This is a genomic window from Streptomyces sp. NPDC091416, assembly GCF_044756845.1.
Taxonomy (GTDB): Bacteria; Actinomycetota; Actinomycetes; order Streptomycetales; family Streptomycetaceae; genus Streptomyces.
Genome location: NZ_JBIVTU010000027.1, coordinates 977 through 45534, shown reverse-complemented (window position 1 = coordinate 45534; position 44558 = coordinate 977). Strand labels below are relative to the sequence as shown.

Here is a 44558-nt window from a genome sequence, read left to right as displayed (position 1 = left end):
CCCAGCCGAGTTCCAGGATGACCGCTGGCTCGCCGCCCCGTCGCGGGACTAACGAACCAGCAGCCTCTCAAGCCACTTCCGATACACGCCCTAGACGACGGTGCTCGGGCCGGCCGCCGCGGCGTCGGTGCGGCGGCAGCCATAGCCGAGCAGGTTCGACGGACCCGGCGAGCTGGGAACGGAAGCGGCGTCCGAGCAGGTGAATGTGTAGGTGTAGGCGGGGCTCGGGGTGGTGCCGAGCCAGGCCCGGTCTTGCTTCTCCGGCTTGATCCGCAGCCCCGGCGCGGCGACGGCGTCATGCTGGGAGTGAGTGTGGGAGAACACGACGAGCGCTCCGGTAGCCGTCTTCAGGGCATATGCGGCGGGGTACTCGGGCTTCTCAGCGATGAACCGGGTGGTGCCGTGCGACCCGAACTTGCCCACGGTGTCCCGGTGGACCTTGACCTGCCCCTCGGATGCCCTTGTCGGGGCGAACACCTTCTTTCCCGTCTGCTCGCCGCCGGTTGCGAAGTTGTCGCCGACGGCCGCGCGCAGCTCGTCTGCAGGGGTGGCGAGCTTGCCGGAGGCCGTGTCGATGGGGGTGGCGTAGCCGTCCTGGTCGAGCACGATCTGCGGGAGCTGCTGCGGATCGTCGATGTCGACGGTCACGACGATTTCCCAGCCCTTGGACTTCGTGTTCTCGGTCAGGATCAGGACGCGGGCGTACTGCCCGTTGTTGCCGGCGCGGCTGACGGCGGCGAACCACCGATGCTGTCCGGACGAGAGGCGCGGGATGTAGAAGTCGGTCTTGGACACGTCGTACGACCACGGACGAAACGGCTGCTGGTCGGCCTTGGGGAGCGCTTCGTTCTCCTTGAGATCGGCCATGGACATCGCGTATTGCGGGCCGTCTTCGACGGTGTCGAGGAGTGCGCGGTCCTTCGTGGCCTCCGCGAGGTTGTTCGTCTTCGAAGAGTGAGTGATGGCATCGCGGGCCTCGGCCGGAGTGAGTGCCGGGGCCGGCTTCGCAGCGATGACGGCACTGGGCGACCGCTTCTTCGCGGTGGTGCCGGGGCTGTCCCTGACCGTGCTGCAGCCGGAGGCCAGAGCGAGGCAGAGGGCAGTGGTGATCAGCGGAAGGGCGTGGCGGGCGGAACGAATGAGGGCTCCATGAGCTGGGGGAAGGACTGAGCTGCGAGGTGATGTGCCTACTGGCGGCGGGCGACCGCGGATGTGCTGGTGATCGAGGGGGAGGCCGGCGGCGCCGTCGTGGTGGCGGGCGGAGCGGCGCGTGTTGCGCTGTGGCGGCGCAGGTTCACGCCGAGGCCCAGTGAGGCAAGCTTCTGGGTCAGGGCCTGGACGCGCAGTGCGCGGCCGACCTCGCCGTACGCGGCGGGCAGCAGGAATGCCGCCTGGTGGGGGTGGTACTGGAAGCCGTGGGTGAACAGCGCCATGCGGATGTCCGGTGGCACGCTCTCGTACGGCACACCGAGGGCTCCGTCGTCGTAATAGGTCAGGGTGAGCACCTGGGCGACCTGCGGTGGAGCAGGCCGGTGTGGGGGTTCGGGCTGCTCCGCCGCGTTGTGGAGCACCTCGTGCAGGGCCAGTTGGTAGCGGGTCAGGACCCGGCGAGCGACGCAGGCAGCGGCCCGGGCGGGGTCGTTGGGGACGGCGATGCCGTTGGGTTCCTCGACACCGTGGAAGTGGTGGGGCTTGAGGCCGTCGATGTCGGGTTGGAGTGCGGCGACGACGAATTGGTGGGAGTGCCGGGGCCGGTGGGTGACGTAGAGCCGCTCCCCTTCGGGTCCGCGCAGGACAGCCTTGTGGGGGAGGACGTAGGTGCTGACGACGTAGTCGACGTGCCCTGAGTCCCAGAGCTGATTGGTCGTGCGGTACTGGTCTTTGTATTCGGCGTGTCGCTGGTACTTGCCGGTCCAGGGCCCGGGCAGGCGGGCGGCCAGACCGGTGGCGAAGGCTTCGAGGGTGGGGTGTGGCACAGACGGCTTCCAGTCGGAGTGGTTCATGGCCTGGAATGTCTTCAGAGCATCTGCCGTGTGGTTCGGGAGGGACGCGGCGGAACCGGGCCGGTGGGCTGGGGCTGGGCGCCCGTGGTGGCCCGCTGGTACGCGGCCAACGCCGACTTGAGGTGCGTGATGGAGTCGGCGCGGCGCGCGGCCAGGAGGTCGATCTGGAGGCCCGAGTTCTGGAGAATTCCGAGCGAGTTTGCTGCGGTGGTCCCGGCTGCGACGCGGGCCAGGTCTGCGGCGGCCCAGGTGCAGCGCTCGACCAGTTCGCTCTGCAGACTGTCGAGATGTCGTGCGGCACGCACGACGAGTTCAGCTAGTTCGCCTTCCGCGCTGCCGGGCTCGTGCAGGTGCCGAAGCGTATCTGGGTGCGCTCTGAGGGTCTTGGCCACGATCTGGTGCCCATGGGCGGTTGGTGAAATGGGTTGCTTCGACTGGTCGTTCACTGGCGCTCCGGCAGGGGGATGGGGACGCGAAGTCGAGGGTGCACTCGTCGTGCGAGTCGAAGAGGTGTACCCCTCCGGCGAAGTTGGTGGATGTAGGTGGGGTGACGGTGGTCCGAGGTCAGCGCGTATGTCGCGGGGGCGCCAACGGGAGGGAACGTGGTGGCAGGGACGGGGCACGGGTGAGGGAGGACCGGAACTGGGGAGCCGGGGCAAGCGGGGTGAGGGCCCGCATCCGGACCTCTGCCGTGTCCAGGACCTCTGTGAGGTTGCGTACCTCGGCCGCGGCTTTGGCCAGGTCATCAGACAGGTCGAAGCCGTCGTCATCCTCGGTTTCCTTGGCCTTCTCCGCTGCGGCCTCGAAGAACTCGCCGAGCCGATCAAGCAGACCGTCGACCGGTTCCAGGACCTGGTGCAGCAGGGCAGCTGCGTCTGCATGCGTCTCTGTCCCGTTGAGCCGGTCGGTCAACGCGAGCAACGCGTCACCGAAAGCGTGAACCGGGGTGTGGCCGACTGTGGCGGGGGCGTCCGTGGCCCCGTGGGCGTCGAGTGTCGGCGTAGCCGCAAGCACGTTCCTTTCTGCCGTGGAGGGGACGGAATTCGGCAGCAGCCCGAGTTGATCAAGGCGCTTGTCGATCGCGGCAATCAGAGACTCGGCGCCGCCCCGGTGGTGGGCCTCTGGCTGCGTGGTGCCGTTGGAGTGGGCAGGGGGAGTCGAGTCGTAGATGCACTCGGACAGGAACGATCCCTCGCCTGCGCACTCACGGGTCACGATCCATCCCTCCGGGTCTCCGGGCGGTCGGTCGGATGGGGCCTCCTGCGGCGGGCTGATGATCAGGTAACTGTCGTCGGGGAGCGATACACGCACGACGTAGGCGCTGAGGCCGAACTCGATGTCGCACGTGAGGCCGCGTTGCCGCAGAGGCGTGGTGATGTGGGCATGGCGGCGCCACAGCTCCTGCCACCACGAGGTGTGCACGTCGCGGTGGTCGGGAAGCGGCGCTAGCGGAGCCGTCCGGGGAACAGCGGGGGTCTTCTCCCCGTCAGCGGCCACGACACCTCCTGCGTGAGGCCGGCGATCGGTACGACGGAGGCTTTCGGCGGGAGGTGTCGGCTTCCGGCTTCGGAACCGGACCGAAGTCGAGGTCGTACACGTAGGCGGGGATCAGGTCGTTTTCCAGCTGGGCTTCGCGGTCGGCGACCCGCTCCATGAGGTCGTCGAGCTCTGCCTCACATTGCTGGTAGTCGGCCCAGTCGGCGTCGCTGAAATGAGCGGGGCGGTTCAGATCATTCCTTGGGATGTGGATGGATTCGGGCTCCGGGCTCGGAGTGGTCAGTGGTGGAGACCGCCCGGCCGGGGTGGCGGAGGTGTCGGCGGACGTTCCTGACGGGTGAGTGGCGCGAGGACGCGTTGGGAGCCGACGTGGATATCGAGATCCTTGGCCGCGTCGGGAGTGGATTCCATAGCCGGTCCATGTATCCGGCGGGTTGGTCCCGCCACGTTCGTGGTGGCTGGCCTGCTTGTCGCAGGGGCTCTGGTGTCTGCGTCAGGTTGGGATCGGGAGAGGAGGGACGCCGCGGAGAGGTCGACTGCCAGAGTTTCCGTGAGCAGGCTGGCATCCTCGATCAGCTCCTCCAGGCGGATCACCCACACTTTCAACTCGTCAGCAGCGACGAGAGCGCCTCGGTCGGTACACCAACTGGCCGCGCTCTCCAGAAACTGATGCATCTGCGCAAATGCGCCGTGCTCGTCGTCAACGGTGTGGTCGAACACGTCGGTGAACCGCTCAAGATCGGGAGCTGCTTGGAGGGCGTCCGTCGCGGCGCGGACGGAGATTCCCGAGTCGGGCGGCTGTTCGTAGCTGGCCGCTTCGGCGGGTGCCTTCTTCGGCAGCCAGCGAGGCACGCGGCGAGAGCCGTCGAACTCGTAGTAGTCGTGTGGGCCGGTCATGGATACGTCCTTCGCGGCGGCGGGGGCTGGGCCATGTCTCTACCTCCGCGGGTTCGGTGCTCGCGGGCACGCCGTAGGCCGGCGTCGCGGCGAACGTTGTCGTACAGGTCGAAGTCTGGATCGCGTGGGGAGCTACGGACATCCCTTGGGGTGGTGCGAGCTACAGGTGGTCGAGGTCGTCGGTGTGGAGTACCCCGTCGAGTTCATCGTCGAAGGTGTCCTGCTGGTAGTGGAAGACAGCTTCTTCAAGGGAGGCGAGCCGCTGGATTCCAGGGTGGTCGCGGAAGGCGTCGGTGCGGTCAGCGACGTACTGCTGGTTCTCGGCCTCGGAGGTGAGGATGTGTACGGCGTTGCGGGAGCAGATCCGTCCCCACTGTGTGATGTCGGTGGGGGTGGCGTCCTTCATCCACACCCAGATGCCGTTCCCGAGCTTCAGCACGGAATCGGGGTGGTACAGGCCGCCGGACGTGCGGCGGCGGCAAGGGCTGTGGCGGGCTCCCATATCCCGGACGAGCCCCTGACAGCCCTTCGTGAGGGCCAGGGGGAGCAGGTCCTCGTTGCCGGCCAGTTCCTTGGCAAGCTCCCGCTGAAGCTCCTCGGTGTGGATGCGTCCGCGGTTGGTGGTGATGCGCCGGGCGACGTCCAGGACGAGCGTGCGCAGCGCATTGCTGGAGATCTGGGTCACGGCAGGTCACGCTCCGCCCACACGGAGGCGGCTTCGGTCAGGGCGCTGGTCGCGTGCTCGATGACCTCCCGGGTCACCGCCCGACCGGGCGGTGCGAGGTCGGGGTCGTACAGCGCGAAGGTGCGGGCTCCACGAACCTGGGCGAGTGAGGGGAGAATCTCGCACAGCAGGTGGGTGGCGACTCGGCGCTGGCGCTTCTCCTCCTCCACGCGTTCGCGGCGCTCGGCCCAGGCCCCCGCCAGCGAAAGCTCGCCTTCAGCTACCCGATTGGCGAGCTCTGGATCCTCTTCGCGAAGCTTGGCGAGCTGCGTCTCTGCCGAGTTGGCCTTCGCCTTGTTCTCCTGAGCCTTGGCGTATGCCTCGTTGAGTCCGATGGCACCGTTGATGACGGGGTCGACCAAGTCGGGTGCGTGCTGAAGAACGGTGCTCGCGCGGCCCATCACAGCTGTGGCGACGCCGAGTTGTTCCCCGAGGGAACGCGCGGTCTGTTCCCTCGGGGAACGGCCTTCCTGTTCCTCAAGGGAACGGACCCTGACAGTGATCATCGCTGTCTGGCCCTTCGTCAGATTGCGGCGTCGCAGGTTGACCGACAGGACGTAGGCATCGGCGTTGTCGTGTTCGTAGGTGAGGAAGGTGGGCTCCACACCTGCGAGCCGGCAGGCGGCGAGGCGTCCGCGGCCGTCGAGGATGCGCCCCTGCGGGTCGAGGACGATGTGCTGCAGCAGCCCGTTCTCTTCGATGTCCTGGGCGAGGGCTGCCAGCTCCTCCTCGTCGAGATGAGGGAGGAGGGAGGTGGTCGGGTGGGTTTCGATGGTGGTTTCCTTAGGGAGTGCTGTCGGGATTGGTGAACTCGGCGCTCTTTCAGTGCATCCGGGCGTCGGTGTCGAAGAGCGTCAGTTCGTGGTTGTGCAGGAGGTGCTGCACGATGAAGCTGCGACCTGCGACTTTCCACAATCCGCGCCCTCGGTTGAGGTGTGCGATGGCGTCCATCTCGACGGAGGTCAGGCCGAGCAGGGAGGCCGAGGCGTGGAGCTGGTCGGTTTCCTGGCGGTAGATGATCCGGGTGGAGCAGTCGGCGAGGAGTCCCTCGGCCAGGGCCCGGCCCCGTGACCCGGCGTCGCCGGCGGTGAGCAGGTCGGACAGCCGGTGGATCACCATGAGGTTGGCGATGCCGAGGCCGCGGGACAGCTTCCACTGGGCCTGCATCCGCTGCAGCAGGCCGACGTGCCGCATCAGCCTCCATGCCTCGTCGTACACGATCCAGCGTCTGCCGCCGGTCGGATCTGAAAGGGCGGATTCCATCCAGGCGCTTGCGCAGGTCATCGCGAGGACGAGTGCGGTGTCGTCACCGGAGCCGCCGAGGCGGGACAGGTCGATGGTGAGCATCGGCGCAGTTGGGTCGAAGGCGACGGTGGACGGCGCGTCGAACATGCCGGCCAGGTCTCCGTGGACGAGGCGGCGCATGGCGTGCGCCAGGTCGCGGGCTGCGTCACCGAGTTGGCCGGACATCATTCCGGCGGACTCGGCGAGTGCAATCGGGTTGTTGAGGGTGGTAGCGACGTCGCCGAGGAGGGGTGTGCGGTGAGTGGCGGTGGCGCGGGCGACGACGGCGTCGAGGGCGACGTCCAGGGCGGTGTGCTCCATGGGCATCAGGTCCCGGCCCAGAACCGTGCGGGCGAGGGAGCCGAGCAGGAGTAGGCGTCGTTTGCGGATCTCGCCGACCCAGTCGGCCTCGGACACGCTCGCCGGGCGCGGGGCCGCGTCCAGAGGGTTCAGCCGCCCGGGCAGACCGGGGCCGAGGGCGACGGACCGGCCGCCGAGCGCCTCTGCCACCGGCGTCCACTCACCCTTCGGGTCGCACGGCACGTAGACGCGGTATCCGAAGGCGACCGAGCGCAGTGCGAAGGACTTGGCGAGTGCGCTCTTGCCCTGGCCGATCACTCCGGCGAGCAGGAGGTTCGGGTTGGTGAAGCCCTCGACCTTGCCGTACAGCGCGAAGGGGTCGAAGACGAACGAGGCTTCGGCGTGGACGTCACGTCCGATGTAGATGCCCTCGGCGCCCAGCCCGCCTTCGGCCAGGAACGGATAGGCCCCAGCGGCGATGGCGGTCGTCATGCGGTGGGTGGGCAGCTTCAGCCGGTTCCTGCGCGCGGAGGCGGGCCCGGGGCGTCCGCCCTGTGGGTAGAGAGGGGCGGGCATCTGGTGTTCGGCGGCCGTGGTCTCGCTCTGGTGGCTGCTGGCTTCCGCGCGGGCTTTGGCGGTGGCTTCGGCGAGCTGCTGGCGGGCGGCCTTTCGGCTGGCGCGGTCGGTGCCGTGGGGGGTGAACAGCGGGCTGGCGGAGGCGAGGCGCGCTCGGCGGGCGGGCCGGTGGCTCATCGGTGGCCCTCGATTCTGCGGGGGGCGCTCATCGCACGCAGGCCGTGGTGTGCGGGCGGAGGTCGGTGGGGGTGGTCTTGCGGCGGACGACGTGGCCGGCAGCGAGGTGGCGTTGGCAGATCGTCAGTACGGGCGGTCCTTCCGGCAGCTGTTCTGCATGGCAGGTGGTGGCCTCCGCGTCTGTCACGGTGGTGCTGGGCAGCATGTGGAAGGCGGCGTGGACCTCGCTGGTGGCCTGCCAGAGGCGGGTGTGTGCGGTGGCGAGGTGTCGGCCGGCGGCGGGATGAGGCGGCCGGGTGCTGGCGGTGAGCCGGTCCAGGAGCTGGAGCAGAGCGGCAAGGTGGGCGTGCAGCACATCAAGGTGAGAGCGGTCGCCGGGCCTGGGCGGGCCCGTGGCCGATGGTGCCTGGGATCGTGCGTGGTGGCGGATGCCGGCGCTCGCGGCGCGGAGGTAGGGGTGCGCGTCGTCGGGACGGGTGGGAGAGGTCAAGGTGGTGGTCCTTCCTGCCGAACGGCAGGGGGGCGCGGGTGGCGCGCCTCGGATGATCCGGAGCGCAGGGGTTCGGGATGTGTACTGGCGCGGCTGGTCACAGGGCGGTGCGGGCAAGCGGGAGCGCGGCGAGGGCGAAGGCATCAGGCTGCTGGTAGTTGAGGCGCCGGAGGTCGACTCCGGAGGTGACGGCGTGGGTCTCGATCTGTGCGCAGGCGGCGTCCAGGAGGGCGTCGGTTTCGGCAGTGACGGTGACCAGGCCGGTCAGGGCCACGTCCGCGTGTCCGGCAATGAGCTGGCGTTCGCGTGTTTTCACGTCGGCGTACTCGACGGAATCCTCTTCGGAATCGACCTGTCCTCGGCGGGCGCGCTCGTTGGCGTCGGCGATGATCGCAGCCTTCTTCCGCTGGACGTCGCGCAGCGCGGACTCGATCCCTTGCGGCGCGTAGATGAGGGAGAGGCTGCGTCGCACGCCGGCGGTGAACATCACTCCGTGCAGGAACCCGGCTCCCATTTCGGTGCGAGGCCAGTTCTCCACCCAGTACGTGGTGTGGCGTGCGCTGTCGGTGGCGAGGCGGTCGTACTCCTCGAACTGGACGACGGGTCCGGCGGCGGCGGGGTCGGCTTCGGCGCGGCCGGTCTCGGACCACTGCTGGAGTGCGGCGAGGGCCTTGGGGTCGTAGGCGGTGCGGATGACGGCGGCGATCTCCCGCGCGCTCAGCCAGCCGGTGACCTGGAGACCGGCGTTGCGGGCGGCCTGTGAGATGGAGGCGGTGGTCTGTTCCATGACGGTGAACGCCCCCGGCAGTCCTCCGCCGGCCTGGCTGATCAGGCGCCGGGCGGCCTTGAGGTCGAGCGAGATGGCGAGGTAGGTCTCGTGCGGTGCGGCGGCGGGACCGGCCGAGGCGACGAGTTCGGAGTAGATCTGCCCGGCGACCGGGGCGTGGATCTGCCCGTGCTGGGTCCAGTGACGGGTCAGGGTATCGCCGCTGTCGGGGACGGTGCGCTCCAGCACCTGCACGGTGGCGATGTGCCCGGTGCGGGCGATGCCCGCGAGCGCGCGCCCCCAGCTCGACACGTTGTGATTCTGGGTCGAGGGGTCCAGAAGGGCGAAGGCCCGGCTGCTGACGCGGGCGATGGCGGTCAGGGTCTGCTGGTGGGGGTCGTGTACGGCTGCGGCCTGGTTGGCGGAGTCGCCGGGGGTGACCACTTTCAGGGAGGCGGCGGTGCCGGGCAGGTGGAGGGTGCCGTCCTGCCGGGGCCGGGTGACGGGCCGGGCAAGCCAGAGCGTCTGGCCACTGCGGCGGCGATGTGCGTAACGGGTGACGATCGGTGCCCAGTCGATGAGGGACCTGCCGTGCCGGCGGATCGCGACAAGCGCTCCGGACATGGCCCACACAGGGGCCAAAGCGGCGGCGCCGAGCAGCCCGGTGGAGATCACTGCCATCAGCAGCAATGCCAGCGAGCAGGAGACGAGTGCGAGTTGTGGCAGGGAGAGGCCAAGGAGGATGCCGCGGCGGGACCGGTGCGGAAACTTCACCGTGATCGGGGCGACGGAGAGATCAGTCAAGGGGCGGGTCCTGGAGGCGCGGGTGGAACCCGGAGGCGGGGAGCGTGTACATCCCACCCCCGGGAGTCGGGCAGGGGATCAGAGGCCGCTCGGGGGCGGTGTGGCCGGTCCGGTGGACGTGGCGTTCTGTGAGCCGGAGGACGGCGGCGCACCCTGGGGCGGTGGGGTCGTGGTCGGCGGGGTGCTCTGCCACCCGCCGCCCTGGCCGGAAGGGGCGTTCGCACCGGACCCGCCCGGTCCTTGGCTGCCGCCCACCTGGCCGCTGGTGTCGTCAGACACGCTCGTCGGGCCGGGCTGGACCGCCTTCTCCAGGCCGCGCTTGATGGCGTCGCCGCCGGGTGAGACGCCTGTTCCGCTGCTGTGCGAGCTTTCCTTGCCGTCTCCGCCGGTCGGGTTGGCGGCGATGTCGCCGGGGAAACCGCCCGCGGCGTCGGGGCCTTGCGGTGCGGCGCCTGCTGCGGCGGCAGCACCACCGGTTCCGGCGGTGGCCGCGGCCGAGGCGACCTTGCGGCCCGCCTTTTCGGCGTGGGCCTTGGCGATCTGGGCGCCGGCGCCGCCGGCACGGTGAATGGACTCGCCGTCGGTGCCGTCAGCCGCCCAGTGCACGAATTTGAAGACCGCGTAAGGGCAGAGCAGGACCAGGACCATGATCACGATTCCGGACATGACGTCGGCGAGTGCTCCGACGCCGTCCTTGGCCTCGGTCTGGCCCATGGCTGCGATGCCAAGAACGAAGATCACAGTCATCAAGAGTTTGGAGACCACGAGGGTCGCGGTTGCTTCGATCCAGCCCTTGCGCCAGCGGCGTGCGGCCTCCCAGCCGCCCCCGGCCGCGGCGAAGATAGCCAGGGTGACCATGACGAGGATGCCGACCTTGCGCACCATCATCACGCACCAGTAGAGGATGGCCCCGACGGCGGCCCCGAGACCGGTGACCACCGGGATGAGCCAGCCCATCCCGGACAGGGAAGCGATCATGTTCACCTTCACGATGCGGCGCACGGCCGACTCGATATTCAGGTGCGCGGTTTTGAACAGTCCGTTGGAGAGGGCGTCGACGACCTCGATGGCGACGGTAGTCAGGGCGATGGCGCAGAAGGCGAACAGGACGCCGCCTGCCGTGCCGGTGAATGCCTGGGTGAGGGCCTGCCCGTCGCGTTTGATGGCAGCTCTCACGAGTTGGGCGCAGAACGTAGCGACGAGGAGAACCAGGCCCAGCGGCAGCAGCATCTCGTAGTTGTCGCGGAACCAGCCGGCGTTCAGGTCCACATTGGTGGTGGTGTTGACCGCCTCGGCTGCCAGGTCCGCAGCTGCTGCTGCCAGTTCGCCGGCCGATTTCGCCATCCAGTTACCGATGGCCTTACCGGGGTCGGTGGCGAAGTTGACCGCATCACCAACGGAGCACACTGTGTCCGCCAGGGGGAGATCGCAGAAACCCACGAAAGTCGTTCCTCCATTTCTGTGTCAGGCGAGGGTCACTGGGTGACGTTCGGTGCGATGGCGGCCAGGGTGCAGTCACGATCGGGGCGGCACTGGACGGCGAGGGTCACGGCCCGTTCCTCGGCTCCGCCCCCGCCCTTCTTCCAGTCGATCTGCTGCTTGCCGTTGACGGTGACGACGTAGATGTACGCCTCGGTGATCGCCGAAGGGTCGTCGGCCAGCGCCGTCTTGAACGCGGAGGGGTAGTGGCCCTCGGTGATACTGGCGGTGGCGTGCTGGTCCTGGTCGGCCATCCGCGACCACAGCACCGGATCGGGAACCTGGCCGGCAACGGAGTTCCAGTCGGCGTACTTGGTCTCGGTGGCCATCCAGGCGCGCATGCCGGCGAGCTGCTGGTCGAGGCTGGTGGTCCGGGTGTCGTAGGACCACAGCATCTGGGCCACCGCCTTGGCGTATGCGACTGGATCGGCGATCTGCGCAGGCTTGGCCACCGAGCCGGATCCGGCGGACGGCTTCGGGGCGGCCTCGGAAGAGGACGGGCTCTCGGCCGGGGTGGGTGTGGCGGTGCCGTGGGCTTGGCTGCCGTTGCCACCGCCGGTCATCAGAGCGACGATCCCGGCGATGGCGAGCAGCACGGCGACGACGGACGCGACGATCGCTATGCGACGGTTCGCTGACCAGCCCGCGCCGTACGAGGACAGGGCGAAGGAGGGGAAACGCCTTTGCATCAGTGGACCTGAGTCCCGAGGGCCGAGAAGAACGCGACGATGCCGTTCGCGGCGCCGAGACCGAGGGCGGCGCCCGCAGCGACGACTGCGCCCTTCTTTCCATTGGCCTCGGCCTGGTGGCCCCCGGTGTGGTGACCCCAGGCCCATACGCCGAGAGAGGTGGCGAGCGCGCCGACGACGGCGATGATGCCGAAGAGATTGATGCTGTTGACGACGTTCTTCAGAACGGCGAGGCCAGGCAGGCCACCGCCCTGGGGTGAGACGCCTGGGTCGTAGGCGAGCTGGATGACGTGGTCGGCGAGAGGAAAGGGCATGGGTGTGGCGGGGCTCCTTGTATACGCGGGCCAGGCGAGGGCCTGCGGGGAGGGGGAGGTGCGCTCGGGGCGCGGAAGTGGTGGCGGCGGTGTTAGAGGACGCGGCGGGCGGCGAGAATCGTCCAGTCCTTGATCGGGGTGATCCGGACCGGTTTGGTGGTGCGCGGTGCCTCGATGACCAGGCCCTCGCCCATGTACATGCCGACGTGTTCAGGCCGTGTGGCGCTGCCGCGGCTGAAGATCAGGTCGCCGGGCTTGAGGTGGGCGGGTGAAACTGCCTTGCCCTCATTGACCTGCGTGTACGTGGTGCGGGTGAGGGTGACGCCGACCTGCGCGTATGCCTGTTGCATCAGGCTAGAGCAGTCGCAGCGGCCCATGGGGTCCGGGCCGTGCGAGTTGGTGCAGGACCCGCCCCACTGGTAGAGCGTGCCGAGCTGGTGCATCGCCCACTCGATGGCCTTGCGCGCCTTCGGATCAGTGTCCTTGGGGATCGAGTAGCCCTTGGGGACACTCCCCTCGGGGATGCGGCCGAAGCTGGAACCGTCCTGGCCCGGCGTGCAACCCGTCGGACTGGGCGACGGCTTCTTGCCCTGGTCCGCGTCCTTGCTGCTGGCATCATCGCCTCGGCCAGGGAAGGTCTTGACGATGGCGGTCTGCAGAGCGGTGGCCAGACTCTCCCACTGCGCGTAGGCATCCGGCAGGCCGGATTTCTGCACGGCTTGGGCGGCCTGGGTGACGGTCATCTGCTGCCAGCCGTTCACCTTGAGCAGGTGCTTGTAGAACTGCTCGCTCGCGTAGAGCGGGTCGCGGATCTGCTGGGCGCTGCCCCAGCCCTGGGAGGGGCGCTGCTGGAACAGGCCGAGGGAGTCGCGGTCGCCGTAGTTCAGGTTGCGCAGCCGGCTCTCCTGCATCGCCGTGGCGAGCGCGATGATCTGTCCCTTCTTGGGGACATCGAGGGAGAGGCCGGCGGCCACGATCGTCGCCGCGTTGGGGACCTGTTCGGCGGGCAGGTCCAGGCCATCGACGTGGACGTCCTTGCCGGATGCTCCGTCGAGGATTTTGCCGACCTGCTCGGTGACCTTGTCGGTGTCGATGTCGGTCAGGCAGCTGCTGACGAGGCCGTTGCTCTGCACGGCGGCGGCTGAGGAGGCCAGCATCATGCCGGTGCCAGCGATCAGGATGGGGAAGAGGAGGACGACGCCGATGCCGGCGGCGAGCGCCTTCAACCGGAGCGGACCGCTCGCCGGTCAGCGTATTCGGGCATGGGTGGGTAGCGAGAGGTCATGAGCGTGTCCTTCGGGGTGCGGAGTCCGGCGTGCCGCGTGCGCGAGGCGTTCCGGAAGGGCGCGGCAGCCGCGGTGGGCAATCGTGGCGGGCCGGGGTGGGCGAGTTGCCGCTCGATCCACGTGGCCTGGTCCTGATTCAGGTGTGCCGGGGCAGGGGTACCTCCGTGAGGTGTGGCGGGGGGTAGCCAGCGGCGGTGTGCGCCGGGCGGTTCAAAAACAGTAGGTGCGGATGGGCGGTTGACCAAAAAACCGGCGTGAGGTATCGGAATCCGGCACCTCAGGGGCGGAGTTCTTGGTCGTCGGCGGATTCGCCTCTACAGTTTTTGGACTCCCCCTCACCTTCCTCGGTCTGTGGCCCTGGGCTTCTGCATGCCCTATTCCAGCCCGCGAGGAATCCTGTGTGAGGCGGTGAGTTTCCCTCCGTGTTCCCACACCCGAATAGGGGTTCCTCTTTGCCGTTTTCCCTGCACCAGGGCGACGCCCTCAGTGTCCTTGCCGGTCTCCCGGACGGATGCGTCGACTCCGTCATCACCGACCCGCCTTACAACTCGGGCGGCAGGACCGCGAAGGAGCGCACCACGCGCTCTGCCAAGCAGAAGTACACGTCTGCGGATTCCAAGAACGACCTTGCCGACTTCACGGGTGAGAACATGGACCAGAGGTCCTACTCGTTCTGGCTGACGCAGATCATGACCGAAGCCCACCGCCTCACGAAGACCGGCGGCACCGCGCTGCTTTTCACCGACTGGCGCCAGCTCCCTACGACAACGGATGCAGTCCAGGCTGCCGGATGGCTGTGGCGCGGCGTGCTGGCCTGGCACAAGCCACAGGCCAGGCCGCAGAAGGGCCGATTCACCCAGAACTGCGAGTTCATCATCTGGGCGTCCAAGGGGCCGATCGACGGCTCCCGCAACCCGGTCTACCTGCCGGGTATGTACTCGGCGTCGCAGCCCTCGGGGTCCAAGCGTCGGCATATCACGCAAAAGCCCGTGTCCGTGATGCGTGAGCTGGTCAAGATCAGCCCTGTCGGTGGCACGGTCCTCGACTTCTGCGCCGGCTCCGGCTCCACGGGCGTCGCCGCCCTGCTGGAGGGCCGCGACTTCATCGGCGTGGAGAAGACCGACCACTACGCGTCGATCGCCGCCGACCGGCTCACCGAAACCATCCGTAAAACCCTCACGCAAGACGACCTGGTTCTCACCGTCTGAGCCGCGACCCCGGGTTCGGCCGAGGCGATCTGCGCCCTGAACAGCACTTCGCCGAACCGCCCGTACGTCGCCGTTTTTGTCCTTCCCCCATTCCGCGTCTCGTAGGAGGCCGAAACTCTTCATGCCCGAATCCAAAAGACCCGATGAAGACGGGGAGCTGGAGCCGGTTCGCATTCCGGATCCGCAGCTTGAGGGAGTCGAAGCGAGCGTCCGACGGCTGATGGAGCAGTCGGCGCAGCATGCTCAGCAACTCGACCACCTCGCGTCCTCCCCGGAGCCCAGCGGATCGCCGTTCGCCGCGTTCGGCATGCCGGGGCTCGGAGGGCCGCCTCCGGCCGCCCCGCCTGAGCCCCGCCCGATCCTGGAGCTCGACGGTGAGGAGAGGGACGACGAACTCGACGCGCTCAGCGACTGGGTCGACGACTTCTTCCTTCCGGTGTACGGGGCGGAGGTCACCACCGCCGCGCCATGGTGCCTGCAGTGGCAGGAGCACGACGATGTCGTGGCCTGGCTCCACGCACTGTGGCTCGCCTACCAGCAGCACAAGGAACCCGACGCCGGGCTTAGCGGACTGTTCGTGTGGCACCGCGACTTCCTCACCCACGCCGTCGCGGCGATCCGCGGGCCGGGCGGGCCACTGTCGGCCTGCATGACCTCTCCCGACCGTCCCGCACACCGTCTCCTGCCTGGCCCGCCGCGGTCCGTTCGTGCGGAGGCGGCGTTCCCGGCGGAGGCCACCGGGACTGCCGAGCCGGCGTCGTGAACGCGGGACAGGGGCAGCCCGCTTTCGGTCTGAGCTTTGACCCCCGGGCCCTGACGGACCTCCTCCAGGCGCCCAGTGACATCCGCGACCTCACTCTCGCCCACCTGCAGGAGGTCGTGTACGCGCAGCGCTTCGGGCTTCGCCTCGACGGTGACCTGGAGGGTTTCCGGAAGCTGTTCGTGGACTCGCGCAAGGAATGGCGCATCGTCTACGGCGTCCGCCCGGCGCCCTCGGAGTCCGCACATCCGAAAGAGATCCATGTCGTCGCGGTCCGGCCGCGTGCGGGCAACGACGTCTACGACGAGGTCGGCCGCCGACTGGGGCTAGCCCGCAGACCGCTGAGCGCCCGCACCCACGCGGCACGCTCTCGCTCCCCGCAGCTGACCCGCAGTCCCGCGCCCCGGCCCGGTCCACCGCCCACCGCGCTGCCGGGTCTGCCCCGTCCCGCACTCAAGCCGACGCACCATCACGCCCGCTGAATCACGGAGACCCGCCCATGACTCCTGAACCCACGCCGGCACCAGTGCGGCGTGCGATCTCCCCGCTCGACCATCGCATCGAAGCCGCCACGGGCCACGACATCGACACTCTGTGGGCTTATCGCGACCGTGGAGTCCTTGACGAGACACACGCCCATCTGGTCGACCGACACCGTGAGCTGGCCAAGGCCCAGACCGGCGTTGTGTTCTACCTCAAGCTCCTCAACCGCCTGTCCAGCGGTGAGTTCGACGTCGATGACGCCCTGTTCACGCGCATCGACCGCACGGTGGACCAGCTGGAGGAAGCCACCGATACCCGCGACGCCGCTGCCCGGACGGTGAACGCCGCCCTGGATCACATCGAGGCCGCCGGGGCGCCGGCGTCGGCACAGGGTCCGAGTCCACTCGCGACGGCCGACCAGGCGGCGCTTCTGTCCATCGCGGGCGGCGCCAAGGTCCACGCCCACCTGCTCACCGGGCGGATGTCCGTGCCCACATCCTCCGGCACGAGGATCCCGTACGCCCACCTGCAACAACTCGAAGCCGCAGGACTCGTCTCCCGGGACATGAGCCGTCCAGCAGAAAACGGGCAGCCGCTCGCATTGACCGACACCGGCCGCGCCGCACTCAGCAGAAGCCGCGGAACCCTTTCAGCAGCGACACCGCCACCGCGGCCCGGCACCTGGCCCACCTCACCCACCCGCCCACACCGCTGAAACCCGCCACCAACGAGGAGACCTTTGCCCACGCCCGAACTCGAACTCCATCTCGATGGCTTCGAAGCCATCGACGGGCAAACCGGTCGTGCGTTCTGGAGCACGATCGAGATGAACCAGGACGTCCTGCTCCCGCTGGCCGAACACCACAGCCCTTCCGGGGACCACAGCTATTACGTCTTGCACGACGGTGCGGCGACCTGGGGGCACCCCGGAGATCCGCAGATCGTCGCGCTTCATCTGCAACGAGACGTGATGGCGAAGACGTTCGTATTCGAAGTCAAATCCCTGCCCCTGCCCTCGATGGCGCAGTCCTGGCTCATTTACCGCGGCTGCCCTCCCGACTCCCTCGACCTCAACCCCGACCTGGGTAGTTCGCCGGCGGACGACGCCACCCGGGTCCTGGAGCGACGGCTCATGGGAGACGGAGACCACTTCGCGTATGGGTACTCCTACACCAACGACGACCCGAAAGACTGGGTCACCGTCGTAGCGCTGCGTGCAATGGACGAGCGCGCCCCCTCGCCGTTCCGCGTCGTGGTCGAGGAAATCGACACCAAGGTGTGGACCCACACCTTGCGCGAGGGCGGCTTCGGCACGCTCGAAGAGGCCCTGCAGTGGTGCGAGGACCGGATCGCCGGCACCGCTACTCCGCTTCCACCCGTCCGCCCAGCAGCCGCAGCCGTCCGTCCGGCCGGTGTGGCGAAGGCCCCCGTTCCGCGCCCGCCCGGCCGCTCGCGGTGAGCATCACGGCCAGGGAGAGCGGCGCAACATAACCGACGATCGCCGGTTAGCCAAACCGGCGGTTCTCCGGACTCTTATACAGCCGCCGCGACAACAACCGTGGCGCTCTTCCACGCAATCCCCATGACCTCACGGAGGTTTCTTCCGCATGCGCTCCACCCGAATAGCCGTATCCGTAGCGATGCTCGGAGCTCTCGCTCTACCGGCGCTGTCCGCCACGACCGCCAGCGCGGCACCCGCCGCCATCACCGCAGCCCCCGCGAGCAGCTGCTCGTCCCTGCCGCCGCTGCCCTACGAGGTGCACACCAAGGCCGTGAACATCCGGTCCAAGGCCAGCGCGAAGTCCACCGCGCTCGGCGTGCTCTACACGAGCCACAAGTTCACCGTGTCCAAGAGGAGCGGCAACTGGTGCTACATCACGGACAAGTCGACCGGGGTCAAGGGCTGGGTCTCAGGAACGGACGTCTACCGCGACGTCCGCATGTGCCTGGACTGACAGGCAGCCAGCCGTGCCCGCAAGGAGCCGAGCGGGCGGGCAAGCACGCCCTTGCTCACTTTCCCCATGTATCGGCTCATTCAGAACAGGAGCGTTCCTTTGTCCGACGGCATATCCGATGAAGCTGAGGGTGTCGTGGGCGTGCTCACCGAACGGATCGAAGCGCACTTCGGTATGAACCTGGGCCAGTTGAAGGCCGCGGTCGCCGCCGCGCCGACTGCCAATCCCGAGGCTACAGATGTCGTGAAGTGGCACGGCCTTCTTACCGAGGCCCAGTCGGTGCTCGACCGCGCGGAGGACGACCTCCTCGCCTCCCTGGGTACCCAGCCCAGCGAAGTCGACGACCCGGTTATGGGCCTCGCCCACCGTGTGAACGCCGCCGTCACCGCCCGCGACGGGCGGGCTCTGGTTGTGCGTTGGCTTCTTGACCCGGACGCTCCGGGGAAGAAGGACCTCGCCGCCGAGCGCCTCGCCCGCCTTCGTCCCCGAACCGGTCCGGCCGTGCAGACCAGCGCTCCGCACCGGCCCGTGGAGACGCCCGCGCCGGCGTCGGCGGGGCGGCCGGGGACTGTCCGCCGATAGTTCGCCCATGTCGCGTCCGGGTCCATGTCGGCGTGCACGCGGTTGCGGATACGGGCGACCTTCTCCTGGCTCCGCTTCGACGCGCAGTGGCTTCAGGCGGGGTTGAAGGCCCGAGACAGCTACCGGACAGCCCTCGGCGATCTGCTGCGCGCCATGCCTCCGCCCGCCCCGAAGACCCGGACCGTCCGCACCCCTGCCCCCGCCCGCCGTTCCGGCACCCCAGCGCACTGGGGCTGCCTCAGCCTGCCGACCGTGAAGGCCCGCGCTTGCCCCACCTCACCTCCACCGAGATAGCCGGACGGATCGAGGACCTGTACGGCGCTGGGCTTGCCGACCTCGAAGCCCACGCCGAGGCCCAGCCGCCCGGCATGCTTTCCGCCTTGCTCGGCATGCACGGCGCCCTCGCCCTCGCCGAGCGCAGCATCCTCTTCCATCAAGACCGCCTCGCGCGGTTCATCCACTCCGACCGGTATGTGAGCAGTTACGAGGTCTCCCACCTCCTCGATGCCTCCCGCCGGCTCGCCGAGGCAGTTGCTGTGCGCGACGTGCAGGCCATGTCAGCCGCCGCCGTTCTGCAGAGCCTCGCTCCCGCCCCAGTCCCCAGGCCGGAACCGGCCCTGTCGCCGCCGCCACCGGCCCCGCCCCTTCCGGCGCAAGGCCCGGCGTACAGCCGCTGATCCGCATGCGATTGCCGTTACTCACCCAGGAGTTCCTCCCTTGGCCATCACCGCTCTGCCTCCCAGCACGGACGCCGACATCGCGCGGGTCACCGAAGCCCTCGCCATGATCACCCCACGTTGGAATGTGAGGATCATGCTGGCGCTCTCCGGTCCCCCTCTGCGCTATAGCGAGCTGGCGGCCAAGCTGTCCTGGCTGCAGGCAGGACAGCTCCACCCCAAGCTCACGTCGCTCTGCTACGCCGGTCTCGTCGAGCGCACCGAACACACCGGCCGACACGTCACCTACGGCCACACCGAGCGTGGTGCGGCCCTGCTGCCGGTCCTGCCGGTGATCGTCAGCTGGGCCGAGGAGTATCTGGAGACGGCGGAGCGGCCCTTGCCTGCGATTGAGCAGATCGAGGACAGCCTGACGCTTCTCACCCGGCGGCACGCCGCCGCCATCCTGTGGGTGCTCAAATCCCGTGAGGAGGTCAGCGGCAGGGCCCTGGCCCGGATCGTGATGCCCGACAGTGACTCGACCAATGTGTACCCGCCGCTGCGGCAGCTGGTGGCCGACGGCCTCGTCGACACCGAGGGCATGGGCCGGCCCTACCGGTTGTCCCCGGCGGGCGCCGGCCTCGGTCCCGTGCTCGGCACCCTGTCCGCGTGGTCCGCCGGGCAGCCCCTCGCCCAGGCGGCCCGTCACCCCGTCTGGGGGCTCCCGCAGGCGAAGCCTGCACCGAAGTCGTGGGTCAGCAGTCAGTCCCGGCCATCACCCGCAGGGCTCCCGCCAGGCCGATCGGTTGAGGCCGCTCCGTCCTGGAACAACCGCGACCTCTTCTCGCACGCCACGCCCGCCCGCCCGAAGGCCCCCATCCAGGCGGGAGGTCCACGCCGATGACCACCCACTTCTCCACCATCGAAGTCCGCAACGCGGTCGGCCTGCTGGCGTCGCGTTCCTTGATCCGCTTGATCACAGAGATCGACGACAACGGGGCGATCCCGCCGCGGCGGCTGGCCGGAACCTTCCCCGACCTCTCCTCGCACCAACTGCGCCGCGCCACCGAAGCGGCCGGTGCCTACGCTCTCGTCCGGACCGTGCCCGGATCCGGCCTGGAACTCACCGATTCCGGGGCGGAGCTGGCCGACCTGTACGACGCGGCTGCTCGCTGGGCTCGACGTCACGCCTACCCGGCACCGGTCTGCGCGTTCAGCAGCCGCATACGACACGTCCTCGACCTGCTGGCACCTTCGCTCGCGGACAAGAACTCCGACATCGGCCCTTGGCCTTCGGCCGCGCGTGCGTCCAGCATTGAGGCGGACCTTGCCCGCCCTCGCGCTCTGCTCATCGAGTGGCTGGCCGGTAACCCACAGGTCACCCACGTCGCTCATCCCGAGCTGGTCGCGTGAGCCCTGCAGCCCGGCACGGGCACGCGCGCCACCCTGCCGGGCTGATGGGCGGCATCTACCTGCCGCGCACAGCGGACGCGTTGGCAGGCGCGATGACCACCTATGGCATCCCGTTGCTGGTCCTGGCCACCACGAACTCTGCCGCGCTTACGGGCCTTGCCTTCGCCCTGGAATGGATACCGCGGCTGGCGGCGTTCGGGTGGGCCGGAGCGCTCGTCGACCGGCGCGGGGCGGCCGTGGTGTTTCACCTTGCCTCTCTGGCACGCGCGTCAGCACTCGCCGCAGGGGCTGTCCTTCTCCACCTGTACCCCAACGGCCCCGTGGCGAGCGTGACCGTGGTAGTGCTCGCGGCGACGACGGGGGCACTGACCGAGTTCAGCTACATCGCGGCCGAGACAGCGGGCGCCGCTGCCGGCCGCCGGGCAGGACGGCGAGCCCACCGCGTGCAAGCCGTCCTGCTCGGCATCGACCAGACCGCAACTCTGGCCGGCCCGGCGCTCGCCGGACTGCTGCTGCTCGCCGGACCGCCCCCGATGCTTGCCTTGATCACCGGGCTCTCGCTGCTCGCTGCACTGCTCGCCCTGCGCACACCCTCCTCGCCCGTCACCCCGGCCCGCGCGCCGAAGGGGCAGCCGGGGGCCGGACTCCTCACCGGGTGGCGCACGATCCGCTCGCTGCCCGCACTCGGCTGGCTCGTCACCGGACTGACCCTCTCCAACCTGGCCACTGGGCTTCTCCAGGCAGCCGGCCCGGTGATCGTCGTCCAGCACTTCGGACAGTCCACGACAGCCGTCGGCCTGGTCTGGTCCGCGGCTGCTGGGGCGACGCTCCTCAGCGTCACCATCTGTCGGTTCGCGCTCGACCGAGTGGGACTGTGGCCGGTCGGTGCCGCCTGCGCGATCCTCGCCTCGCTCGCCTGTCTCGCCGCCGCCCAGGCCCCCGACTATCTGTCCTACCTGGTCCTGGTCGCAGTCCTCATGGCGGCAGAGGGCGGCATGACGGTGGTCCTGCGCACCTTGCGTTCCCGACTGATTCCCCCAGAGAAGTTCGGCAGCACCCTGTCGGCGACCATCCTCATTCTCCTGCTGCCCTTCCCCGTAGCCGGCGTACTCACCGCACTCACCCCGCCGGACGCCTTGGGCCCCGTCATCACCGTCTGCGCCGCCCTTCAGGCCCTCGGCCTGTTCTGCGCCTTCGCCCGGCTGCGCGCTGATCCCGCCCTGCACACCTGACCCTGGCCCATTCCCAGCCTGTGGGGACCTTCTTGCCCACCACCATCCTCGGATCGCACCGCGTGAGCGGTCGCAGCATCACCGAGCAGTTCCACGCCTTCGACGCAATCAATCCGCACGTCTACCGCGACCTGGAACGCATGGCCGCCCGGCGCCTGGCCGCTGGAGCCACCCGCGTCAGCTTGAAGGACCTCTTCGAGGACCTGCGCCGCCAACTTCCGCACGGCGTCGCCGGACTGAACAACAACTACACCGCCCTCTACGCCCGCCGCCTGATCCACGAACACCCCCACTGGGCCGGCGCATTCGAGCTACGCCGCCGCCGAGCCGCCTAACCGCCCCCTGTTCCTTTCGTCCAGCCATCCACCGATACGGAGACCCCTCTTGTCCGCTCGTCCCCTCGTACTTGTTGTCTCTCCTGGTGATGAGACCTACCGCGGATACTGCCTAGAGCAGGTGGCCGCCGCGTACGACGTTGTCCTGCTCACCGGAACCGAGCCATCGTGGGAGAAGCCGTTCATCGTCGACCACGCAGTCGTCGACCTGAGCGACCCCGCGGAACTGCTCGCCGCCGGCCAGGGCCTGGCCGAGCGGCACGACCTCGCCGGCGTCCTCACCTGGGACGAGTGGAACCTCGTCCCCACCGCCCATCTTGCGCGCGCCCTCGGTCTGACCTCGAATTCCGTCGAGGTGATGCGGGCCTGCCGCAACAAGGCCACCGCCCGTACCTTGTTCGCCAGCTACGGCGTCCCGTCGGCTGCCTCGATGAGGGTACGAACTCTGCTGGAGGCCGGTCTCGCGACGATGACGCTGGGCTATCCAGCGGTCATCAAGCCTGCCGCCTTCGCCGGCAGCATCGGCGTGATCCGCGTCGACCATCCAGAAGAACTGCCTGGCGCGTTCGCTTTCGCCTCGGAGGGGGCGAGCCGCAGCCGCGAAGACACCGGCGTCCTGGTCGAGGAGTACCTCGACGGACCGGAATTCTCCGTCGAGTGCATCACCCACCGCGGCGTGACCACCGCGGTCGCCGTGACCCGCAAGCACTTGGGCCCCGCACCGTACTTCGACGAGATCGGGCACACCGTCGATGCCGCCGATCCGCTCCTTGCCCACGTCGCTCCGGCTGCCACTGCCGCGGTCAGAGCTCTGGGGATCACCGATGGTGTGCAGCACGTCGAACTGCGCCTTGTGGAAGGGCGCCCCCGGTTGATCGAGGTCAATGCCCGGATTGGCGGCGACATGATCGGCCACCTTGTCCGCCTCGCCACCGGCATCGACCTGCCCAAGGCCGCCGCCGACCTGGCCTGCGGCCGGGTTCCGGACATCACCCCTACCCACTGCGGGGCAGCGGGCATCCGCATGCTCTACCCGGACGCCTCCGGCACCCTCACCCAGCGCCAGATCAACACCCCATTCGCCGCCCACACCCCATGGCTGCGGCAGGTGCAGTGGATCCGCGAGATCGGGGAGAAGCTCCTTCTGCCGCCCGAGGGCGACCTGTTCACCGCCCGGGCCGGGTTCTACATCGTCACCGGTCGCACCACCAGCGAGGTCACCGAGCACCTGGATACCGCTGCCGACGAGATCACTCTCACCACCCGGGCGGACCGATGAACCCTCCGCCCGATCCGCACCTCGACATTGACGGAGATGTCTATGTCTCCCCGCGTTACCTCGCGAGCAGCACCACCACCGGTGATCCCGCCCTCGCCCCGCTGCTCGACCTCGGCTGGGACCTTCACCACGATGACCTCGGCAACGTCTACGTCAGCGCCCCCGACCAGCGAGTACGTCTGGGCTACCTGTCCGAAGGTGAGGACGACGGGCTCTGGCGCATCAACGCCTACAAGGACTCCTTCGGCCCGCCTACGTGGGGAGTCTGCTTCAACGACCGGGTCCCCATCGAGTTCGTCCAGGCATTCACCACCGCCCTCGCCACGGCATACGAGCAAGGGCCCGACGCCTACCTCGCCCGGCCGGACGACCGAAGCGAGAAGCGCGAGCCTTTCCGCGCCATCGCCCCCCTCTTGAAGCAGGGCTGGACGATCGGCCACCCGCGCTGGGGCGTCTTCGCGGTCCAGTCCAAGGACAGGTTCGCCGGTATGGAGGTCACCACCGGCGACCTCGATCCGGAATTCGAACTGACGACAAGGGAAGCACGCTGGCAGCTATGGGCGGGCAAGTTCGTCGACCGGCCCGTCTGGTACGTCACGGCCAGCACCAACACCCCCATCCCCCTGCTTACCGCCGTCACCGAGTGCGTCGCCGATCCGGCCCCGCTGCCCCGCTGGCGTGAGGAGACCCTCAGCTACATCGAGGGCATGGCACACCTCACCCCGATCCTGCCGCCCGGCCCTCCGGCTCCCACACCGCTCGACGTGCAGCGGGCGGTCGCATCCCGACGCCCGGCCGCTCTCCCCGCCATCAGCGTCCCGCGCTGGAGCACCACCAGCCGTCCGGCTCTACCCAGCCCCCGCCGGTAAGACCTGCCCGCCTTCTACCGGAGCCCCACTTGTCCCTGCAGGCCGCCGAGTTCTTCGCCGAGCTGTGCCTCCCTTTCCACGACCACACCGTCGTGGGCAACACCTACCTTGCCGTCCCCGTACCGGGCGCACCATTGCGGCTGAGAATCGACTTCAACCGCACCATCTACGCGGACACCTACGGCGGGCTGCGCGTCGCGGTCGTCCACCCGGACCGCGGCGAGATCGACGCAGTCGCACTCAGCTTTCTGGACCACGGAACCTTCCACCGCCGTGACGAAGCCACCAACACCAGGCCGAACACCAAGCAGTACGCAACCTTCGATACCTACCACCGCCCCGGCCACCCACCGTGGGACGGCGCGGTCACCACCGGGCTGCGTGATGCCATCGAGCAGTACAGCGCTATCTGGTTCCCCGGCGCCTGGACCGCGTTCGTGGGCAAGCGCACCGCCAGCCGTGCTCCGCGCAGCACTCCAGTCCCACAGGCCACCCCCGCAGAGACCGCACCCGTTGAGCCCTCGTTCCGATCCCCGCAAACGCAGTTCCACGCAGACCTTCCGCTCACCCGATGGACTCGGCGCAGTTCTGCACCGCTTTGGCGTGGTGCACCAGGTGATGCCGTCTGGACGGCTTACGCCGGAGATCCGGACCGGCCCCACTGGAGGGCTCGCTATACGCCCGGTGCCCCCCACCACGCTCGTCGCCGCCTTCACCGCCTCCATGAACTCCACCGAACCGCTGCACCGCACCGTCAAGGACGTACCGCTGGACGTTCGAGACCGCCTCTACATGGCGACGGCGATAGGCAACGAGACTCCCGCGCCTTCGCCTGCGATCCCAACTTCGGAGGGGACTCGCCGGACCCGATGACACCCCCACCCCATCAAGGAGCCTCCTTCCCCGTGTACGCACCTCTCGTACGATCCACCGCCGTCGTCATTGCGGTCACCGGCGCCCTTGCCTGGGCACCGGCCGCAACCGCCGGAACCTCCGTACCGACCCCCTCGGCATCCGCCGCCACCGCTGAGACCCCGGCCCCGGACACGGGCAGCGTCGAAATCACTACGAACGACCCAGCCGGGGACGTCCTCCCCGGCGCCGCATTCCTGCTGCTCGACTCCGCCGGACGGGAAGTCGCCCGCGGGAAGACCGACGCACAGGGGAAGCTGACATTCTCCGACCTCACCCCTGGGATTTACCGGCTCAAGGAGCAGACTTCCGGGAGCCCGCGCCACGAGGCCGTCGCCGACCAAGACGTCATCGTCACACCCGGAGCGACCACCCGGTTGATGATCACCTACCCGTTCAAGACCGCCACCGTTCTTCTGCAGGTCAAGGACGACAGGACCGGGAAGCCGCTGCCTGGCGCGACCGTGAATATCGGCACTGGTACCTCGACGCTTCTCACCCTGACCACCGGCACTCAGGGCACGGCCTCCGGCGAACTGCCGTTGTCGCGGAACGAGATGCAGTTCTGGGCCAAGGAGATCAAGGCTCCCGCCGGCTACGACCTCTACAGTCCGATCCAGACGTTCACCGCAACCCCCGGAGCCCCTGTAAATGTGACCGTCATAAACGCCAAGACCGCTACTGGCTCGACGCCCGGCCCCTCGGGAAGGCCAACGCACAAGCCCACCTCGACCCCGTCCAAGCCCGACAGACCCAGCAGCGTGACCGACGGTGCCACGCTCGCCACGTCGGGCACCGGCACGCCGGAGGCCGAGTCCTCGCCCCCCGCAGCCGCACTCCCCCTCAGCCACTCCACACCAAAGGCGTCGGCAGGCTCCCTCGCTCACACCGGCACCGACGCCACGCCGTGGCTGATCGGAGGAGCGGGAACGCTGATCACAGCAGGCGGAGTCGCCCTCGCTCTGGCACGCCGTAGTCGCACAGACAAGAGCACCAGCGCCTGCAAGAACTGACCACGCTCCACCCTCTTCGTGACTGAGCCCCCGGACCCCACGCTGTGGAATCCGGGGGCTCAGTCGTGCGTGAACTCACGGGCGCCTCGCTAGGCTGCCGCGGTGACCGAGCACTCCCCGCCACCCGGCGATCCGTCCCAGCTCCACCTGCGCATCTCCTACGACGATGAACTCTGGGACACCCCGCAGGCTGACACGATTGAGCGCTGGAACGTGGCCGTCCGGCACCGCCGACGTACCCACCGCGGAGATCAAGACTCGGTCAGACCCAACGGCTGCATGACCCCAGACTGCCCCGCGTGCAAGGTCGAGGACGTTGCCATCGGGTCCATGACCTTCTACCGCGTGAACCTCGACCGAGGCCGCAACGCCTACTGGGCTATGGAAGAGGAGTCCGAGGAACTGTACGAGACCGCTCAGGCGCTTCTCGATCCTGAGACGGGCTTCTATACAGACGAAGTCAGCGAACGGCTGGCGTACGTCGGCTCAGCGCTGCTCGTCATGGACAGAGTGACGCTGAACCCTCCGTGGCGTGGGCACGGCCTGGCGACCGTACTCGTCTGCGAGGCGATCAACCGGCTCATGGCCGGCTGTCGTGCCATCGCCTGCTCGCCCGGCATCACCGTTCTCAGTAGCCGAAGCCTGACGGAAAGGTACGAGTGGGACCGCGTGAACGCCAAGATCACCAAGGGATGGGAGAGCCTGGGGTTTCGTCCCTACCGAGACAACGTCTATCTCCTGTCGCCCGCATCAGAAGACCTTGAGGAGCAGCGCGACGTCCTTCGCGGGCGCCTTTCCGAACTCGGTGCTGCTTGGCAGGCGGCTCAGCTTTGAGTGGCCGTACTGCTGCGTGAGGCAGGGCAGGCCAAGCCTGCCGGAGGCCGGGCAGGTGCCGGCCCGCCACAGGTGCCACGTGGGCCCCTCGGGGCGAGGTGTGACAACGCAGATTTCGTTGGCATCTGGCGAATCGCCCTCGCTGTCAGAGCGGACTCATTCCAGAGCGGGCTGCTTCACGAGGGACGAGAGAGGAGGGTGTAGGTGGCTTCAGTGGCTGATGTCGTCATCGACGGCCCCGATGGTCGCGGTCGTCGGCGTCGCGATAGCGAGCGGCAACTAGGTGCACGTCTACTCGTTCGGGTTGGAGGCTGGCGCTGATATCTACCCAGACAGTCGTCGAGCCGGCGCGGGCGAGGGGTGCACGGTGACCGTGCGCCGTCCTTGCGTGAGATTGGATAGACTCGAACGTATGTCCGAAGAAGTGTCGACGTCGAGGTTGGACCAGCTCCGCTTTCTGGAGCGGGTCCGCGAGCAGGATCTGGCTCGCGCCCGCCAATGGCGGGAGGTCGAGGAGCGGCGCCAGGCCGAGGTCGCCGCGCGCTTGCCCCCGCCCCTGCCGCCGGACTGGGTGGTTGAGCAGGGCATCGGCCAGGGGCGCCGCATCGTCGCCGTCCATCAGGGGTACTGCCGGCCGACTGGTCCCAGAGTGAGGCCGGTGGGCGCGGATGAAGCGCGACGCCTCCTCGACGCGGATGCCGGGCTGGCGTGCCAGCTGTGCCGGCCGGACACCGAGCTCGGCCTGCCATGATCGTCGTGGCCGCTGGTGACGTCAGCGGGCCCTTTCTGGGGTCATGTGTGATGTCTCGCGGCACGCTGTTCTCATGGACCAGCCCTTTGTCGTCGGCTCGCGAGTGCCGTCGATGCCCTGACGGCGAGATGCCGCGCACGGTACTGCCTGCCGTGCGCGGCATCTTCCTGGCGTTCAGGTCAGCACGAGGAGGCAGACGTGTGAACCAACTGGATAAGCTCGCGGACCAGGCCGCCGGCCAACGCGGCGGACGCGGCGTAGAGCGCTGCTTGCCCAAGGCCCTCGACAAGGCGGTGGCGGTTGCGTCGCGGCTTCGGTGCGGGGCGGTGCGTACGGTGGGACATGACGGTCTCCATTCAGGGGATGAGTCGGCTGCGCCCCGCACCGCGTGTTCCTGGCAGGGATACGGTGCGGGGCGCAGTTTCTGCTCCCCCAAGCCTTATGGCTGACGTGCGCTGAATGCAGCTACCGAGGTTCGAATCTCGATGTAAGTTCGGCGCCATGAACGGGAATCAGGCCACCATGTGGGCCGAGGGAACGTCGGCCGATCTGGTCGCCGACGCGCACGCGATGGGTGTGCAAGCCAGTCCTAGAATGGTGACCTCCTGGGTCGAGGACGGCCTGCTTGCTAACCCTGAGCCGCGCAAGACGAGCGCGCACGGCAGTGATCCGCGGATTTTCCCGCCTGAGCAACGCGAATTGTTCACCAGACTTCTCGGGGCCCGGGAGCGCTCCCCGCTAGGACGAATCCCGCAACGCTCCCTGATCCGCGTCGTGCTGTACCTGTGGCTGATCGACGACACGATCGTGCTCACTCCGCAGGCGCGCAGAGCCTGGCGTACCCACGCGCGTGCCACCGGGCAGACGACTGCCGCCCGGCGAAGCCAAAATGTCCGGGCCATCATTGAGCAACTGGCCCATCCCTCAGCCACCCTCAAGCAGCGACGCGCCGCCCAACTCCTCATCGAGGAGAGCGAGCGGACTGGGCGGATTAACGTCGAAAGACTGACCTCTGTCCTCACAGAGCTGAACTCACCCTGGCCAATCCAGCCAGGTATGCCGAGGATTGAGCGAGCCCGTCCGGGCCCTTTCGGGCCGATTTCCGTCCAGCACCACATCGCCATGTGGAGGGCACGCCAGCAAACAATCCGCCGTCTCCGGCATGAGGACATCGACGAAGCCGAGCTCGACCGCGTGCGTGCCGCCTACAGACCGGAATGGGCCGACTATCAGGCCCGACGACCCGCCATGGCGACCATCGGTGCCGGTGAGTTTGCGGCGTACTTCGCAGAGCCCGACACCGTGGAGGGCCGCGCGATCGAAGCGGTCGATGCCTTTGTGTCAACCCTCGCCGGCGAACTTGGACTGATCGAAGCCGCGTCCCATGCCGCAGAGACGGCACGCCTCAGACTGGCGCGCTAACTCCACCGCCGACTAACAGTCCACGACTGCCCGCCTGAGCGTCTCAGGAGGCGTTGAAAGACCACGCCGGAGCGTGGAAGTCTTGGCCGCCTTGTGGACACGGCTCGCATGACTCTGTATGCCTGTCCAGCGTGTCCGTCATAACCGGCGACGCCGCTTCGCGAGGCGCTCGCGCCAAGCGAGTCTCCAGCGACGCCGCCGACGCGTACTCTCACTCCGCTCCGGCTGTGCTTGGGGTGGCGGAGCGATCCTGTCAGGCTCCAGACCAACTTTGCCCGGGTGTACGCAGGCCGGCACTCCCTCGTGTGTGTAGCGGTGTCCGTTCTCCAGATGGAAGGGGCATTCCCAGGAGGGTTTGCTGTAGACCACGAATTGCTCGCGCGGGTACCGGGTGGCCGGGCAGATTCCGCACACAGGCCGCTTCAGGTCTTCGCGATCCGGATTGATGTAGGGCGGTCCGGCGGGGTCCGGGATCTTCATAGCAACCGCAGATTAGCGTGGCCCGGTTTGTCACGGAGGCCCGAGCGGTAGCCGATGATCGATGTAGGATCTCGCCGCTCGCTGCATAAGCCGACGCTGTGACCTGGGCTGTCTCGCTGGCGCATATCCAGCTCGGCCTGGCCGAGTCTCAGAACGGCTGCATTTCCTCAGTCAGCGGCTCCGGTCTGACGCCGCTGTCGATGGACACGGAATTCCCCACCGTCCTCATGGTCAGCGTCACGGAGTTCCCCGCCCTCGCGGTCACGATTCCCCAATGGGGATGGCGGAGCCGCCAGAGCTGGACACATCGGGGCGATGGATAGTAGCGACGGTGCTCAGTGCTCGCCGTTGCCTCCCGGGTCCTGATCGACGACGTCCTCGCCACGCCAGCGGGCCAGCACTTGGGCAACCTGGTCGCGAGTCGCAGGGAGGTACTCGTGCCAGCGGGACTCGACGCCATGCGGGTAGCCGACCAGGTTGTTCAGCACGTTGTTGACGGCGTCGTCGCCCTCGGTGCCGGCGAGTGGCGGAGATGGCCAGGATGCGGCGACCGCAGCGATCTCGTCGCGGGTGAAGCCCATGAGTGAGTGGAACTCCCAGTCGGGGAAGAACGGGCCGCTCACTGCTGCGTCAAGGCACTCCTGGATGATCTGCAGCTCGTGGTCAGCCATACGCTCGATCGGATTCATCTCTAGATGATCTCAGTGGTCACCGCTCCAGATCTCGACTGCTCAATGCCGAGGTCTCGGGCGGCTTCGGTGGAGACTGGGCAGCGAGGAAGCGCAAGAGCCGCCGCCCTGCCAAGGAAGGTGTTGTGGGCATGTCGAGGGGGCGCGTTCGTCTCCGCAGGTCATCAACGTCTGAGCTGAGACGGAGGGCTATGTGGGCTGGGGCTTCTCTCACGTGGCAGTCGGTGCGTATTCGCGACTGTCGGTGTATGTGCTGTGTCGGTAAAAGGAGTAACCCTTGCCCACTGCTTGGAGGAGATTGGCCAGAGCGAGAGCGGTCCACAGCGCGGCAAGCCCTCCAGTTGCGGCTACTGGAGCGGCGACGGCTGCCAGGACTCCGAAGCAGATGAAGGTCGACACGAAGCTCGGCACGGTGCGCTTGAGACCGATGAGGCCGAAGCCGACAACTGCCTGCAGCGCATCGGTGACGACCACGGCCAGTACCAGTGGCAGAAGATCTGTGATCTGTGGCCGCACATCGACATCCTGGGTGAATAGCGGAACGATCCAGGAACTGAGAAGAATCACCGTTGCCCCGATGAATCCCACGACGCTCAGTGCCAGCCCCGTTCCGGCCCGAACGCTGCGCCGGATACTCCCGCTGTCGCGCTTCGTCGCGTGGGCGGAGATCAGAGGGATGGTGGCCTGGCCAACTGCCACCGCAGCCGTGAAGATGAGATTGACCAGGGAGATGCCGACGCTGTGCACCGCGGCGCTGTCCGTCCCGATCCTGGCCGCCGCGAAGGTCAATACGCCCAGGACGGCGAACTTTACGAGTACTGTGCCGGCCAGCGGAATCCCCACGGTGCCCAATGTCCAGACCTGCTTCACATAAGGTCGGCCCGGATGCAACGAGCGGCCTCTGAGCACCGTAGAGCGGCGGAGGGCCGCGTGGCTGATGCAAGCGCTGACCATGCTGGAGGCGAGCATGGCGATGCCTGCCCCGGTCAGGCCGTAGCTAGGCAGCGGGCCGGGGCCACCTACGAGGACGATGGACAGCGTGGTGGATGCGGCGGTGCCGAGCAGTCCGGCTCGCATCACCAACTTTGAGTGGCCAAGCGCCACCAGCACGGACGTGGCTGACGAGCTGACCGCGATGGCGAGCACGCTGCCGGCCAACAGCAGGGGAAGGATCCCCAGCTGATCGAGGGTGGTACGGGCAATCCCGGCCGCGCGGCCGATCAGAGGAACGGACACGACCGCCACCGCAGCGATCGCGCCGACGGCAATCGCAAGCCAGGTCCCGCTGCGCACCACGGGCAAAAGACGGTCAGGATCCTGCTTGCTTGGCGCGATGAACGGCATGACGCCGCGCAGCGCGCCCGCCACAGTGGCGGTCGCGGGGCTGAACACGGCCATAGCGATGGCGAAGGCCGCGAGGCTGGCGGTGGCGTGATTACCGAGCAGCACAGTGTCGACCAGAGCGCCAGCTGAGGCTGCGATCATCGTCAGGTACAGCGGGAGCGCTGCCGCCGCTATCTCGATCCACGTCCTGCGTCCGGCTGGTCCAGTCCCCTTGCTACTCACGGATTCGATCATCACACTGCAGGATCCGGCAGGTCAGCGGAAGGCGTGAACTCGGTTCAACTGGGTCAGTGGGCGGCACGGTTACTTAGCCGGCCAGAGGCAGGCTTCTTGCGAGCCAGTTGCCAGGCCAGGAGTGTGAAGAGAGCCCAATTGAGGTGGGCTTCGGAGCGCTGTGGAAGACGTTCGTAGTCGGGCGCGTTGCCGCGGGCATCTATAAGCCAGCCGATCGTACGCTGGGCCATCCAGCGACGGGTCAGGACGACGAAGCTCTCCGCGCCGCGAGGGCGGGCGACCGTTCGCAAGATTATCCAGAGGCAATCGTCTGCCCAGCTCACGAGCTGTCCGGCGGCCCAGACCTGGGTGATCTGCGACTGAGTGAGAGGCAGCTGCCAGAGCAAGGGGCTATCACTCCGGCCTGGATTCGCCCCCGGGTGAACCAGTAACACGTCAGGTCTCTCATCTCACACGATTCCATGGCGCCTCGTGCCGTCGCCACCAGATACGACAAGCTCGCGGTCCGGTACGAGGGCCCTGATTGCAGTGATCAACGAATGGTTGTGACTACCGGTGCCGGCTGGGCGCGATGCGGGCGGGGAGCAGTTCTCGCAGGAGTTCCACGGTGAGGTCCGGCTGCCCCACGAACGGGGAGTGGCTTGTCTGCCATTCGCGCACGTCGGTGCAGCGCGAGGCCATGGTCCGCTGGAGGCCGGGGTCGATGGCACGGTCCTGTGCGCAGATGACGTAGGTGGAGGGAGTCTTCTTCCAGCTGTGGTGCTGGGGAACTCCACGTCCGCAGCCCGGGGCTTGTGCACGGAGCAGGCCGACCGCCTGCGCGGCGAGGGGGTCAGGGCAGTCGCCGTAGAGGGTGTCGATGGCCAGGCCGGGGTGCAGGGTGGTCGAGCCGTCCGGCTCGGCGACGATGGCGTCCTTGAGCTGTTGGGACATACCACCCAGACTGGCCGCGCTCTCGCCGACGTCGAGCACAAATGCTGCCAGGTAGACCAGGTGTGCTGCTCCACGGACCCCTGTGATCACCGACCCTCCGTAGGAGTGGCCGAAGACCACCGGGGGTTCGGGCAACGCGTCGATGGCGGCTTGGGCGGCGGCGGTGTCAGCAGCCAAAGAGCCGCGGTGGAGCTCGGGTACAGCTACCTCGGTTCCGTCTGTCCGCATCCGTTCCGCCAACACCGCAAAGTGCTCGGGACGGTGATACAGGCCGTGAACAAGCACCACAGCAGCCAACTCGTCCGTCTCCTCAGATCGACACCTGACCAGTGAATCTAGCCCCGAACCGCGGCCACCCTCTCACCTTGATCCACGTTCGATACACCGCCTGGTCTTCCGGGTCCTCGGAGAAGATGTGACCGTCGCGCGCCGTAATGATCGCGTCCGGCTCCAGGGCGAGGTGTCACCTTCTGTGGGGGCGGCCCGGATAGAACCCGGGGGGTCGGAGTGGGACGTCATTCTTCAGCAGAGCCAGGCGAACGGTCGCCAGGCTCGTTCCCTCCCGGTCGGCGATGTCCTGGAGCGACATGCGGTCTCGTTCGTACCAGGTGCGCCATTGCCTGATGCGGGTGGCCGTGAGCTGGGTGCGGCGAAACCGTGGTGGGCTCCAGTCGACCGGATGCCGGGACAGCAGGTAGATGACGTGGGCGGTTGTGGTGTTCAGGGTGCGCGCGAGCTGAGCGATCGAGAAGTCGCCGGCCGGTGCCGTCCGGTGGAGATCGGCGATGCTCACGCTGTCCGGGGCGGGACCGGGGAGCACAAGATGGCGCAGTGCGCGGGCGGGCAGATCCGGGGCCCAGTGGACGGGTTCGTCGATGCCGTGCTGATCGAGCAGCGCGCGGGCGGTCTGGTGCAGCAGTTCGGCCTCGGCGGGCAGGATCCGCCATTGGAAGCGCTGGTAGTGCTGGCGTTGCGCGCTGGTGGCCGGTGCGATGTCCGGGTGCGCCAGAGTGGGTGGTGAGCCGGTCAGGGTGTGGAAAATCCAGCGCTGGGCGTGTGAGTCATCAGGGGCGGGGTTCGAGCGCAGCCGTCTCTGCAGGCGCGTCCATAGTGCGGGGTCGATGAAGCGGGAGAGCGGGGTGAACAGGGCGCGGCGGCGGGCGTAGTCGATGGGGCTGCCATGGGTGTCGAGGTGGTCGGCGAGCAGGATCAGTACGCGTAGCACGTCGACGCATTCGGGGCGGCGGGTGAGGTCGGCGAGGAGCGTGGACACGTTGTGGGCGCTGACGGTGGTGCCGGTCAGTCGGGTTGCGGCGCGGATCGAGGTGGTGTTGCCGACCAGGAGACAGGCGGTGGACAGGAGTTCGTCCATGCGTCGGGCCGTGGGACGGCCGCTGGTGTGTAGAGGTGACAGGCGCAGGGTCCATTCAGGCCAGAGCGCGGCCGGGAGCATGCAGGCCCGGGCATCCTGGTTGGCTGGGGGCCGGGTGGAGTTCACAGCGGTGCGGTGGCGCAGGCGTGCCACCGGCATCAGGTTCGCTTCCCGGCTGCTGCGCAGTGCTGCTTCGAGTGGGGGCGAGACGGCGCCGCCGAGCGTGACGACGGCGGCTGGAGGGAGCGGTCGGCCGGTGGCAGCCACCCGGTCCGTCAGCCACTGCAGGGAGCGGGCAGCGGTGCGGATGTCCGCCGCACGCAGAATGTGGGTCGCGACTGTGATCGCGACCGCCGTGGCCGCGGCGTCGCCAGGAGCAAGGTAGCTGTGCGCATCGTTGTGTCGTGGTTCCGATGTCCGTTGCGACGTCGCGGGCCGGAGGTGTGCGCGGTAGCGCTCAAGGCGGTCCTGGATGTCGGGCGGGGCCACATCGTGCAGGTCGCTGGGTGTGGCGTGGTTGAGGACCAGAGCTCCCAGGCTTTTCACGTCGCGCAGGACGATCTGCAAGGGCGCGCCGCCTGGCCCGTAGAGGGGCCAGTTCACTGATCGGTCCGGGGTGGCGAGGGCGGTGTCGATGAGGTGCTGTGTTGCTTCCAGTGTTCCGTCGGCGGTGATCGTCGTGACGGGGGTGTCGGTCAGGGGGTGGTGGCAGCGAGGAGGGCGAGGGCCGCTGGTCGCTGCTGGACTTGAGCACCTTCCGGGACGAGGGGTCTGGGATCGGGGGTGTGAGCGGAGGCGGGGGATGCGCCGGCAGGCCGGGCAGCGGTCGGCCAGCAGCAGGTGGTGTCGGGTGCAGGCGAAGGACCAGCCGAGGCGCCAGGTCAGCTGCCAGCGTCCACCGGTTTCGGCCAGGCATACGGGACAGAACCGGGATCCGGATCGTCCCCACAGGATGCGCGGTTGTACGCGTCGGTGTTCTGGATGGATCGCCACGGCGTGTCCGTCCAAGGGCTGCAAGGTCATTGCCACGAGGGTGTCTTCGGCAACGCCGGTGGTTTCGGCGATGGCGGCCAGCTCGTCCTGCCTGGCCAGGGTCGTCCAGCGCGGCAGTACGGAGGCGGTCAGGACCGGGTCCCGGGTCGGGAGACCGAGTGCGCTGAGTACGTCCGTGAACGGGCAGTTCAGCCGGGCTGCGATGGCTTCGAGCCAGGAGTCCAGGGCTTCACCGGGCAGTGGCGGCAACCGGATCGGCAGGGACCGTTGCACGGTCATCGGGTGGCCCCAGCCCGACGGGGCCGGGTGGTCGCTCTTCCTGAGCTGAAGGCGTATTCGAGCTCGCGGCGGGCCTGTTCCGCCGCCGCATCGTTCTTGACCTGGTCGAGCAGGTCACGGGTGAGGCGTTCGGCGCCCGTGCGCTGGGCTCGTTGGCAGCCGCGGTTGACCAGCGTCATCAGGGATCCGATGTGTCCGGTGCTGCGGGCGAAGAGGTAGTCGGACAGGTCATCGGCGAGCATGCCCGGATGCGCGTCGGTCAGGACGATGCGTTGTTCGAGGGCGAGCAGCAGCTGTCGCCACTGTTGTCGGCCCTGCTCGGTGGCGATGGTGAAGGGTGGCATGTCCAGGCGGGTGGTGCGCCGGCCGGTCTGGGCCAGGACCGTCTCGCCGATCGCTTCGCCCTCGCTGAACAGGCCCTTGTCCGCGAGCCCCACGCCGACCTTGAGGAGGGTGACGGGGAATTCGTTGGCGATCCATTTAAGGTGGTTGCTGACCTCGACGCCGCTGGTCTTGCGCCATTTCAGGAAGTGCAGGTCGTCCAGGATCAGCAGTCGGACCTCGCAGGACAGCACGCAGTCCAGGGCCTGGAGGCCGAGCTGGGCGGCCGTGGATGTCTGCCGGCCGGGGTGGCCGAAGAATTCCAGCATGGCCCGGTTCAGGTCCTTCATGCCGGTGTTGCCGGTCAGGCCCACCCTGCACACCGGCCACCGCTCGTGCCCCTGCGAGGTGAACGCTCCGTGCTCGGCGATCTCGCGGCGGTGGAACTTGCGCGCGAAAGCGAGCACCGCGGTGGTCTTGCCCAGGCCCGGGAACGCATCCACCGCCACGGCGCCCTTCGCCTGGTCGCCGTCCTGGACATTGCTGTCCACGATGTCCCACAAGTCCTCGTGCAGAGAAGTAAGTTGAGGAGTGCGGATCGGCCCCAGGTTGGCATGCCACAGCCTTCGGTCCCGGTCATAGGCGACCCGCGCCGGGGCATCCATGGACCTCAGCTCGTCCCGGCCCAGAATTTCGGGGCGGGGGCGGCGCGGGGCATCGACGAATGCCTTGAAGTCTTCCTTGCGCGACAGTGCCAGATTTCCCGAATCCGGCCGGGGCGTGGTCACACGTCCTCCAGGGCGTCGGCGTAGAAGTCGTCCTCGTCGTCATCCCCGCCGTCCACCGCCCTCTCCGTCTCGGCGATCCCGGGACTTCGTGCCTCGCTGCCCAGGGCCCGGCGTACGGATGGCAATGACGCGGAGAGCGTCGGCTCTTCGACGTGCGGTAGTTCGATCGCGGCCTGGTCGCGGGACATACGCAGGGCCATCCGCCGTTCGGCCAGTGTCGTACCCAGACCGAGGTTCCAGCGCTCCAGCAGGTCGGCGACCGCAAGCCGGTCATCGGGATACTGGTACTTCTTCGCCGCCAGCTTCCGGGCAAAGGCCAGAGCGTCTTCGCTCAGCGGCATCCGGGCGGCCGGAGCATGCTCCCAGGTCAGAACATGCCAGGACCGGGTGGCGGGGTTGCGGAAGTAGATCCGGGTGATGTCGTCCGGGTCGACCTGAAACGGCCAGGCCCCCCGCACCGGCCCGTCGAAGGGGCTACGGATTCCCGGGTCGGGCAGGCCCGCACCGCGGTAGCGCCGCCGGTCGATCTCGACACCGTAGTGCTGAACTGTGCGCCACTTCGTCGGCAGGAACTCGAAGGCGAGGTTCGGATCCCGGGGCACCTCGATGTAGCCGGCCCTCGCCATCCCATGCTCGAACATCGCCGCGGGCGACAACCTCAGTCCCGGAACTCCGGGATCCACAAGGCCGACATGGGGGCGGCAGTGGTAGACCACCGCCGCCCACTCCCGGATTATCGCTTCCAGCTCGTCGAGGAAGAAGAACGCGTCGTCCTCGGGGCACTCGCCGCGCGAGTCGATGTCGGGTCCCTTGTAGCCGGGAAGCGCCTCCAGCAGACCTTCGCGCAGCGTCCGGAAGAACCGCTCCACCGGCCCCTTGTCCCGGCCCGTCCGCAGCCGGGCCGGCTGGACCGAGATCCCCATGCGACGGCACACACTGGTCAGATGCTCCGAGACGAACACTTTGCCGTGATCGACAACCAGCGTCTCGGGCACCAGCGGCGGCGACGCGAGCCCCTCACCAGTGGCGCCCTCGACATCGACCAGAACCGTGCGCGGAATGCCGTGCTCGGGCCAGACCGCACCACGAGGCCAGTCCCGCCCCGCCGGCCGCGGCCGGAAGCACTGGAACAACACCGCGCTGACATCCACCGCCTTCGTCGATACGGGCGTCAGGCGGATCCCCGTGATGCAACGGGTGTACCAGTCCATCGCGACCGTCAGCTCGGCCTGCACCCACCTCAGCGTCAGCGGATCACACGCGAACACGTCCAACCGAGTGGTGTCCATCAGCACGTACTCACCCGGCCGCGTCGGCCGCAGTTTCCCGTACGGACCCTCCGGCCGGTCAGCGATATCCCGGTTCCGTTTCGTACTCAGCCGGAACAAAGGATGCCGTCGCTCCAGGTCCTCCAGAATCCGGTACGCCGTCGCCCTACTCGGCACTCGAACCACATCGGGACCGTGACGGGCGATGACGCGAGCCCCAGTGCGCTCGATGACCAACTTGCGCGACGGCTTCGACTCGCCGGTGTGCTCGACCATGACCTCCAAGGCCGTCTCAATCCAGCGCTCATCCGCCCCCGCCACCGCGCCACCGGACTGATTCCGCCTCACCGCCAGTCCGGCTTCGCCGTGCCGGCGGAAGTCAGCGACCCACTGCTTGACGGTGCGGACGTGCACTCCGAGCTCCAGTGCCTTGGCCGCGTACTTGGGTTCCACCGGACCGCCAAGAGCGTAGTCACGCCGAGGTTCACCCTCGCGTACCAGTTCCGGGCTCCCCGAGCGGAACCCGGTAAGCACCTCCCGGACATGCTCGGCCCGTTCGAGGACCTGGCGGCGTTCATCCGGTCGCAGCTGGTCCAATACCACCGAAGCGAGCTCTTCGTCATCATCCGACGACGGGCCGGGCTGATCGGATATCACGGCCGCTCGATCGGAGAACATCAACTCCTTCAACGCCAAGCGCAGAAGCCGTCCTCGCCCATCTTTGAGAACGACCTCATTGCCTGCCGTGGTTGCTGCCAACTCGACCACCTCGACGGTCTCACCATCGAAACGGAACAGCGTCCCGACCCCTACTCGGGCCCCGACGCCGCTCACGACGCGAGCCTCAACAACGCCGAGGAGGCCAGTGGCCGACTGAGGTCGGTCCGGATCTCTTGCGTCCACAGCAGGTGGTAGATGGCAGCACGCATATAAGGCTCGGGCTCGTGCGGCAGCCTTCGAATCGCATCCCCCAACGTAGACCCGTCAAGATCAGCCTGACGGATGGCCCCGAGAACGTCGGACCGCATGAACTGGGGGCGCCGGTAGCCGGCCAAGAAGCGAAGATTCTCCAGCGCTGCCTCTGCTGGTTCGCTCCACACCTCATAGCGCCACCCGCGAGACTCGACCGCCCGTCGGGTCCATTCAAAGGTGAATGCCACCTCCGGCCTGGAAAGCCGCCGGAACGGCTTGACGTCTACGACCACCGGTCCTTCGTCGGTGATCAGCAGATAGTCCGGGATGTGCTTGCAGACCCCACCCGCGATCACGGTCGTCATCAGGAACGGTTGAGCCACGATGCCCTGGACAAGCGGATCGGAGTCGGCGAAGAGAAGCCTGGCCAGCTCCAGCCGCGACTCGTAGATCACGTGGTCACGCGTGGTCGCCGCCCAGTAACTACCGGAGTAGTGCTTCTGTCCGCGGTGCCACCGAAACGTTCGCCACGGAGTCGCCGACCTCAGCAGATCGATAGACACTGTTGTCCACGACAGGTCCTCAATGACCTTGCCAGTTCGGAAGCGGACACTGGCTGCAACGGCGGGATTGCTCATGGCGTAGCCCCAGCACGGATGAGCCCTTCACCACCACGATGCGCGCCCACGGCATGGGGCCCGGAGAAAACCGACCCCCACCACTCGAAAGAGTGAGTGCCGTGATCTGTGAATCTCATCAGGACGCCATAAGTGGTGCCGATATGCAGTTGGCGCTGAGAATATGGCGCGGTTTTTGAGAACCTACAATCGAGTGAAGATTGGAAGTTCGCCGGGGGCAGACAGGAAAGAACGCGAAAAGACTGGCCAACGCGGGCGAGGGCATGTCAACGTGGACGACCTTGCAAGAAACTCCAGGTCAGAGAGGTGATTGCCTGTGACCATGGCGCCCGTTGGCCCTGGTTTCTCCACCACCATCGAAGCTCTGCGGCTCCGCGAATGGCAGCTCGGCCCCGGGCGGCCCGCGCTCGTGACAGACCAGTTCTCAGCTGACGAGTTCCACCTGATCGTGGACGACCGTGCCGACGTGCACGTCAGCTCGAAAGACGGCCGGTTCTATCTCGGCTGGTTCCCACGCGGCCGTCCCGGCACGGATGGCGAGGGATGGACGATCGCAGTCACCGGAACGGCCACGGTGCCCGGATACCGCATGTCGTTCGACACCGAGACGCCGGCGGACATCGTCGCCGCCGCTGTGGCACGTGTGCTGGAGACCTCACGTCGCGTATGACCGCACTCACTCGGAGAGCTGGTCCGCTGCCAGCGGTCGGCCGTTCCATCGCTCCTCGCTTCCCCCTCACCCAAGGAGGCTGTTCGTGACGTCCCCGGAGATGACCGTCGGCGATCTCATCGACCTGCTGTCCGGCTGCGACCGCGAAGCTCCGGTTCGCCAGGCCATGAATCCGTTCTTCCCGATGGCCCACCGCCTGGCGCAGGTCGTCCAGTCGGTGGACGAGACCGGCCGGACCATCGTGTACCTCGCCGAGGGACGCGACACGGATGCGCAGCTCGGCCATCTGCCGCCCGAAGTCGCCGTCGACCTGACCTGGCAGGGCCCCGTCCAGGCACCCCCGCGCCGCCCGCGCCGCCGTGCCGGTGGCGGATAGACCCGCACTGAGCCCTTGGAGGCGCCCCTGTACCCCGACTCCTCCCTCGACCCGTCCACCCCGCGTGGCGCCCAGCCCGCTTTCTGGGTCGGTCCTCGGCACCTGGCCGGTGACGACCGGCGTCTCTACGACAGCGTTGCCGACACGCTCTCCGGCCTGGGCTGGACGAGCCTGACAATCGTCCGTGGCCGGCACGAGCTGGACGAGGCGCCGGAGGACCGCCAGGTCCTGCGCAGCACCGTCCTACACATCAGCCCCGACACCCTGCGCTGGGCGCAGTGGAGCTTGGCGGATGAGCCGTTTCGCCTCGGGGACCTGCCTATCGCCTGGCAGATATCGGCCCGTACGGACGCCGGCAGCCCGCTCGGGGCGTGGTCGTCCTATTTCACCACCGACGTCCCCGGCGAGGCCGTGGCCGACTACCTCGTCGCGCTCGATGCCCGTGATCAGCCCGCCGTGCCGCACAGCGGCCCCGAGGTGGTCCTCGACGCCGTCGCGGCACACGGCTGGCTCCGCGACATCGACCAGCCCCATGCGGGAGCGGCTGACCCAACTCTCACCTCGCACATCAGCCTCGGCGAGGTGCCGCCCCTCATCCAGGACGCGGATCCCCGCGCCCTGACCATCGACGCCGACGAGGCGGGACCAGAAGGATGGCAGGCATGGGCCGAGCCCGCGCTCGGGGCGCCCTGTCTGTGGGCGGCATCCTTCGCTGCCAGCGTTCCGCACGACCTCGTCGCCGTCTTCGCCGCCTCCCTCAGCTCGACCGCACCGGTCCTGCGCCGGGTGTTGCCCGCAGCCACACAGGGCCGGCTGCTGCGGGCGCCGGCCAGCTAGGGCGCATACGCGTCTTCTCCGTTCTTCTGCCTTGAGGAGGTGGGTGTTTGATCTTCGCGGGTTGTGACTGGTCCGACCAGTGGATCGATGTCGCCGTGGTCGACCGGTCGGGTGCGGTCGTCGGCGAGACCCGGATCGTCTACGCCGAGACCTCGGACCCTGTTGCCTGCTACCGGGAGTTCCTCGCGCCGCTGGCTCGCAGGTGGCGGGCGACGGTCACCGGGATCGAGGACGTGAACATCCTTTTCGCCCGTGCGCTGGCGGCTTCGGGGCTGGAGGTCGTTCACGTCGACCCCACCCGTGCCGCTCTTCACCGCACAGCACAAGGGATCCCCAAAACAGACCGCGCCGACGCGAGGCTGATCGCCGTGATGACTCTGGCGGGCCAGGCTCGTCCGGTCGTTGCATCCTCTCCGGCGGCAGAGGCCCTGCGCATCGTGGCGCACGCCCACCGAGCAGCCGTGGCGCGCCGCACCGAAGCCCTGCACGCCCTGCGGGCGGGGCTGATGCGAGTCTGGCCGACGGCCGTCTCGGCGTGGCCGGCGAGCGTCGGCGGGCTGCGCAGCGCCCAGGCGCGAGCCGTGCTCGCCGCTGCCCGCACCCCGCGCGCGGCAGCCCGGCTGGACCGCACGGCTTTGGTTGCGCTGCTGTCTGCGGCGGGCCGCAAGCGCTCGGTCCAGAACGAAGCCGAGCGTCTGCGCATGATCTTCCACCGCCCGGCGATGCTCCTCGATCCCCAGGTCGAGGACGCCGAAGGTCTGCGTATCAGCCACCTTCGCGGTCCTCGACCACGCAGTGCGCAGGGCAGACGACCTGGAGCGGGACTTGGAGCGGCACTATGCAGCCCACCGGTTTCATCCGCTGGTGAAAGGCGTTCCAGGGATCGGGACCGTCCTCGGTGCCTACCTCCTGGCGGAGATCGGCGACCGGCCCGTCGACCGCTTCGGCAGCGGACGCTCCCTCGCGGCCTACGCGGGTGTCGCCCCGGTCACCTGGGCCTCCGGCCAGACTGTGCGGGTTGCCTTCCGGCGGGCGTCCTCCAGGAACCTGAGAAGCACGCTCCACTCGACGGCATTCTCCCTGGTCGGCCACTCACCAGGCGCCCACGCCTACTACACGATGCGCCGCTCCGCAGGTGACGCGCACGCCACGGCCTTGAGGAAACTGGGACGCAAGATCGTCCTCTGCCTCTACCACTGCATGGCCACCGGACTACCGTACGATGACGGCGCAGCGTTCGGCTACGACCCTGCCGACGACGGCGCTCCCACTGTCCCGAGGCGGCTACCGCTCGACGAGGAGCAGGTCGTGCTCGCTCGCGCCATGCTCGCCGCCCCCGGGACCACCGTCACGGCCACCGCCCAGACCTTCGGCGTCAGCACGCAAACGATCTATCGACACGTTCTCGGCCGGCACCGCACCCGATGACACGGTGAGGTACTCGCTTGGTCCGAGGGCGGAGGCGTTCGCCGCGCAGGCGGTGAAGGCCCCCGCTCTCGGCCGGAGCGGGAGAGGCGGGCGGACCGTGGTACGCCCGAAGGTATCTCCGGGCCGTGAGCCCCGACGTGGGAATGGCGCCCACGGTCCCGTCCGCCTCGCCGGACACCAACGAAGCCCGGCCTTCCCGTACGGGGAGGCCGGGCTTCACGCATGCGCCGGGCACGGCGACTCGACGGCCCCGCAGCTCATGGGCTGAGGCGCGCGGGGCGTCGCTCGCGCTGAACGACGCCCCGGTGGCTTTGTCCACGATTACGGGCAGCGAATGTTCACCACTTCGGGTTCTGGCTCAACTTCTGTGAAACCGCATCCTGGCCTGCCCAGTAGTGCACCCAATCGCTGCTGTGACCTGCTGTTTCACTGGGAAGTGCGGACAGCGCCCGCGCGGATCACAGAAGTTGAGCCAGAACCTCACTTCGGGAGGCACCTGTCTTCGGCCCTGTTCGATGTTCATGGCCTGGGCAGCACAGCAAGTGAGGCAGTCGCGATGGGCTGTCAGCCCTTTCTGCCAGCATGCTGCCGTGACAGACACACGTGATCAGCGTCCCGCCGAAGCCACTCTCGACTTCCTGCGCTCTGCGTTTCCGCCTGAGTGGCGAGAGCCGGCGCTCGGGCATGAAGCCGTCGCGGCCTGGGAGCAGGAGAACCGGGTGGTTCTCCCGGAGCCGTACAGGACGTTCATCGCGGAGGTCGCCAACGGGTCCAGCATTGGCCCCGCCGGCGACGGCGGTCTCCAGCCGCTCGGCTGGCTTCCGGACACGTGGCCCGACCTTGGCCTGCGGCAGCCGGGAGAACCGTTTCCTCTGGAAGGGGCCTGGCCCTGGGAGGACGAGGAGGGTGTCGACCCCGAGGACCCCCGGATCAACGCCGCGTTCAACAAGGGGTCCGTCGTTCTCGGGGCCGAGGACGGACCGTCGTTCTGGCTCCTGCTGACCACAGGCCCCCACCGCGGCGAGGTGTGGATGATCGCCGACGTCGGTGCCATCCGGTGCCCGGCGAACCGGCATGGGGCTTCAATGGGTGGGTGCAGCGCTGGCACACCGGCGACGACTGGTGGGACTGAACGCTTCGTATTGACCGGTCGCAGGTCACAGGCTGTTCGAATCCCGGGTGCCTCCCGAAGTGGTGAACATTCGCAGCCCGTACTCGGGCTCTGGCACAACTTCCGTGGAACCGAGCCGAGCCTCGGTCACCGAGAACAGCGCCCCTGACGAACTGACAGGTCGGCGGCCGGCTCCGAGGCAGGCCGGAACCGGTTCGGCGCCAGTTCACAGAACCTGAGCCAGAACCCGTACTCGTGGACAAAGCCACCCCGGTGGGTAATTCCGTCTCAACTCGTTGCCGTGGCCTTGTCGAGAGCCTTGTCGAGGTGGCGGTCGACGAGGGCGGGGGAGCCGGAGACGACCAGCAGCAGGCTGCCCGCGCGGATCGCGGTCTGCTTGACCACGGCGCTCCGTCCTGCGGTGGAGGCCGTCAGGAGCTGGCTCCACTGCTCGTCCCCGAGACCGCCGGGAGACGCCAGCTTCTGTGAGGCCACGTCAATCGGAGTGCCGCCCGCGACAACCTGATAGGCCGGGCAGCCGGTCATCGCCTCGAAGATCCGGCCGATGCCGTCGGACAGCTCTGTCGCGCTGGCGCTGTACAGCTCCTCCGAGACCTCCGAGGAACCGCTGCCGTAGGTGAAGGACACCTTCGCCTTGCGCGGGAAGGAGAGGCTGCCGCCGATCGCGGCGTCGCCGCCCAGCTCGTTCAGGGCCGGGCAGCCGATGACGGTGACGTCGTCGTGCTGGGCAGGGCGCACCGGCTTGCGCAGGTAGCCGCTGCCGAGATCGTTCTCGTCAGAAGGAGAGGCTGCCGCCGATCGCGGCGTCGCCGCCCAGCTCGTTCAGGGCCGGGCAGCCGATGACGGTGACGTCGTCGTGCTGGGCAGGGCGCAC

Annotated in this window: 44 protein-coding genes and 3 pseudogenes; 25 read left to right on the top strand and 22 right to left on the bottom strand. The window is 68.2% G+C overall.

From position 1 onward, the window contains the following. Positions 1-90 precede the first annotated feature (90 nt). The 14 genes from ACIQMX_RS40380 to ACIQMX_RS40315 form a co-directional block, all read right to left on the bottom strand. Positions 91-867 carry a hypothetical protein gene (locus tag ACIQMX_RS40380; RefSeq protein WP_402486109.1) on the bottom strand — a complete coding sequence of 259 codons (777 nt, stop codon included), beginning with the start codon at positions 865-867 and terminating at the stop codon, positions 91-93. A gap of 320 nt (positions 868-1187) precedes the next feature. Next, positions 1188-2003, bottom strand: a complete 816-nt coding sequence (locus ACIQMX_RS40375) for a hypothetical protein (protein WP_402486106.1) — start codon at positions 2001-2003, stop codon at positions 1188-1190. Between the two features lie 14 nt (positions 2004-2017). Next, complete coding sequence (locus tag ACIQMX_RS40370; RefSeq protein WP_402486103.1) at positions 2018-2308, bottom strand: hypothetical protein; 291 nt, start codon at positions 2306-2308, stop codon at positions 2018-2020. A gap of 259 nt (positions 2309-2567) precedes the next feature. After that, entirely contained in the window at positions 2568-3500 is a 933-nt protein-coding gene (locus ACIQMX_RS40365; protein ID WP_402486100.1) for a hypothetical protein, read from the bottom strand. Positions 3501-3779: 279 nt separating this feature from the next. Continuing rightward, positions 3780-4397, bottom strand: coding sequence for a hypothetical protein (locus ACIQMX_RS40360; protein ID WP_402486097.1), 618 nt, complete (start codon positions 4395-4397; stop codon positions 3780-3782). A 160-nt stretch (positions 4398-4557) separates the two neighbouring features. Next, entirely contained in the window at positions 4558-5082 is a 525-nt protein-coding gene (locus ACIQMX_RS40355; RefSeq protein WP_402486094.1) for a hypothetical protein, read from the bottom strand. Beyond that, complete coding sequence (locus ACIQMX_RS40350; protein WP_402486124.1) at positions 5079-5894, bottom strand: ParB/RepB/Spo0J family partition protein; 816 nt, start codon at positions 5892-5894, stop codon at positions 5079-5081. The genes ACIQMX_RS40355 and ACIQMX_RS40350 overlap by 4 nt, the downstream gene beginning before the upstream one ends. A gap of 49 nt (positions 5895-5943) precedes the next feature. Next, on the bottom strand, positions 5944-7458 hold the full coding sequence (locus ACIQMX_RS40345) for a VirB4 family type IV secretion system protein (RefSeq protein ID WP_402486091.1): 1515 nt from the start codon (positions 7456-7458) through the stop codon (positions 5944-5946). Between the two features lie 28 nt (positions 7459-7486). Then, on the bottom strand, positions 7487-7948 hold the full coding sequence (locus ACIQMX_RS40340; RefSeq protein WP_402486088.1) for a DUF6238 family protein: 462 nt from the start codon (positions 7946-7948) through the stop codon (positions 7487-7489). Positions 7949-8045: 97 nt separating this feature from the next. Then, positions 8046-9518: an SCO6880 family protein gene (locus ACIQMX_RS40335; protein ID WP_402486085.1), complete on the bottom strand. Its 1473-nt coding sequence runs from the start codon at positions 9516-9518 to the stop codon at positions 8046-8048. 78 nt (positions 9519-9596) lie between these two features. Next, complete coding sequence (locus tag ACIQMX_RS40330; RefSeq protein ID WP_402486082.1) at positions 9597-10958, bottom strand: ATP-binding protein; 1362 nt, start codon at positions 10956-10958, stop codon at positions 9597-9599. Positions 10959-10993: 35 nt separating this feature from the next. Beyond that, positions 10994-11686 (bottom strand): hypothetical protein, encoded by a 693-nt coding sequence (locus tag ACIQMX_RS40325; RefSeq protein WP_402486079.1) that lies wholly within the window; start codon positions 11684-11686, stop codon positions 10994-10996. Next, entirely contained in the window at positions 11686-12000 is a 315-nt protein-coding gene (locus tag ACIQMX_RS40320; protein ID WP_326740403.1) for a hypothetical protein, read from the bottom strand. Before ACIQMX_RS40320 ends, ACIQMX_RS40325 begins: the two co-directional genes overlap by 1 nt. Positions 12001-12092: 92 nt before the next feature. Beyond that, positions 12093-13226, bottom strand: a complete 1134-nt coding sequence (locus ACIQMX_RS40315) for a C40 family peptidase (RefSeq protein ID WP_402486076.1) — start codon at positions 13224-13226, stop codon at positions 12093-12095. Between the two features lie 512 nt (positions 13227-13738). On the opposite strand from ACIQMX_RS40315, the gene ACIQMX_RS40310 reads away from it, so the two are divergent. The 19 genes and pseudogenes from ACIQMX_RS40310 (at position 13739) to ACIQMX_RS40220 (ending at position 28990) form a co-directional block, all read left to right on the top strand. Next, positions 13739-14494, top strand: a complete 756-nt coding sequence (locus ACIQMX_RS40310) for a DNA-methyltransferase (RefSeq protein ID WP_402486073.1) — start codon at positions 13739-13741, stop codon at positions 14492-14494. Between the two features lie 220 nt (positions 14495-14714). Then, entirely contained in the window at positions 14715-15257 is a 543-nt protein-coding gene (locus ACIQMX_RS40305) for a DUF4913 domain-containing protein (RefSeq protein WP_402486121.1), read from the top strand. Then, entirely contained in the window at positions 15254-15736 is a 483-nt protein-coding gene (locus ACIQMX_RS40300; RefSeq protein WP_402486071.1) for a hypothetical protein, read from the top strand. Before ACIQMX_RS40305 ends, ACIQMX_RS40300 begins: the two co-directional genes overlap by 4 nt. A 17-nt stretch (positions 15737-15753) precedes the next feature. Beyond that, on the top strand, positions 15754-16452 hold the full coding sequence (locus tag ACIQMX_RS40295; RefSeq protein WP_402486068.1) for a hypothetical protein: 699 nt from the start codon (positions 15754-15756) through the stop codon (positions 16450-16452). 24 nt (positions 16453-16476) lie between these two features. Beyond that, complete coding sequence (locus ACIQMX_RS40290) at positions 16477-17196, top strand: hypothetical protein (RefSeq protein WP_402486065.1); 720 nt, start codon at positions 16477-16479, stop codon at positions 17194-17196. A gap of 148 nt (positions 17197-17344) precedes the next feature. Next, positions 17345-17692: an SH3 domain-containing protein gene (locus ACIQMX_RS40285; protein ID WP_402486062.1), complete on the top strand. Its 348-nt coding sequence runs from the start codon at positions 17345-17347 to the stop codon at positions 17690-17692. Positions 17693-17791: 99 nt separating this feature from the next. Next, entirely contained in the window at positions 17792-18274 is a 483-nt protein-coding gene (locus ACIQMX_RS40280; RefSeq protein WP_402486118.1) for a hypothetical protein, read from the top strand. Between the two features lie 266 nt (positions 18275-18540). Next, the gene (locus tag ACIQMX_RS40275) at positions 18541-18951 is read left to right on the top strand and encodes a hypothetical protein (RefSeq protein ID WP_402486059.1); all 411 of its coding nucleotides are present in this window, start codon (positions 18541-18543) and stop codon (positions 18949-18951) included. Between the two features lie 40 nt (positions 18952-18991). Next, complete coding sequence (locus ACIQMX_RS40270; RefSeq protein WP_402486056.1) at positions 18992-19834, top strand: winged helix-turn-helix transcriptional regulator; 843 nt, start codon at positions 18992-18994, stop codon at positions 19832-19834. Next, positions 19831-20343 carry a regulator gene (locus ACIQMX_RS40265; RefSeq protein WP_402486053.1) on the top strand — a complete coding sequence of 171 codons (513 nt, stop codon included), beginning with the start codon at positions 19831-19833 and terminating at the stop codon, positions 20341-20343. Before ACIQMX_RS40270 ends, ACIQMX_RS40265 begins: the two co-directional genes overlap by 4 nt. 44 nt (positions 20344-20387) lie before the next feature. Then, a complete protein-coding gene (locus tag ACIQMX_RS40260) occupies positions 20388-21575 on the top strand; it encodes an MFS transporter (RefSeq protein WP_402486115.1) in 1188 nt (395 codons plus the stop codon). A 32-nt stretch (positions 21576-21607) separates the two neighbouring features. Continuing rightward, positions 21608-21910: a hypothetical protein gene (locus ACIQMX_RS40255; RefSeq protein WP_402486050.1), complete on the top strand. Its 303-nt coding sequence runs from the start codon at positions 21608-21610 to the stop codon at positions 21908-21910. A gap of 49 nt (positions 21911-21959) precedes the next feature. Then, positions 21960-23189 (top strand): acetyl-CoA carboxylase biotin carboxylase subunit family protein, encoded by a 1230-nt coding sequence (locus ACIQMX_RS40250; RefSeq protein ID WP_402486047.1) that lies wholly within the window; start codon positions 21960-21962, stop codon positions 23187-23189. Continuing rightward, entirely contained in the window at positions 23186-24058 is an 873-nt protein-coding gene (locus ACIQMX_RS40245) for a DUF317 domain-containing protein (protein ID WP_402486044.1), read from the top strand. The genes ACIQMX_RS40250 and ACIQMX_RS40245 overlap by 4 nt, the downstream gene beginning before the upstream one ends. A 29-nt stretch (positions 24059-24087) precedes the next feature. After that, positions 24088-24499, top strand: a pseudogene (locus ACIQMX_RS40240) (hypothetical protein); the annotation flags it as partial. A 464-nt stretch (positions 24500-24963) separates the two neighbouring features. Next, complete coding sequence (locus ACIQMX_RS40235; protein ID WP_402486112.1) at positions 24964-25983, top strand: SpaA isopeptide-forming pilin-related protein; 1020 nt, start codon at positions 24964-24966, stop codon at positions 25981-25983. 102 nt (positions 25984-26085) lie between these two features. Next, complete coding sequence (locus ACIQMX_RS40230; protein WP_402486041.1) at positions 26086-26817, top strand: hypothetical protein; 732 nt, start codon at positions 26086-26088, stop codon at positions 26815-26817. Positions 26818-27229: 412 nt separating this feature from the next. Further along, positions 27230-27568 (top strand): DUF6233 domain-containing protein, encoded by a 339-nt coding sequence (locus tag ACIQMX_RS40225; protein WP_402486038.1) that lies wholly within the window; start codon positions 27230-27232, stop codon positions 27566-27568. 501 nt (positions 27569-28069) lie between these two features. Continuing rightward, complete coding sequence (locus ACIQMX_RS40220; protein ID WP_402486036.1) at positions 28070-28990, top strand: hypothetical protein; 921 nt, start codon at positions 28070-28072, stop codon at positions 28988-28990. 815 nt (positions 28991-29805) lie between these two features. Here ACIQMX_RS40220 and ACIQMX_RS40215 read toward each other — a convergent pair. From ACIQMX_RS40215 to ACIQMX_RS40185, 7 genes are all read right to left on the bottom strand, one after another. Further along, complete coding sequence (locus ACIQMX_RS40215; protein ID WP_402486033.1) at positions 29806-30141, bottom strand: hypothetical protein; 336 nt, start codon at positions 30139-30141, stop codon at positions 29806-29808. Between the two features lie 228 nt (positions 30142-30369). Continuing rightward, positions 30370-31737 (bottom strand): MATE family efflux transporter, encoded by a 1368-nt coding sequence (locus tag ACIQMX_RS40210; RefSeq protein WP_402486030.1) that lies wholly within the window; start codon positions 31735-31737, stop codon positions 30370-30372. A gap of 549 nt (positions 31738-32286) precedes the next feature. Continuing rightward, complete coding sequence (locus tag ACIQMX_RS40205; protein ID WP_402486027.1) at positions 32287-32967, bottom strand: alpha/beta hydrolase; 681 nt, start codon at positions 32965-32967, stop codon at positions 32287-32289. Positions 32968-33133: 166 nt separating this feature from the next. After that, positions 33134-35314, bottom strand: coding sequence for a TniQ family protein (locus ACIQMX_RS40200; RefSeq protein WP_402486024.1), 2181 nt, complete (start codon positions 35312-35314; stop codon positions 33134-33136). Next, a complete protein-coding gene (locus ACIQMX_RS40195; protein ID WP_402486021.1) occupies positions 35311-36423 on the bottom strand; it encodes a TniB family NTP-binding protein in 1113 nt (370 codons plus the stop codon). The genes ACIQMX_RS40200 and ACIQMX_RS40195 overlap by 4 nt, the downstream gene beginning before the upstream one ends. After that, positions 36420-38525 (bottom strand): transposase, encoded by a 2106-nt coding sequence (locus ACIQMX_RS40190; protein ID WP_402486018.1) that lies wholly within the window; start codon positions 38523-38525, stop codon positions 36420-36422. The genes ACIQMX_RS40195 and ACIQMX_RS40190 overlap by 4 nt, the downstream gene beginning before the upstream one ends. Continuing rightward, entirely contained in the window at positions 38522-39241 is a 720-nt protein-coding gene (locus tag ACIQMX_RS40185; protein ID WP_402486016.1) for a TnsA-like heteromeric transposase endonuclease subunit, read from the bottom strand. The genes ACIQMX_RS40190 and ACIQMX_RS40185 overlap by 4 nt, the downstream gene beginning before the upstream one ends. A gap of 316 nt (positions 39242-39557) precedes the next feature. Between ACIQMX_RS40185 and ACIQMX_RS40180 the strand changes: the two genes are divergently transcribed. From ACIQMX_RS40180 to ACIQMX_RS40155, 6 genes and pseudogenes are all read left to right on the top strand, one after another. Further along, positions 39558-39911, top strand: a complete 354-nt coding sequence (locus tag ACIQMX_RS40180; RefSeq protein WP_402486014.1) for a DUF317 domain-containing protein — start codon at positions 39558-39560, stop codon at positions 39909-39911. An 85-nt stretch (positions 39912-39996) separates the two neighbouring features. Beyond that, on the top strand, positions 39997-40287 hold the full coding sequence (locus ACIQMX_RS40175) for a hypothetical protein (RefSeq protein ID WP_402486011.1): 291 nt from the start codon (positions 39997-39999) through the stop codon (positions 40285-40287). A gap of 15 nt (positions 40288-40302) precedes the next feature. Next, positions 40303-41124: a DUF317 domain-containing protein gene (locus ACIQMX_RS40170; RefSeq protein ID WP_402486008.1), complete on the top strand. Its 822-nt coding sequence runs from the start codon at positions 40303-40305 to the stop codon at positions 41122-41124. 95 nt (positions 41125-41219) lie between these two features. Next, positions 41220-41585: pseudogene (locus tag ACIQMX_RS40165) on the top strand (transposase); the annotation flags it as partial. 403 nt (positions 41586-41988) lie between these two features. Beyond that, positions 41989-42552: a transposase gene (locus ACIQMX_RS40160; protein ID WP_402486005.1), complete on the top strand. Its 564-nt coding sequence runs from the start codon at positions 41989-41991 to the stop codon at positions 42550-42552. A 590-nt stretch (positions 42553-43142) separates the two neighbouring features. Further along, positions 43143-43832 carry an SMI1/KNR4 family protein gene (locus tag ACIQMX_RS40155; protein WP_402486002.1) on the top strand — a complete coding sequence of 230 codons (690 nt, stop codon included), beginning with the start codon at positions 43143-43145 and terminating at the stop codon, positions 43830-43832. A 119-nt stretch (positions 43833-43951) separates the two neighbouring features. Here the strand turns inward: ACIQMX_RS40155 and ACIQMX_RS40150 are convergent. Next, positions 43952-44452: pseudogene (locus ACIQMX_RS40150) on the bottom strand (hypothetical protein); the annotation flags it as partial. Between the last annotated feature and the right edge of the window lie 106 nt (positions 44453-44558).

Excerpts from the sequence above, each read along its gene's own strand:
- ACIQMX_RS40220 (WP_402486036.1), top strand. The coding sequence starts at position 28,070 with ATGAACGGGAATCAGGCCACCATGTGGGCCGAGGGAACGTCGGCCGAT.
- ACIQMX_RS40380 (WP_402486109.1), bottom strand. The coding sequence starts at position 867 with ATGGCCGATCTCAAGGAGAACGAAGCGCTCCCCAAGGCCGACCAGCAG.
- ACIQMX_RS40215 (WP_402486033.1), bottom strand. The coding sequence starts at position 30,141 with ATGGCTGACCACGAGCTGCAGATCATCCAGGAGTGCCTTGACGCAGCA.
- ACIQMX_RS40210 (WP_402486030.1), bottom strand. The coding sequence starts at position 31,737 with ATGATCGAATCCGTGAGTAGCAAGGGGACTGGACCAGCCGGACGCAGG.
- ACIQMX_RS40360 (WP_402486097.1), bottom strand. The coding sequence starts at position 4,397 with ATGACCGGCCCACACGACTACTACGAGTTCGACGGCTCTCGCCGCGTG.
- ACIQMX_RS40225 (WP_402486038.1), top strand. The coding sequence starts at position 27,230 with ATGTCCGAAGAAGTGTCGACGTCGAGGTTGGACCAGCTCCGCTTTCTG.
- ACIQMX_RS40285 (WP_402486062.1), top strand. The coding sequence starts at position 17,345 with ATGCGCTCCACCCGAATAGCCGTATCCGTAGCGATGCTCGGAGCTCTC.
- ACIQMX_RS40325 (WP_402486079.1), bottom strand. The coding sequence starts at position 11,686 with ATGCAAAGGCGTTTCCCCTCCTTCGCCCTGTCCTCGTACGGCGCGGGC.
- ACIQMX_RS40200 (WP_402486024.1), bottom strand. The coding sequence starts at position 35,314 with ATGACCGTGCAACGGTCCCTGCCGATCCGGTTGCCGCCACTGCCCGGT.
- ACIQMX_RS40245 (WP_402486044.1), top strand. The coding sequence starts at position 23,186 with ATGAACCCTCCGCCCGATCCGCACCTCGACATTGACGGAGATGTCTAT.
- ACIQMX_RS40185 (WP_402486016.1), bottom strand. The coding sequence starts at position 39,241 with ATGAGCAATCCCGCCGTTGCAGCCAGTGTCCGCTTCCGAACTGGCAAG.
- ACIQMX_RS40295 (WP_402486068.1), top strand. The coding sequence starts at position 15,754 with ATGACTCCTGAACCCACGCCGGCACCAGTGCGGCGTGCGATCTCCCCG.
- ACIQMX_RS40260 (WP_402486115.1), top strand. The coding sequence starts at position 20,388 with ATGGGCGGCATCTACCTGCCGCGCACAGCGGACGCGTTGGCAGGCGCG.
- ACIQMX_RS40320 (WP_326740403.1), bottom strand. The coding sequence starts at position 12,000 with ATGCCCTTTCCTCTCGCCGACCACGTCATCCAGCTCGCCTACGACCCA.
- ACIQMX_RS40345 (WP_402486091.1), bottom strand. The coding sequence starts at position 7,458 with ATGAGCCACCGGCCCGCCCGCCGAGCGCGCCTCGCCTCCGCCAGCCCG.
- ACIQMX_RS40305 (WP_402486121.1), top strand. The coding sequence starts at position 14,715 with ATGGAGCAGTCGGCGCAGCATGCTCAGCAACTCGACCACCTCGCGTCC.
- ACIQMX_RS40375 (WP_402486106.1), bottom strand. The coding sequence starts at position 2,003 with ATGAACCACTCCGACTGGAAGCCGTCTGTGCCACACCCCACCCTCGAA.
- ACIQMX_RS40265 (WP_402486053.1), top strand. The coding sequence starts at position 19,831 with ATGACCACCCACTTCTCCACCATCGAAGTCCGCAACGCGGTCGGCCTG.